This window comes from Rhodoferax sp. TS-BS-61-7, assembly GCF_002943465.1.
In the GTDB taxonomy this organism is placed as follows: Bacteria; Pseudomonadota; Gammaproteobacteria; order Burkholderiales; family Burkholderiaceae_C; genus Allorhodoferax.
Genome location: NZ_PTQY01000001.1, coordinates 1 through 55,890, shown reverse-complemented (window position 1 = coordinate 55,890; position 55,890 = coordinate 1). Strand labels below are relative to the sequence as shown.

General features: G+C 61.6%; 57 protein-coding genes, 2 tRNA genes and 1 pseudogene (1 of these 60 only partly in view). 42 read left to right on the top strand and 18 right to left on the bottom strand.

Features of this window, described 5'->3' with window-relative positions; genetic code table 11:
* The 5 genes from C5F53_RS00295 to C5F53_RS00275 form a co-directional block, all read right to left on the bottom strand.
* A protein-coding gene (locus C5F53_RS00295) for a GGDEF domain-containing protein (RefSeq protein WP_105259351.1) crosses the window boundary here: on the bottom strand, positions 1–866 show its 5' portion. 358 nt of this gene lie to the left of the window's left edge; the window shows 866 of its 1,224 coding nt (coding positions 1–866); its start codon is at positions 864–866; its stop codon lies beyond the left edge, outside the window.
* 130 nt (positions 867–996) lie between these two features.
* A complete protein-coding gene (locus C5F53_RS00290) occupies positions 997–1,260 on the bottom strand; it encodes a DUF2164 domain-containing protein (protein ID WP_105259350.1) in 264 nt (87 codons plus the stop codon).
* Positions 1,261–1,341: 81 nt separating this feature from the next.
* The gene (gene proC, locus C5F53_RS00285) at positions 1,342–2,157 is read right to left on the bottom strand and encodes a pyrroline-5-carboxylate reductase (RefSeq protein WP_105259349.1); all 816 of its coding nucleotides are present in this window, start codon (positions 2,155–2,157) and stop codon (positions 1,342–1,344) included.
* A gap of 79 nt (positions 2,158–2,236) precedes the next feature.
* The gene (glpK, locus tag C5F53_RS00280; RefSeq protein WP_105260331.1) at positions 2,237–3,736 is read right to left on the bottom strand and encodes a glycerol kinase GlpK; all 1,500 of its coding nucleotides are present in this window, start codon (positions 3,734–3,736) and stop codon (positions 2,237–2,239) included.
* 21 nt (positions 3,737–3,757) lie between these two features.
* Complete coding sequence (locus C5F53_RS00275) at positions 3,758–4,522, bottom strand: DeoR/GlpR family DNA-binding transcription regulator (RefSeq protein WP_105259348.1); 765 nt, start codon at positions 4,520–4,522, stop codon at positions 3,758–3,760.
* A gap of 113 nt (positions 4,523–4,635) precedes the next feature.
* On the opposite strand from C5F53_RS00275, the gene C5F53_RS00270 reads away from it, so the two are divergent.
* From C5F53_RS00270 to C5F53_RS00175, 20 genes are all read left to right on the top strand, one after another.
* Positions 4,636–6,237: a glycerol-3-phosphate dehydrogenase/oxidase gene (locus C5F53_RS00270; protein ID WP_105259347.1), complete on the top strand. Its 1,602-nt coding sequence runs from the start codon at positions 4,636–4,638 to the stop codon at positions 6,235–6,237.
* A 192-nt stretch (positions 6,238–6,429) separates the two neighbouring features.
* Positions 6,430–6,798, top strand: coding sequence for a 50S ribosomal protein L14 (gene rplN, locus C5F53_RS00265; protein ID WP_007861702.1), 369 nt, complete (start codon positions 6,430–6,432; stop codon positions 6,796–6,798).
* Positions 6,799–6,807: 9 nt separating this feature from the next.
* Complete coding sequence (gene rplX / locus C5F53_RS00260) at positions 6,808–7,128, top strand: 50S ribosomal protein L24 (protein ID WP_105259346.1); 321 nt, start codon at positions 6,808–6,810, stop codon at positions 7,126–7,128.
* 2 nt (positions 7,129–7,130) lie between these two features.
* On the top strand, positions 7,131–7,670 hold the full coding sequence (gene rplE / locus C5F53_RS00255; protein ID WP_105259345.1) for a 50S ribosomal protein L5: 540 nt from the start codon (positions 7,131–7,133) through the stop codon (positions 7,668–7,670).
* 8 nt (positions 7,671–7,678) lie between these two features.
* Entirely contained in the window at positions 7,679–7,984 is a 306-nt protein-coding gene (gene rpsN / locus C5F53_RS00250) for a 30S ribosomal protein S14 (RefSeq protein WP_105259344.1), read from the top strand.
* Between the two features lie 18 nt (positions 7,985–8,002).
* A complete protein-coding gene (gene rpsH / locus C5F53_RS00245) occupies positions 8,003–8,398 on the top strand; it encodes a 30S ribosomal protein S8 (protein WP_105259343.1) in 396 nt (131 codons plus the stop codon).
* Positions 8,399–8,422: 24 nt separating this feature from the next.
* Entirely contained in the window at positions 8,423–8,956 is a 534-nt protein-coding gene (rplF, locus tag C5F53_RS00240) for a 50S ribosomal protein L6 (protein ID WP_105259342.1), read from the top strand.
* An 11-nt stretch (positions 8,957–8,967) separates the two neighbouring features.
* Positions 8,968–9,333, top strand: coding sequence for a 50S ribosomal protein L18 (gene rplR / locus C5F53_RS00235; RefSeq protein WP_105259341.1), 366 nt, complete (start codon positions 8,968–8,970; stop codon positions 9,331–9,333).
* Between the two features lie 17 nt (positions 9,334–9,350).
* Complete coding sequence (rpsE, locus tag C5F53_RS00230) at positions 9,351–9,875, top strand: 30S ribosomal protein S5 (RefSeq protein ID WP_094481691.1); 525 nt, start codon at positions 9,351–9,353, stop codon at positions 9,873–9,875.
* 14 nt (positions 9,876–9,889) lie between these two features.
* A complete protein-coding gene (gene rpmD / locus C5F53_RS00225) occupies positions 9,890–10,072 on the top strand; it encodes a 50S ribosomal protein L30 (protein WP_105259340.1) in 183 nt (60 codons plus the stop codon).
* A gap of 9 nt (positions 10,073–10,081) precedes the next feature.
* Complete coding sequence (rplO, locus tag C5F53_RS00220) at positions 10,082–10,513, top strand: 50S ribosomal protein L15 (protein WP_105260330.1); 432 nt, start codon at positions 10,082–10,084, stop codon at positions 10,511–10,513.
* 24 nt (positions 10,514–10,537) lie between these two features.
* Entirely contained in the window at positions 10,538–11,848 is a 1,311-nt protein-coding gene (gene secY / locus C5F53_RS00215; RefSeq protein WP_105259339.1) for a preprotein translocase subunit SecY, read from the top strand.
* A 129-nt stretch (positions 11,849–11,977) separates the two neighbouring features.
* Positions 11,978–12,091 carry a 50S ribosomal protein L36 gene (gene rpmJ / locus C5F53_RS00210; protein ID WP_012348927.1) on the top strand — a complete coding sequence of 38 codons (114 nt, stop codon included), beginning with the start codon at positions 11,978–11,980 and terminating at the stop codon, positions 12,089–12,091.
* A 24-nt stretch (positions 12,092–12,115) separates the two neighbouring features.
* Positions 12,116–12,481, top strand: a complete 366-nt coding sequence (gene rpsM, locus C5F53_RS00205; protein WP_105259338.1) for a 30S ribosomal protein S13 — start codon at positions 12,116–12,118, stop codon at positions 12,479–12,481.
* A gap of 15 nt (positions 12,482–12,496) precedes the next feature.
* The gene (rpsK, locus tag C5F53_RS00200; RefSeq protein ID WP_094481697.1) at positions 12,497–12,901 is read left to right on the top strand and encodes a 30S ribosomal protein S11; all 405 of its coding nucleotides are present in this window, start codon (positions 12,497–12,499) and stop codon (positions 12,899–12,901) included.
* A gap of 82 nt (positions 12,902–12,983) precedes the next feature.
* Positions 12,984–13,607, top strand: a complete 624-nt coding sequence (gene rpsD, locus C5F53_RS00195) for a 30S ribosomal protein S4 (RefSeq protein ID WP_105259337.1) — start codon at positions 12,984–12,986, stop codon at positions 13,605–13,607.
* Between the two features lie 106 nt (positions 13,608–13,713).
* Positions 13,714–14,703, top strand: a complete 990-nt coding sequence (gene rpoA, locus C5F53_RS00190; protein ID WP_105259336.1) for a DNA-directed RNA polymerase subunit alpha — start codon at positions 13,714–13,716, stop codon at positions 14,701–14,703.
* An 81-nt stretch (positions 14,704–14,784) separates the two neighbouring features.
* The gene (gene rplQ / locus C5F53_RS00185) at positions 14,785–15,183 is read left to right on the top strand and encodes a 50S ribosomal protein L17 (RefSeq protein ID WP_105259335.1); all 399 of its coding nucleotides are present in this window, start codon (positions 14,785–14,787) and stop codon (positions 15,181–15,183) included.
* Positions 15,184–15,202: 19 nt separating this feature from the next.
* Positions 15,203–15,279 (top strand) — tRNA-Met (locus tag C5F53_RS00180).
* Positions 15,280–15,466: 187 nt separating this feature from the next.
* Complete coding sequence (locus C5F53_RS00175) at positions 15,467–16,444, top strand: chemotaxis protein (protein WP_105259334.1); 978 nt, start codon at positions 15,467–15,469, stop codon at positions 16,442–16,444.
* 131 nt (positions 16,445–16,575) lie between these two features.
* On the opposite strand, the gene C5F53_RS00170 is transcribed toward C5F53_RS00175, so the two are convergent.
* Positions 16,576–16,651, bottom strand: a tRNA-Gly gene (locus tag C5F53_RS00170).
* Between the two features lie 163 nt (positions 16,652–16,814).
* Between C5F53_RS00170 and C5F53_RS00165 the strand changes: the two genes are divergently transcribed.
* The 9 genes from C5F53_RS00165 (at position 16,815) to C5F53_RS00125 (ending at position 25,427) form a co-directional block, all read left to right on the top strand.
* On the top strand, positions 16,815–17,624 hold the full coding sequence (locus C5F53_RS00165; RefSeq protein WP_105259333.1) for a plasmid replication/partition related protein: 810 nt from the start codon (positions 16,815–16,817) through the stop codon (positions 17,622–17,624).
* 166 nt (positions 17,625–17,790) lie between these two features.
* Positions 17,791–18,963: an ABC transporter substrate-binding protein gene (locus C5F53_RS00160; RefSeq protein ID WP_105259332.1), complete on the top strand. Its 1,173-nt coding sequence runs from the start codon at positions 17,791–17,793 to the stop codon at positions 18,961–18,963.
* A gap of 125 nt (positions 18,964–19,088) precedes the next feature.
* Complete coding sequence (locus tag C5F53_RS00155; protein WP_105259331.1) at positions 19,089–19,964, top strand: branched-chain amino acid ABC transporter permease; 876 nt, start codon at positions 19,089–19,091, stop codon at positions 19,962–19,964.
* Positions 19,961–20,968, top strand: coding sequence for a branched-chain amino acid ABC transporter permease (locus C5F53_RS00150; protein WP_236635155.1), 1,008 nt, complete (start codon positions 19,961–19,963; stop codon positions 20,966–20,968). The genes C5F53_RS00155 and C5F53_RS00150 overlap by 4 nt, the downstream gene beginning before the upstream one ends.
* Positions 20,965–21,756, top strand: a complete 792-nt coding sequence (locus C5F53_RS00145; protein WP_105259330.1) for an ABC transporter ATP-binding protein — start codon at positions 20,965–20,967, stop codon at positions 21,754–21,756. Before C5F53_RS00150 ends, C5F53_RS00145 begins: the two co-directional genes overlap by 4 nt.
* Positions 21,749–22,474: an ABC transporter ATP-binding protein gene (locus C5F53_RS00140; RefSeq protein ID WP_105259329.1), complete on the top strand. Its 726-nt coding sequence runs from the start codon at positions 21,749–21,751 to the stop codon at positions 22,472–22,474. Before C5F53_RS00145 ends, C5F53_RS00140 begins: the two co-directional genes overlap by 8 nt.
* Positions 22,475–22,546: 72 nt before the next feature.
* Positions 22,547–23,527 (top strand): tripartite tricarboxylate transporter substrate binding protein, encoded by a 981-nt coding sequence (locus C5F53_RS00135; protein ID WP_105259328.1) that lies wholly within the window; start codon positions 22,547–22,549, stop codon positions 23,525–23,527.
* Positions 23,528–23,542: 15 nt separating this feature from the next.
* Complete coding sequence (locus C5F53_RS00130) at positions 23,543–24,436, top strand: DUF1932 domain-containing protein (protein ID WP_370446691.1); 894 nt, start codon at positions 23,543–23,545, stop codon at positions 24,434–24,436.
* 43 nt (positions 24,437–24,479) lie between these two features.
* Complete coding sequence (locus C5F53_RS00125; RefSeq protein WP_105259327.1) at positions 24,480–25,427, top strand: AEC family transporter; 948 nt, start codon at positions 24,480–24,482, stop codon at positions 25,425–25,427.
* A gap of 41 nt (positions 25,428–25,468) precedes the next feature.
* Here the strand turns inward: C5F53_RS00125 and C5F53_RS00120 are convergent, their stop codons facing one another.
* Both C5F53_RS00120 and C5F53_RS00115 read right to left on the bottom strand, forming a co-directional pair.
* The gene (locus C5F53_RS00120; protein WP_105259326.1) at positions 25,469–26,467 is read right to left on the bottom strand and encodes a tripartite tricarboxylate transporter substrate binding protein; all 999 of its coding nucleotides are present in this window, start codon (positions 26,465–26,467) and stop codon (positions 25,469–25,471) included.
* Positions 26,468–26,577: 110 nt separating this feature from the next.
* Complete coding sequence (locus tag C5F53_RS00115; protein WP_105259325.1) at positions 26,578–27,498, bottom strand: LysR family transcriptional regulator; 921 nt, start codon at positions 27,496–27,498, stop codon at positions 26,578–26,580.
* A 124-nt stretch (positions 27,499–27,622) separates the two neighbouring features.
* Here C5F53_RS00115 and C5F53_RS00110 point away from each other — a divergent pair, with 124 nt between their 5' ends.
* The 9 genes from C5F53_RS00110 to C5F53_RS00070 all read left to right on the top strand — a co-directional run bounded on the left by C5F53_RS00110 (position 27,623) and on the right by C5F53_RS00070 (position 35,286).
* The gene (locus C5F53_RS00110; protein ID WP_236635154.1) at positions 27,623–28,333 is read left to right on the top strand and encodes a substrate-binding domain-containing protein; all 711 of its coding nucleotides are present in this window, start codon (positions 27,623–27,625) and stop codon (positions 28,331–28,333) included.
* A 50-nt stretch (positions 28,334–28,383) separates the two neighbouring features.
* The gene (locus C5F53_RS00105) at positions 28,384–29,412 is read left to right on the top strand and encodes an amidohydrolase family protein (protein ID WP_105260326.1); all 1,029 of its coding nucleotides are present in this window, start codon (positions 28,384–28,386) and stop codon (positions 29,410–29,412) included.
* 163 nt (positions 29,413–29,575) lie between these two features.
* Positions 29,576–30,259, top strand: a complete 684-nt coding sequence (gene ligK / locus C5F53_RS00100; protein WP_105259324.1) for a 4-carboxy-4-hydroxy-2-oxoadipate aldolase/oxaloacetate decarboxylase — start codon at positions 29,576–29,578, stop codon at positions 30,257–30,259.
* A 19-nt stretch (positions 30,260–30,278) separates the two neighbouring features.
* Positions 30,279–31,544, top strand: coding sequence for an ABC transporter substrate-binding protein (locus C5F53_RS00095; protein ID WP_146097253.1), 1,266 nt, complete (start codon positions 30,279–30,281; stop codon positions 31,542–31,544).
* A 5-nt stretch (positions 31,545–31,549) separates the two neighbouring features.
* Positions 31,550–32,470, top strand: coding sequence for an amidohydrolase family protein (locus C5F53_RS00090; protein WP_105260325.1), 921 nt, complete (start codon positions 31,550–31,552; stop codon positions 32,468–32,470).
* Between the two features lies 1 nt (position 32,471).
* On the top strand, positions 32,472–32,909 hold the full coding sequence (gene ligA, locus C5F53_RS00085) for a protocatechuate 4,5-dioxygenase subunit alpha (RefSeq protein ID WP_105259322.1): 438 nt from the start codon (positions 32,472–32,474) through the stop codon (positions 32,907–32,909).
* Positions 32,910–32,913: 4 nt separating this feature from the next.
* Complete coding sequence (locus tag C5F53_RS00080; RefSeq protein ID WP_105260324.1) at positions 32,914–33,807, top strand: class III extradiol dioxygenase subunit beta; 894 nt, start codon at positions 32,914–32,916, stop codon at positions 33,805–33,807.
* On the top strand, positions 33,807–34,769 hold the full coding sequence (locus C5F53_RS00075) for a Gfo/Idh/MocA family oxidoreductase (protein ID WP_105259321.1): 963 nt from the start codon (positions 33,807–33,809) through the stop codon (positions 34,767–34,769). Before C5F53_RS00080 ends, C5F53_RS00075 begins: the two co-directional genes overlap by 1 nt.
* 67 nt (positions 34,770–34,836) lie before the next feature.
* Positions 34,837–35,286, top strand: coding sequence for a DUF2721 domain-containing protein (locus C5F53_RS00070; RefSeq protein ID WP_105259320.1), 450 nt, complete (start codon positions 34,837–34,839; stop codon positions 35,284–35,286).
* A gap of 419 nt (positions 35,287–35,705) precedes the next feature.
* Here C5F53_RS00070 and C5F53_RS00065 read toward each other — a convergent pair whose 3' ends face one another.
* The gene (locus tag C5F53_RS00065; RefSeq protein WP_105259319.1) at positions 35,706–37,796 is read right to left on the bottom strand and encodes a molybdopterin-dependent oxidoreductase; all 2,091 of its coding nucleotides are present in this window, start codon (positions 37,794–37,796) and stop codon (positions 35,706–35,708) included.
* Positions 37,797–37,872: 76 nt separating this feature from the next.
* On the opposite strand from C5F53_RS00065, the gene C5F53_RS00060 reads away from it, so the two are divergent.
* Together C5F53_RS00060 and C5F53_RS00055 are read left to right on the top strand one after the other, a co-directional pair.
* Complete coding sequence (locus C5F53_RS00060) at positions 37,873–39,078, top strand: M20 aminoacylase family protein (protein WP_105259318.1); 1,206 nt, start codon at positions 37,873–37,875, stop codon at positions 39,076–39,078.
* A 28-nt stretch (positions 39,079–39,106) separates the two neighbouring features.
* Positions 39,107–39,718, top strand: a complete 612-nt coding sequence (locus C5F53_RS00055) for a hypothetical protein (RefSeq protein WP_146097252.1) — start codon at positions 39,107–39,109, stop codon at positions 39,716–39,718.
* On the opposite strand, the gene C5F53_RS00050 is transcribed toward C5F53_RS00055, so the two are convergent.
* From C5F53_RS00050 to C5F53_RS00015, 9 genes and pseudogenes are all read right to left on the bottom strand, one after another.
* Entirely contained in the window at positions 39,715–40,509 is a 795-nt protein-coding gene (locus C5F53_RS00050; protein ID WP_105260323.1) for a type III pantothenate kinase, read from the bottom strand. The genes C5F53_RS00055 and C5F53_RS00050 overlap by 4 nt on opposite strands.
* Positions 40,510–40,555: 46 nt before the next feature.
* The gene (locus C5F53_RS20385) at positions 40,556–40,993 is read right to left on the bottom strand and encodes a rhodanese-like domain-containing protein (RefSeq protein ID WP_236635225.1); all 438 of its coding nucleotides are present in this window, start codon (positions 40,991–40,993) and stop codon (positions 40,556–40,558) included.
* 174 nt (positions 40,994–41,167) lie between these two features.
* Positions 41,168–41,668, bottom strand: a pseudogene (locus tag C5F53_RS20380) (MBL fold metallo-hydrolase); the annotation flags it as partial.
* Between the two features lie 87 nt (positions 41,669–41,755).
* The gene (locus C5F53_RS00040) at positions 41,756–42,952 is read right to left on the bottom strand and encodes a Gfo/Idh/MocA family protein (RefSeq protein WP_236635153.1); all 1,197 of its coding nucleotides are present in this window, start codon (positions 42,950–42,952) and stop codon (positions 41,756–41,758) included.
* Complete coding sequence (locus tag C5F53_RS00035; RefSeq protein ID WP_105259315.1) at positions 42,949–43,962, bottom strand: sugar phosphate isomerase/epimerase; 1,014 nt, start codon at positions 43,960–43,962, stop codon at positions 42,949–42,951. The genes C5F53_RS00040 and C5F53_RS00035 overlap by 4 nt, the downstream gene beginning before the upstream one ends.
* Before the next feature lie 118 nt (positions 43,963–44,080).
* Positions 44,081–45,043, bottom strand: coding sequence for a substrate-binding domain-containing protein (locus tag C5F53_RS00030; RefSeq protein WP_105259314.1), 963 nt, complete (start codon positions 45,041–45,043; stop codon positions 44,081–44,083).
* A gap of 150 nt (positions 45,044–45,193) precedes the next feature.
* Positions 45,194–46,201, bottom strand: a complete 1,008-nt coding sequence (locus tag C5F53_RS00025) for an ABC transporter permease (protein WP_105259313.1) — start codon at positions 46,199–46,201, stop codon at positions 45,194–45,196.
* Positions 46,182–47,672, bottom strand: coding sequence for a sugar ABC transporter ATP-binding protein (locus C5F53_RS00020; RefSeq protein WP_105260321.1), 1,491 nt, complete (start codon positions 47,670–47,672; stop codon positions 46,182–46,184). Before C5F53_RS00020 ends, C5F53_RS00025 begins: the two co-directional genes overlap by 20 nt.
* A 62-nt stretch (positions 47,673–47,734) precedes the next feature.
* Positions 47,735–48,937, bottom strand: a complete 1,203-nt coding sequence (locus C5F53_RS00015) for an ROK family protein (RefSeq protein ID WP_105259312.1) — start codon at positions 48,935–48,937, stop codon at positions 47,735–47,737.
* Between the two features lie 230 nt (positions 48,938–49,167).
* On the opposite strand from C5F53_RS00015, the gene icmF reads away from it, so the two are divergent.
* Positions 49,168–52,461: a fused isobutyryl-CoA mutase/GTPase IcmF gene (gene icmF, locus C5F53_RS00010; RefSeq protein WP_105259311.1), complete on the top strand. Its 3,294-nt coding sequence runs from the start codon at positions 49,168–49,170 to the stop codon at positions 52,459–52,461.
* Between the two features lie 67 nt (positions 52,462–52,528).
* Complete coding sequence (locus C5F53_RS00005; protein ID WP_105259310.1) at positions 52,529–55,705, top strand: EAL domain-containing protein; 3,177 nt, start codon at positions 52,529–52,531, stop codon at positions 55,703–55,705.
* Positions 55,706–55,890 lie beyond the last annotated feature (185 nt).

The following is a 55,890-nucleotide window of genomic DNA, read 5'->3' as shown; positions in this document are numbered from 1 at the left end:
TTGATGTCTTTGAAGTGGTCCAGGTCAAAAAACACGCAGGCCACAGGTTCGCCGCTGCGGTGGGTGCGCTCCAGTTCAATGCTCAGGCGCTCCTCTATCGAGGCACGGTTCAGGCAGCCGGTCAGGTGGTCCTGCTCGGCCAGGCTGCGAAAGCGCTTGACGAGGCGCCCGGCGGTCAGGCCCGCCATGGTGATGTTCATGGCCATGACGATCACGGTCAGCATCCACAGAAATGGCGTGAAGTGCGGGACCTGCACAAAGACCGCATTCGACGGTGGAGGCCCTTCCAGCAGCACCAGCAGTGTGCGCGCCAACATGGCCAATGTGGCCAGCAAAAAAGGGCCGCTGATGGCCCAGCGAACGGTGGCCGAAAACTGGTCGTTGCGCAGGCCGCGGTAGCAGTCCCAGAAACAGTTGAAGGTGAGAGCTGCCACCGTGAGCGAAAACACGATGGCCCGCACCATGTAGGAGCTGCCTTCGGGGGCCACCTGCAGGGTGATCACCATGGCGATCAGGATGGGGCCAATGCGCCGCGCCAGCGTGGGCAGCTCGTCCAGCCGCACCAGGTAGACGATGCCGCTGTGGAAAGCCGCCAGGCCCATGAAGACCAGCCATTCGACGCCTTGGTAATGCAGGTAGCTGGGAGTGGCCGTGCGTTGCACCAGCAGCGCCACGGTGCCGGCAAACAGCAGGTTGGCCACACAAAACCGGATGGTGGCCTTGGGTGCCATCTTCATGGCCCCGCCAATAACGCCCCAGGAAAATGCCCACATCGTGGTGAGCACCATGTCCATGTAGAACAACGTGATGTCGACCTGTCCCAAAAACGGTTCCCCAAGGTGGCAGTGTTGGCTGGCGGCAATCATTGCTGTGCCGGTGGCTAGGGTCAGTGTACCCCTGCGATTTGGGCGGTTGCCAGCTTTTTGCGTGTTGCGCCGCGGCTTTGGCCAAGTGGTCAAACCACGCGCGGGGGCGGCGTGTGGGCAGGTGCTCGCTTCAACGTTTGCGGTCGAACCTGCGCCAGTAGGTGAACTCGGGTTCGTGCACTTCCACGTCCACTTCCATCACGCGTGCCTGCAGTCGGTCCTGCACATCGGTCACCGCCTGGTTGTAGACCAGCGGGCCCACCTCTTCCAGGAAAAAGCCCAGCAGTGCACCGGCGGCCACGTTGCCGATGGGCTCGTCCATGTTCTCGCGGAAGTAGCGCTCGATGGAGGCGATGGCCTGCTTGCGCGCCTCTTTGGAAATATCAATGGCCATAGGAAGGGGCTCCGGGTGCTATCAAAAGAGAAGCTATTTGCGCAGTATCTACGGGCGCTAGAGGCCTAAAAGTCTTGAAAATCAAGCCCCGCCGAATTCCTCGCCCAGCTCGCCCGCGCGCTTCTGCGCGGCAAACAGGGCCTTGGCAAACAGGGCCTTCACGCCGCTTTCGTCCATGGAGGTGATGGCGGCATAGGTGGTGCCACCCTTGGAGGTGACCTTGGCGCGCAGGGTTTCGGGCGGCTCGGTGGAGGCGCGGGCCAGTTCGCCCGCACCAATGAAGGTGGCCACGGCCAACTGGTAGGCCTGTTCGCGCTCCAGGCCCATCTGGGCGCCGGCTTCGGTCATGGCCTCCATGAAATAGAACATATAGGCCGGACCGGAGCCGCTGATGGCGGTGACCGCGTCCAGCTGCGCTTCGGCCGTCAGCCACACGGTGGCGCCGGTGGTGGCAATCACCTCGTCGGCCCAGTCCTTGTCGGCCTGGGTGACCGCGGGGCGGGCATACAGCGCAGTGATGCCTTTCCCGATGAGGGCGGGCGTGTTGGGCATGGTGCGGATGATGCGTTCGCTGCCCAGCCAGGCAGCAATGCTGCTGCTGGGAATGCCGGCCGCCACGCTCAGGTGCAGTGCGCCGGTGTTGTGCGCGGCCACGGCGGCGGCCGCGTCCTTGAAGGTTTGCGGTTTCACGGCCCAGACGATCAGGTCGGCCTGCGCGAGGAAGGCGCCGGCCTCGGCCTGCGCGGCAATGCCAAAGTCAGCCTGCAGGCGCTCGCGTGCCTCGGCCCAGGGCTCCACCACGTCAATCTGGCTGGCCGCAAAGCCCTGGCGGAGCAGCCCGCCAATGATGGCGCTGGCCATATTGCCGCCGCCTATGAATGCAATGCGCTTGCCCATGGTGTGTCCTCTGAGAATGGTGCTGTGGTGTGGAGCGCCTGAGTCTATCCAAAGGCGCCCGCCCAAGCCCAACAGCGGCTTACAGCGTGGTTTGCCGCACCGCGTGTTCCCAGCGGTCCATCAGCTCCTTGGCTCGGGCCGGGGCCAGGGTAGGTAAGAAGCGGCGCTCGGCCTTCCACAGATCGGTCAGCTCGCTGGTGCCGGCATACACACCGGTGGTTAGCCCGGCCAGGTAGGCTGCACCCAGGGCGGTGGTCTCTGTCACGGCGGGGCGCACCACGGGAATGCCCAGCAAGTCGGCCTGGAACTGCATCAGCAAATCGTTCACACACGCACCACCGTCCACGCGCAGCTCTGACACCTGGGCACCGCCCGCGCGCACGGCGTCGCGGCTCATGGCTTGCAGCAGTGCGGCGCTTTGGAATGCTATGCTTTCGAGAGCGGCCCGCGCAATGTGGGCAAGGGTAGAACCCCGGGTGAGGCCTGTAATGGAGCCACGGGCATCGGGTTTCCAGTAGGGTGCGCCCAAGCCGGTGAAGGCCGGCACCACGATGACACCGCCCGAGTCGGGCACGCTTTGCGCCAAGCTTTGCACCTCGCCGCTGCCCTGAATGGCGTGCAGCCCGTCGCGCAGCCACTGCACCACGGCACCGCCCACGAACACACTGCCTTCCAGCGCGAATTCGGGTTTCACGGTGGTTTGCGCGGCGCTGGTGGTGATGAGGCCGTTCTCGGAGGTCTGGAAGGTATTGCCCGTGTGCATAAGCATGAAGCAGCCCGTGCCGTAGGTGTTCTTCACCATGCCGGCCTTGAAGCAGGCCTGGCCAAACAGGGCGCTTTGCTGGTCACCCGCCACACCACCAATGGGAATCGCATGGCCCAGCAGCGCGGGCGCCACCTCGCCAAACAGCGAGGCCGAGGGTTGCACCGTGGGCATCAGGCTGGCGGGAATGTCCAGCGCGGCCAACAGGTCCTCGTCCCACCGATTGGTGTGCACATTAAATAGCATGGTGCGCGAGGCATTGCTGACGTCCGTCACATGCACCCGACCCTCAGTGAGCTGCCAGATCAGCCAGCTGTCGATGGTGCCAAACGCCAGCTCGCCATTGGCGGCCTGCGCGCGCGCGCCGGGGACGTTGTCCAGAATCCACTTGAGTTTGGTGCCCGAGAAGTAGGCGTCCACCAGCAGGCCGGTTTTGTCGCGGATGGTGTCGGCCAGGCCCCGTGCGCGCAGCTCCACACAGGTGGGTTCGGCGCGGCGGTCTTGCCAGACGATGGCGTGGTGGATGGGCACACCGGTCTTGCGGTTCCACACCACCGTGGTCTCGCGCTGGTTGGTAATGCCCACGGCTTTCACCTGCGCCGCGGTAATGCCGGCCTTTGCCAGTGCCTCTTTTGCGGTGGCGAGCTGGATGCGCCAGATCTCCAGCGCGTCGTGCTCCACCCAGCCGGGCTGGGGGTAAATCTGGGTCAGTTCCTTTTGCGCCATGGCAACGGTGCGGCCACTGGGGTCGAACACGATGCTGCGGGAGCTGGAGGTGCCTTGGTCGAGGGCGAGCAGGTAAGTGGGCTGGGGCATGTGTGTCTCCATGGGGGGCGGTCAGTCCGCAATGTGCAGTTGTACGTTGGCGTCTGCCAGCAGCGGGCCAAACGCGGCAGGTGGTGCGGCGTCGGTGAACAAGCGGTCGATCTGTGAGAGGTGCCCCACCTCCACCATGGCCGGGCGGTTGAATTTGCTGGCGTCCGCTGCGACCCAGACTTCCCGTGCATGGTGAAGAATGGTTTGCGCCACCTTTACCTCCCGGTAGTCGTAGTCGCGCAGGGTGCCGTCGGCCTCGATGCCGGAAATGCCGATGACAGCCAGGTCCACCTTGAATTGGCGGATGAAATCCACCGCCGCTTCGCCCACGATGCCCTGGTCCCGACCGCGGACTACTCCGCCTGTCACGATGACTTCGGTCTTGGGACTGACGCTCAGGATGCGGGCGATGTTCAGGTTGTTGGTAATCACGCGCAGCCCGCTGTGCTCGCCCAGGGCGCGGGCTACAGCTTCAGTGGTGGTACCTATGTTCAGGATCAATGAGCAGTCATTGGGGATCGCCATGGCAATAGCCCGCGCAATGCGCCGTTTGCCGGCCGCATGCAGGGTTTCGCGTTGCAAGTGGTCGATGTTCTCCACGGTGGAGTTGGGTACGCGCACGCCTCCGTGAAAGCGTGCCAGCAAGCCCTCATCCGCCAGTTTTTGGACATCGCGCCGCACGGTTTGCAGCGTCACCTGTAATCGCTCCGCCAATTGCTCCACCGACAGGCTGCCTTGTGCCTGAACGAGGGACAGCAAGGTCAGTTGGCGAGGATTGGGGGTCATGGGCAGAGGATGTAAGCGGAGGCAGCGAACTATAAACGAATGAAATCGCGTTGAAAAGTGACAAAACGAACAAAAAAGAATAGCATCGACCACCTTTTTACTTCGCCTTTTCCATGCCTCCAGTCACCGCCCCCATGCCCACCCGCCGAGAGGCGCTGATCGCCCGTTTGGGCGAAGACCGCATCTACGACATCGCCATCGTGGGCGGTGGCGCTACCGGCTTGGGCGTTGCGCTGGATGCTGCGGCGCGCGGGTTCCGTGTGGTGTTGGTAGATTCGCATGACTTTGCCAAGGGCACCTCCTCGCGAGCCACCAAGCTTGTTCATGGTGGCGTGCGTTACCTGGCCCAAGGCAATATCTCCCTGGTGCGCGAAGCGCTGCATGAGCGCACCACGCTGCTGAACAACGCCCCGCACCTGGCGCAACCGCTGCCGTTCGTGATGCCTTCTTACCAGTGGTGGGAAACCCCGTTTTACGGGGCGGGGCTCGTGGCGTATGACGCTCTGGCGGGCAAGGCTGGTCTGGGCAAGACCCAGTTTCTGGGGCGCGATGCCACGCTCAAATTACTGCCTACCGCCCGAGCCCAGGGGCTCAAGGGTGGGGTGAAGTACTGGGACGGGCAGTTCAATGACGCCCGCCTGGCCTTGGCTCTGGCACGTACGGCAGCCACCAAGGGGGCGCTGCTGGTGAACTACTGTCGGGCGGCAGATCTTCTGTATATAGATGGCAAAGTGCAGGGTGTCTTGTGCGAAGACACCGTGACGGGCCGGCAATACCCGGTGCAAGCGCACTGCGTGGTCAATGCCACGGGGGTGTGGGTCGATGAGCTGCGGCAAAAAGATGGGGATGCCAACGCCGGAGACGGACGTAAGCCCACCAAGCCCATGGTGGCGCCTAGCCAGGGTGTTCATATCGTGGTGGACCGTGAATTTCTAGGGGGCGACACTGCGCTCATGGTGCCTAAAACCGCCGATGGGCGGGTGTTGTTCGCGGTGCCATGGTTGGGCAAGGTCATCCTGGGCACCACGGACACGCCGCGCCATGATTTGGCGCGAGAGCCGCTGGCCTTTGAGGAAGAGATTGAGTTCATCCTGACCGAGTCGGCGCGCTACCTGCGCCGGGCCCCCACGCGTGCAGACGTCAAAAGTATTTGGGTGGGGCTGCGACCCCTGGTTAAGCCGCAAGAGGACGACGGCAACAGCACGAAAGGGATCAGCCGCGAGCATACTGTGTTGGTGAGTCGCAGCGGGTTGGTCACGGTGACGGGTGGCAAGTGGACGACCTACCGGGCCATGGCAGAGGATGTGCTCGAAAAATGTGCAGATAAGCAGCTGCTGCCTCTGCGCCAGCCGGGCGCTACGGTGAATTTGAAGTTGGTGGGAGCGATGCATGGCGGTGCGGCCGTGCAGTCCATCTGTCTGCCTCCTGGTTTGCCCAGTTACGGAGATGAGCAGGATGTCGTGGCCCAGATGCCGGGTGCCGACGTTGCACTCGCACCGGGGTTGACCGAGGGGATGGTGCGTTTTGCCGCCCGCTATGAATATGCGGTGACGGTTGAGGATGTACTGGCCCGCAGGTCCCGCCTTTTGTTCCTCGATGCTGCTCTGGCCCTGACTTTGGCGCAGCGCGTGGGTGAAATTCTTGTGGAAGAGACCGGTTTACCCCCTAAAGTCGAAGAATTCACGGCACTTGGACAACAATATTTGCTTGCCTGAGTAAAAAGGTGTTGACGAAGCGGGAAAGCGGGTGCACAATCGTGGGCTTCGCTTGAAAAAGTATGAAGGTTCTGCCCAAATGGATGCAGCGCGAGTGGTTCGTGTTGCAGACAGCGGGCCCAAGACTGACTGGTTGATAGTGTGTGCCGCAGTGGCAAATGCGATCTTCTGGTGCAAGTTGGGAATATTGAAATGATCCAAACTGAATCTCGATTGGAAGTTGCCGACAACACCGGCGCTAAGTCCGTCCTGTGCATCAAGGTGCTGGGTGGTTCTAAGCGTCGCTATGCAAGTGTTGGCGACATCATCAAAGTTAGCATCAAAGAAGCCGCTCCCCGTGGCCGCGTCAAAAAAGGCGAGGTTTACAGTGCTGTGGTGGTTCGTACTGCCAAGGGCATCCGCCGTGGCGACGGTTCTTTGGTGAAATTCGACGGCAACGCAGCAGTGTTGCTCAACGCCAAGTTGGAGCCTATTGGCACCCGCATCTTTGGACCAGTGACGCGCGAACTGCGCACTGAAAAGTTCATGAAGATCGTGTCTTTGGCTCCTGAAGTTTTGTAAGGACCCGCCATGAACAAGATTCGCAAAGGCGACGAAGTCATCGTTATCGCAGGTCGCGATAAGGGTAAGCGCGGAGTGATCTCCCTGCGCAAAGACGACTCTCACGTGGTTGTCGATGGTATCAACTTGGTGAAAAAGCACACCAAGCCAAATCCCATGAAGGGCACAACCGGCGGCATCGTTGAAAAGACCATGCCTATTCACCAATCCAACGTGGCAATTTTCAATGCCGCGACTGGCAAGGCTGACCGTGTTGGTATCAAGGTGCTCGCTGACGGCAAACGCGTTCGCGTTTACAAGTCCAGCGGCGAAGAAATCAAGGTGGCATAAGCATGGCACGTCTCCAACAACACTACCGCGAAAAAGTGGCAGCTGAGCTGACAACCAAGTTTGGTTACACCTCGCCCATGCAAGTGCCCCGCTTGACCAAAATCACCCTGAACATGGGTGTGAGCGAAGCGGTTGCCGACAAGAAGGTTATGGATAACGCCGTGAGCGACCTGACCAAAATTGCAGGCCAGAAGCCTGTGGTGACCAAGTCCAAAAAAGCTATCGCTGGTTTCAAGATCCGCGAAAACCAAGCTATTGGCTGCATGGTTACCCTGCGTGGCGTTCAAATGTACGAATTTTTGGATCGTTTCGTGACCGTGGCTTTGCCTCGCGTTCGTGACTTCCGTGGTATTTCTGGTCGTGCGTTCGATGGTCGTGGCAACTACAACATCGGCGTGAAAGAGCAGATCATTTTCCCTGAAATTGAGTACGACAAGGTAGATGCCTTGCGCGGTCTCAATATCAGCATCACCACAACGGCTAAGACTGACGAAGAGTGCAAGGCTCTCCTCGCTGGTTTCCGTTTCCCGTTCAAGAATTGAGGTCACCTGTGGCTAAAATGGCTTTAATCCAGCGCGAGCTGAAGCGTGATCAGTTGGCTGCCAAGTACGCGAAAAAATACGCGGAATTCAAGGCAATCGCAGGTGACGCAAAGCGTTCTGACGAAGAGCGCGCAGCAGCCCGTTTGGGTCTGCAAAAGTTGCCCCGCAACGCAAACCCCACACGCCAGCGTAACCGCTGCTCCATTACGGGTCGTCCCCGTGGAACGTTCCAGCACTTCGGTCTGGCACGTGCAAAGATTCGTGAAATGGCCTTTGCTGGTGAAATCCCCGGCATCGTCAAGGCCAGCTGGTAAGCGATAGGAGAACCGAACATGAGTATGAGTGATCCCATCGCCGATCTGTTGACACGCATTCGCAATGCGCAAATGGTTGCCAAGACAACTGTCTCGGTGCCTTCTTCCAAAGTGAAGATTGCCATTGCCCAAGTGTTGAAAGACGAAGGCTACATTGACGGTTTCAAAGTTTCTACCGAAGGTGGAAAGGCTGAGCTCGAAATCGCCCTGAAGTATTACGCCGGTCGCCCTGTGATCGAGCGTATTGAGCGTGTGAGCCGCCCTGGCCTGCGCGTGTACCGTGGCAGCGAAGCAATTCCCCAAGTCCAAAATGGACTGGGCGTTGCCATCGTGACCACCCCCAAGGGTGTTATGACTGATCGCAAAGCGCGTGCCTCCGGTGTCGGTGGCGAAGTGCTGTGCTACGTCGCTTAACACTACATTGAGGAGTAAGAAACAATGTCCCGTGTAGGCAAACTTCCTGTCACCATCCCTGCGGGTGTCGAGGTGTCCATCAAGGCTGATCAAATCAGCGTGAAGGGTACTGGCGGCTCTCTGCAGTTGGCTCAAAACAGCCTGGTGAATATCGCTAATGATGCTGGCAAGCTGAGCTTCCAGCCCGCCAACGAATCCCGTGAAGCTGACGCAATGACTGGCACTTTCCGCCAGCTGGTCAACAATATGGTGGTTGGTGTGACCAAGGGATTCGAGCGCAAGCTGACCCTGATTGGTGTGGGTTACAAGGCGCAAGCGTCTGGCAACAAGTTGAATTTGGCTGTGGGTTACTCCCACCCTGTCAACCTGGACATGCCCGCTGGTATTACTGTGGCTACCCCCACACCGACCGAAATCTTGATCAAGGGTGCTGATCGCCAACGTGTTGGCCAGATTGCAGCCGAGATTCGTGCGATTCGTCCTCCCGAGCCTTACAAGGGCAAGGGCATCCGTTATGCGGATGAGAAGGTGACGATCAAAGAAACCAAGAAGAAATAAGGAGCTGCAACATGTTGACCAAAAAAGAGCAGCGTCTTCGCAGAGCCCGTCAAACCCGCATCCGCATTGCAACGCAAGGCGTAGCACGTTTGACAGTGACACGCACCAACTTGCACATCTACGCCAGCGTTATCTCTGGCGACGGTGGCAAGGTGCTGGCAAGTGCATCTACTGCAGAAGCGGAAGTGCGCAAGTCCCTGGGTGCAAGCGGCAAGGGCGGCAACGTCGCCGCAGCCCAGATCATTGGCAAGCGCGTGGCAGAAAAAGCCAAGGCAGCTGGTGTGGAGAAGGTTGCGTTTGATCGCTCCGGCTTCGCCTACCACGGCCGCGTCAAGGCGCTGGCAGATGCCGCGCGTGAAGCTGGCTTGCAGTTCTAAGCAGATCGGAAATAAAGATGGCTAAAGTTCAAGCAAAAATGCAAGGTAAGGCCGAGGGTCCTGAGGACGGTCTGCGCGAAAAGATGATCGCGATCAATCGCGTTACCAAAGTGGTGAAGGGCGGCCGTATTCTCGGTTTTGCTGCTTTGACCGTGGTTGGTGATGGTGATGGTCGTATTGGTATGGGCAAAGGCAAATCCAAAGAAGTCCCTGCAGCAGTGCAGAAGGCTATGGAAGAGGCCCGTCGCAACATGCTCAAGGTTTCGTTGAAAAACGGCACTATTCACCACAAGGTGATGGGTCACCACGGCGCAGCCAGCGTCATGATGGCTCCGGCTCCCAAGGGTACCGGCATCATTGCTGGTGGTCCAATGCGCGCAGTGTTTGAAGTGGTTGGTATCACTGATATCGTGGCCAAGAGCCATGGTTCTTCCAATCCCTACAACATGGTTCGTGCCACTTTGGATGCGCTTTCTGTGTCTACGACACCGTCGGAAGTTGCAGCCAAACGCGGCAAGACTGTTGAAGAACTCTTCGCCTAATCGAGGAATTCAAAATGACAACACAACAAACTGTGAAGATCCAATTGGTGCGTAGCCCGATTGGCACCAAAGAATCCCACCGTGCGACTGTGCGCGGTTTGGGTCTGCGCAAACTCAACAGCACCAGTGAGTTGCAAGACACACCTGCTGTGCGCGGAATGATCAACAAGATCAGCTACCTGGTCAAAGTGCTCTAAAGGTTGATGATGGAACTCAATAACATCAAGCCCGCTGACGGGGCAAAACACGCGAAGCGTCGCGTGGGCCGTGGTATCGGTTCTGGCTTGGGTAAAACCGCCGGTCGTGGTCACAAAGGTCAAAAATCCCGCTCTGGTGGTTACCACAAGGTAGGCTTTGAGGGCGGTCAGATGCCCATGCATCGCCGTTTGCCCAAGCGCGGTTTCAAGTCGCACTTGTTGCAATTTAATGCCGAAGTTACCCTGACCGCTTTGGAAGCGTTGGGCTTGGCTGAGGTTGACCTGTTGTCGCTGAAGCAAGCTGGCCTCGTTGGTCAGTTGGCCAAAGTTGTCAAGGTTATCAATACCGGTGCGATTGCCAAGGCTGTCAAACTCAATGGTATTGGTGCGACCGCTGGTGCCAAGGCTGCCATTGAAGCAGCCGGCGGAAGCGTTGCGTAAGTTTGCTTAGGCGAAAGTTAGCAAGTGGCAACAAACGCGGCTCAAACAGCAAAAACGGGTAAGTTCGGCGACCTGCGTCGTCGGCTTGTGTTTTTGCTGCTCGCTCTGGTGGTTTACCGCCTGGGGGCGCACATTCCTGTTCCTGGCATTGATCCTTTGCAGCTTCAACAGCTGTTTCAGGGTCAGCAGGGCGGCATATTGAATCTTTTCAATATGTTTTCTGGTGGTGCGCTGTCCCGTTTCACAATCTTCGCGTTGGGGATCATGCCGTATATCTCGGCATCCATCGTGATGCAGCTGTTGACATACGTCTTGCCGGCGTTTGAGCAGTTGAAAAAAGAAGGTGAAGCTGGGCGCCGCAAGATCACGCAGTACACACGGTATGGCACTCTAGGTTTGGCTTTGTTCCAGTCTCTGGGCATCGCTATGGCGTTAGAAGCATCTGCCGGACTGGTGATTGCACCCGGTTTTGGCTTCCGAATGACAACGGTCGTTACGCTGACAGCGGGCACCATGTTCCTGATGTGGTTGGGTGAGCAAATCACCGAGCGCGGTTTGGGCAATGGCATTTCGATACTGATTTTTGGTGGTATCGCTGCAGGTCTTCCTAGTGCTGTGGGTGGTTTGCTGGAGTTGGTTCGGACAGGGGCCATGAGCATCATTGTGGCGTTACTGATCGTTGCCCTGGTGATGTTGGTTACGTTCTTCGTGGTGTTTGTTGAGCGTGGGCAGCGCAAGATTCTGGTGAACTATGCGCGTCGCCAGGTGGGTAACAAAGTCTATGGTGGTCAATCGTCCCACCTGCCTTTGAAGCTCAATATGGCAGGCGTGATTCCGCCAATCTTTGCTTCCTCGATCATTCTGTTGCCGGCGACTATCGCAAACTGGTTCAGTTCCGGAGACTCGATGCGCTGGTTGAAAGACATCTCCAGCACGTTGAGCCCAGGTCAGCCCGTGTATGTAATGTTGTACGCCGCTGCGATTGTGTTTTTCTGCTTTTTCTATACGGCATTGGTTTTCAACAGCCGCGAAACAGCTGACAACCTGAAGAAGAGCGGTGCGTTTATTCCTGGTATTCGTCCTGGTGATCAAACTGCGCGATACATTGACAAAATTCTGCTGCGCTTGACACTGGCCGGGGCGATCTACATCACCTTCGTGTGTTTGCTGCCTGAATTTTTGATATTGAAGTACAACGTTCCATTCTATTTCGGTGGTACTTCATTGCTGATTATTGTTGTTGTCACCATGGATTTTATGGCGCAGGTCCAGAATTACATGATGTCGCAGCAGTATGAATCGCTGCTCAAGAAGGCGAATTTCAAGGCTTCTTGATAAAAGTAAGTCACCGTAAAAATGGGCGCGACTGGTTTAACAGATCGAGCTTCGTTTTGATAGCAAGTTAGAGCGCATGTTCCGCGCGAATCAAAGTCGGAACGGAGCGAAAAGTTTTAGGAGAAGAAAATGAAAGTTTCGGCTTCGGTCAAGAAAATTTGCCGTAACTGCAAAATTATCCGACGCAAGGGCGTTGTGCGTGTGATCTGTACAGATCCACGTCACAAGCAGCGTCAGGGTTAATTGCAAGAGTTTTAGAGGACGAAAATGGCACGTATCGCTGGCATCAACATTCCGCCGCATCAGCATTCTGAAATTGGCTTGACAGCTATTTTTGGTATCGGTCGCACTCGCGCTCGCAAAATTTGCGAAGCTTGCGGCATTGCTTACTCCAAAAAAGTCAAAGATTTGACTGATGGTGACTTGGAGAAAATTCGCGACCAAATCGCTCAGTTTACAATTGAGGGTGATTTGCGTCGTGAGACAACCATGAACATCAAGCGTTTGATGGACATCGGTTGCTACCGAGGCTTCCGCCACCGTCGTGGCTTGCCCATGCGTGGTCAGCGTACCCGCACGAACGCACGTACTCGCAAAGGCCCGCGTAAGGCTGCTGCGTCCTTGAAGAAATAATTGGGATAAACCAACATGGCAAAAGCTCCCTCCAACAGCGCTGCACAGCGCGTTCGCAAGAAGGTTCGCAAGAACGTTGCGGACGGTATCGCCCACGTGCACGCGTCGTTCAACAACACCATCATTACCATCACCGATCGCCAGGGCAATGCACTGTCTTGGGCCTCGTCGGGTGGTCAAGGTTTCAAGGGCTCTCGCAAGTCCACACCGTTTGCTGCCCAGGTAGCTTCCGAAGTGGCTGGTCGTGCTGCGCTTGAGCAAGGTATCAAGAACTTGGACGTCGAAATCAAGGGCCCAGGCCCTGGTCGTGAGTCTTCGGTTCGTGCCTTGGCTGCGTTGGGTATCCGCATCAACATGATTGCTGATGTGACACCTGTGCCGCACAACGGTTGCCGCCCTCAAAAGCGCCGCCGCATTTAATTTATCAACAAGCCCACCGCCGTCAACTTCCGTTGACGGCTCCCGCATTTCTGTGCGGCAGATGACATAAAAGGAAGTTCAAGTGGCACGCTATCTCGGCCCCAAGGCCAAACTCTCTCGCCGTGAAGGCACCGACCTGTTCCTGAAGAGCGCACGTCGTTCTATCGGCGACAAGGCAAAGTTCGACTCCAAGCCGGGTCAGCATGGCCGCACTTCTGGTGCACGTACCTCTGACTACGGTCTGCAACTGCGTGAAAAACAGAAGGTCAAGCGCATGTACGGCGTTTTGGAGCGCCAGTTCCGCCGTTACTTTGCTGAGGCTGATCGCCGCAAGGGCAACACAGGTGCAAACTTGATGTCTTTGCTGGAGTCCCGCTTGGACAACGTGGTGTATCGCATGGGATTTGGCTCGACTCGCGCTGAAGCGCGTCAGTTGGTGTCCCACAAGGCGATGACCGTGAATGGTCAGCCCGTCAACATTCCTTCTTACATGGTCAAGGCTGGTGATGTGATCGCTGTCCGTGACAAGTCCAAGAAGCAGAATCGTATTGTTGAAGCACTGCAGTTGGCTCAACAAGTGGGTATGCCTGCTTGGGTTGAAGTCAGCCTCGACAAAGCAGAAGGTACATTCAAGTCGGTTCCCGACCGTGACCAATTCGGCGCAGACATCAACGAATCGTTGATCGTCGAACTGTATTCACGCTAATAGCATCTGAGTCGTTGAAATCGTTCCTACGTCGCGGGCACCGCGATGTAGGTGCTTCACCAGCCTTACTGACGTAACGAGTCGGGGGTATTGAGAGGAAGTTTGAATGCAAAATAGTTTGCTGAAGCCCAAGTCCATTAGCGTTGAACAGACCGGTATCAATCGCGCCAAAGTTGCTCTGGAGCCGTTTGAACGTGGTTACGGTCATACTCTGGGCAACGCGCTGCGTCGCGTGCTGTTGTCCTCTATGCCTGGATTTGCAGCAACCGAGGTGACCATCGCAGGTGTACTGCATGAATACTCTTCGATTGATGGCGTGCAAGAAGATGTGGTTAACATTCTTCTGAACCTCAAGGGTGTGGTGTTCAAGCTCCACAACCGTGAAGAAGTGACTTTGAGCCTGCGCAAGGATTCTGAAGGCGTGGTGACCGCCGCGGATATCCAGACGCCGCATGATGTTGAAATCATCAATCCTGAGCATGTGATCGCTACGTTGTCGCACGGCGGCAAGCTGGACATGCAGATCAAGGTTGAAAAAGGCCGTGGTTATGTACCCGGTAGCATGCGCCGTTACGCCGATGAGCCGAACAAATCGATCGGTCGCATTGTTCTGGATGCATCGTTTTCTCCCGTGAAGCGCGTCAGCTACACCGTGGAAAGCGCTCGCGTTGAGCAACGTACCGATTTGGATAAGCTGGTCGTCGAGATCGAAACCAACGGTGCAGTGTCTGCAGAAGACGCCGTACGTGCATCGGCCAAGATTTTGGTTGAGCAGCTGGCAGTGTTTGCGCAGTTGGAAGGCAGCGAGCTGGCCGCATTCGACTCCCCCGCACCACGTGGCAATACGCAGTTCGATCCTATCCTGTTGCGTCCTGTGGACGAGCTGGAGTTGACCGTGCGTTCTGCCAACTGCCTGAAAGCAGAAAACATCTATTACATCGGTGACCTGATTCAGCGCACCGAGAATGAGCTGCTGAAGACACCTAACCTGGGTCGCAAGTCGCTCAATGAAATCAAGGAAGTGTTGGCCTCTCGCGGTCTGACATTGGGAATGAAGCTGGAAAGCTGGCCTCCGGCTTCCCTGGAAAAACGTTAATTGAATTGAACCCCACAGGGGTTCCGTGCCACGGGCAGTACCTGATCCGGCTGCCTGTCTAAAAACTGAAGGAAAATTATCATGCGTCACGGACACGGACTACGTAAACTTAACCGCACAAGCTCACACCGCTTGGCAATGCTGCGCAACATGATGAATTCGTTGATCGAACACGAAGTCATCAAGACCACGGTCCCCAAGGCCAAGGAATTGCGTCGCGTTGTGGAGCCCATGATCACTTTGGCTAAAGAAGCCACTGTAGCCAATCGCCGTCTGGCATTTGACCGTCTGCGTGACCGCGACAGCGTGACCAAGCTGTTCGACGTGTTGGGCCCACGTTTCAAAGCCCGTCCAGGCGGCTATACCCGTATCTTGAAGATGGGTTTTCGCGTTGGCGACAATGCGCCGATGGCGTTGGTCGAACTGGTGGATCGTGCAGAAGAAGTTTCTGAAACTTCTGAAGTAACGAAGGCAGAATAGGTTATAATTTAAGTCTTGACGCGGAGTGGAGCAGCCTGGTAGCTCGTTGGGCTCATAACCCAAAGGTCGTTAGTTCAAATCTAGCCTCCGCAACCAATAGACACGTGGGATTCCACGGCAGCAAAGGCTCACCTCGGTGAGCCTTTTTTGTTTTCTGCTTAGCAATTGCATTGCAAATCCTCGTCGCATTGTTGTGCGCTACGCGCAATAATGTTTGCATCGTGTCCCCCCAAGCGCGCAGCTGGCGGGTGGGTCTCTTCCGTTTATTGACGCAGGAACTGCCATGAAAACTCCTTCCACTATCGATAAGGGTTCGCAAGCAGCTGGCCAGAGTGCCAGTGGTCGTTTGGAGTTGTTGCTATTCCGTCTGGGAGAGGCTCGGGACTCCAAGCAACGCGAATTGTTCGGGATTAACGTATTCAAGGTGCGTGAAATCGTGGTGGCACCTCACATCACGTCCATTGTGAATGCGCCACCTCACGCTTTGGGGCTCGCCAACGTGCGTGGCCAGCTAATCCCAGTAATTGACCTCCCGGGCCTCGCTGGTTGTGTCCCGCAAACTGACTCCAAGATTGTGCTTGTGACCGAGTTTGCACGTACCACTCAGGCGTTTCTCGTGGATGAAGTCGTCGAAATTGTGCAACTGGAATGGAAGCACTTGTTGGCGGCGGACAGTAGCAGCTCGGTGTTGTTGTCTGGTGTAGCACGTATCGATGGTGACGCACCGGACTCCCGATTGGCTCAGGTGTTGGATGTCGAGCAGATCCTGCGCGATGTGTTTCCAGGCGCTCACAACAACGCAGAGAAAAACTCCAGCCTTGCCAAACTGCGTTTGCCCGAGGGCTCGGTGGTGCTCGTCGCGGAGGACTCTGCGGTGGCACGCATGCTGGTGGAGGAGAGTCTGAAGGCCATGGGCGTGCAGTTCGTTGCATTGAAAAACGGGCGCGAGGTTTGGGACCGATTGGCCAGCCTGCATGGTGAAGCTGTTGCCCAGGGTAAGCATGCCCGGGACAAGGTTGCCCTGGTGTTGACCGACCTGGAAATGCCCGAGATGGATGGATTCACGCTGACGCGTAACATCAAGCAGGATTCGCGCTTTGCGGGTATCCCCGTGATCGTGTATTCGTCATTGACTGGTACCGCGAGTGAGGGGCATGCTAGCAGCGTAGGCGCGGATGCCTACGTGGCTAAGTTTGAGCCGCATGAGCTCGCCGACTCGATTGGGAAAACGCTGGCAGAGCGCCATTTGCTTCCCCAATAGGGGCGAGCAGCGCAAAATTGTAGAAGGCCTGGGAGTTGTTTGCACATGAAGTGCTGAGTACGGAAAATCGGAAAGCTCCGAGCCGTGTAACACTTGGTATGGCCTATTGGTGCGCCATAAACCAGAAAATTTGGAGCGGGAAAAGAGTCTCGAACTCTCGACCTCAACCTTGGCAAGGTTGCGCTCTACCAACTGAGCTATTCCCGCGAATCTGAGCGGCAAATTTTAGCCCGAGTTGAGGGCGCTTTTGGCGTCATGGCAAATAAAAAGTTGATGCGTGCACTGACCTAGCCCGATCCCATGGATGTGATGCAGTGCCTGGCATGGGCGTCTCTACAATCCAGTCCCTTTGGCTACCACCACACTCTCCATGGACATTGTTGTCAACGAAGCACTCAAAGCCTATATCGACCCTCTGACCCCCGAGGAGTACGCTTCGCTGGAGCGCAGCATCCTGACCGAAGGCTGCCGCGATGCCCTTGTGCTGTGGGGCGAAGTACTGGTGGATGGACACAACCGCTACGGTATTTGCCAAAAACACGGCCTACCTTTTCAAACCTTGCAAAGCACACTGTTCCATTCACTGGAAGACGTGCATCTCTGGATGATTGATCAGCATCTGGGGCGGCGCAGCGTCTCGGATTTTCAGCGTGGGGTGCTGGCGCTGCGCAAGCGTGAAATTCTGGCGGAGCGCCAGGTGCAATCCACCGCTAGCGTGGCAGAGGCCAAGCCGGATACGAGCCCGGAAGATGCGGGTGCTGCAACTGCAGTTGCAGCGGCGCCCGGTGCGATGAAAAGCCGCGAGGACATTGCGAAGGCCGCTCGCCTGAGCAGCAGCCAGGTGGTGATGATCGAAAAAATCCAGAAGCAGGCAGCACCTGAGGTGGTGGCCGCGGTGAAGGCTGGCACCATCTCCATCAATGCGGCCGCTGCGGTGGCCACACTGCCAGCTGAAGAGCAGGTAGCGGCTGCCACTGCAGGCAAGGACCAGCTCAAACAAGCCGCCAAACGGGTGCGTGAAGCGCGGCGCACAGCACGCGAAGAGCAGGCATCGCAGGACAGCCCCGATGGTGTGGGTATGGCCGACTCCGTTGTCTTGGCTTTGCAGCAGCGCGTCACGGTATTGGAGGCCGAGAATGCCGATCTGCGTCGGCAACTGGCCGCTCTGCAGATTGCCTAGCGCCTCTGAGGCCTCACACTCTCGAAAAAATCAAAAACGTGGGGTTTTTTATACCGGATATTGCAAAATGCTATATCAAAGAGAGCGGAATCGCGATTGCACAAGTGCTGGTTAAGCGCGATATTGGCGCCAGTGTGAAATGACAAAACCATCCAGGAGACAACACATGAACAAACGTCACTTTTTGCGTGCCACCGCGTTGGCCACTTTGGCGCTGGCAGGCACTGCCGTGCTGGCACAAGACAACGTCTTCAAGATCGGCCTGGTCTTGCCCATGACCGGCCAGCAGGCCACGACTGGTCGCCAGATTGAAGCCGCCGCCAAGCTCTACATGGCGCAAAACGGCGACACCGTGGCCGGCAAGAAGATCCAGCTCATCATCAAGGATGACACCAGCATTCCTGACGTGACCAAACGCATGGCGCAAGAGCTGGTGGTGAACGACAAGGTCAATGTACTGGCTGGCATGGGTATCACGCCTTCGGCCCTGGCCACTGCCAGCATCGCCACCCAATCCAAGACGCCTCTGGTCGTGATGGCGGCGGCTACCTCCAGCATTACCGAGGCCTCACCCTACATCGTGCGCACCAGCTTCACGCTGCCACAAGCCGCCGTGGCCATTGCCGATTGGGCACCCAAAAACGGCATCAAAAAAGTTGTGACGCTGGTGTCCGACTACGGCCCCGGTATCGATGCCGAGCGTTTCTTCAAGGACCGCATGACCTTCAACGGTGGCACGATTGTGGAATCGCTGCGCGTGCCCATGCGCAACCCCGACTTCGCCCCTTTCCTGCAAAAGGTGCGCGACCTCAAGCCCGATGCGCTGTTTGTGTTTGTGCCCTCCGGCGCTGGCGCTGCGGTGATGAAGCAGTTTCTGGAACGCGGCATGGACAAGGCCGGCATCAAGCTCATTGGCCCTGGGGACATCACCGATGACGACCAGTTGAACGACATGGGCGACGGTGCCCTGGGTGTGGTCACTTCACACCATTACTCGGCGGCCCACCCCTCGGCACTGAACAAGAAGTTTGTGGAGGCTTTCAAGAAAGCCAACAACAACCTGCGCCCCAACTTCATGGCCGTGGGTGGTTATGACGGCATGCGCGTCATCTACGAAGCCTTGCGTGCCACCAAGGGCGCAGGTGGCGGTGATGCACTGTTGGCCGCCATGAAGGGCCAGATCTTCGAGAGCCCGCGCGGCCCCATCTTCATCGACGCACAAACCCGCGACATCGTGCAGAGCATCTACCTGCGCAAGGTCGAGAAGAAAGACGGCCAGCTCTACAACATCGAATTCGATGTGATCAAGGACGTGAAAGACCCCGGCAAGAACCGCTAACCCGGAACTTGACCGCAGACCCTGGCGGTAGCAACCAGGCAGGCAAAAAAGCGATGGCCCGTCCCTCGCTTTTTTGTTGCCCAAAATAGCGGCCCGGGCCTGAAATTACCTGTGATTGGCAAACTATGTTGACCATACTCTTTGACGGCATTGCCTACGGCATGCTGCTGTTCATCCTGGCCGTGGGCTTGGCGGTGACGATGGGGCTGATGAACTTCATCAACCTCGCGCACGGCGCCTTTGCCATGGTGGGCGGCTACATCACGGTGCTGCTGATGCAGCGCCTGGGTGTCCCATTTCTCTGGTGCCTGCCGGCAGCCTTTATAGGCGCAGGCCTTCTGGGTGGTGTGCTGGAGCGCACGCTCTACCGCCCGCTGTACCACAAGCCCCACCTGGACCAGGTGCTGTTCTCCATTGGCCTGACCTTCATGGCCGTGGCCAGCGTGGACTACTTTGTGGGCTCCACCCAGCAGATCGTGCAACTGCCCGAATGGCTCAAGGGCCGCACCGAACTCGGTGATGGTGCCTGGATGCTGGGCATGGGCCACTACCGCCTGTTCATCATCGCCGTCTGCGCCGCGCTCACCGTGGCCCTGCAATACATCCTCACCAAGACCCGCTTTGGCAGCCGCCTGCGCGCTTCGGTGGATGACCAGCGCGTGGCTGCCGGTCTGGGCATCAACGTCAACGCCGTGTTCCTGTCCACCTTTGCCGTGGGCTCCGGCCTGGCCGGCCTGGGCGGTGCACTGGGGGCCGACGTGCTGGGCATGGACCCCACCTTTCCCCTCAAGTTCATGATTTACTTTTTGATCGTGGTCGCCGTGGGCGGCACCTCCAGCATCACCGGCCCCTTGCTGGCTGCACTGCTGCTGGGCATTGCCGACGTGGCCGGCAAGTACTACATCCCCAAGCTGGGCGCCTTCATCGTCTACAGCCTGATGATCGTGATTCTGGTATGGCGCCCACAGGGCCTGTTTGTGCGCAAAGGGGGCAAGGCATGAGCGCGAACACCATGAATATCGATACCGCAAAACCCAACGTCCTGCTCGCCTCGCGCCGCTGGCGCTGGTGGGAGGTCGTGCTGTGGGCCGCGGCCCTGGCCTCGCCCTGGGCCCTGTCCAGCCACGCACTGATCATCAACGAGATTGCCATCGTTGCGCTGTTTGCGCTCTCGCTGGACATCATCCTGGGTTACACCGGCATCGTCTCGCTGGGCCACGCCGCCTTCTTTGGCATGGGGGCCTACTCGGCTGCGCTGTTTGCCAAACACGTGATGCCCGACCCCTTGGTGGGTATGGCGGTGGGCATTGGCACAGCCACCGTGCTGGGCGCCATCTGCAGCGTCACCATCCAGCGCGGCACCGACCTGACCCGCCTCATGGTGACCCTGGGGGTTGGACTCATTCTCATGGAGCTGGCGAACAAGCTCGACTGGCTGACCGGTGGTGCCGATGGCCTGCAGGGTGTGATGATGGGCCCCGTGCTCGGCAGGTTTGAGTTTGACTTGTATGGGCAAGTGGCCGCCTGGTACTCGCTGTGCATCTTGCTGGTGGTGTTTGTGCTGGCACGCCGTTTTGTCGGTTCGCCGTTTGGTGCCACGCTCAAGGCCATTCGCGACAACCGCTTGCGCGCCATGGCGATCGGCATTCCGGTGGCCAGCCGCTTGGCGGTGGCCTATACGGTGGCCGCGGGTGCGGCGGGCGCGGCAGGTGCCTTGCTGGCACAGACCTCGGGCTTTGCCTCGCTCGATGTGTTCGAGTTCCACCGCTCGGCCGACGTGATGCTGGTGCTGGTGATTGGCGGTGTGGGCTGGTTGTATGGCGGTGTGGCGGGGGCCTTGATCTTCAAGCTCATGCAGGACTTCATCTCCAACATCACCCCGCAGTACTGGACCTTCTGGATCGGCCTGTTCCTGGTGGTGCTGGTGCTGGTCGGGCGCGAACGGCTGGTACGCCCCTGGACCTGGATTGGCGCCAAGAAGAACAAGACCGGAGGTGCCGCATGAGCAGCCCCACAAGCAACAACACCGTCATCAGTGCCCAGGGCCTGGTGATGAAGTTTGGTGGCATCACCGCCACCAACAATGTCACGCTGGACCTGCACAAGGGCGCGCGCCACGCGCTCATCGGCCCCAACGGCGCGGGCAAGACCACACTGATCAACCTGCTGACCGGCGTGTTGCAACCCACCGAGGGCAAGATCATCCTGGAAGGCCAGGACATTACCGACCTGGCGCCGCACCAGCGCGTGCGCCGTGGCATGGTGCGTACCTTCCAGATCAACCAGCTGTTTGACACCCTGACCCCGCTGGAAACGCTGGCCATGGTGGTCAGCCAGCACACCGGGCTGGGTGGCAAGTGGTGGCAGGCGCTGGGCAGCAACCGCCGCGTGATCGAGCGCTGCGAACAACTGCTGGAGCAATTTCACCTGACCGAGGTGATGGCGCAGGAAACACGCGTGCTGGCCTACGGCAAGCGCCGCCTGCTGGAGATTGCCATTGCGCTGGCCTGCGAGCCGCGTGTGTTGCTGCTGGACGAGCCGGTGGCCGGCGTGCCCGCGGGTGAACGCGAAGAGCTGCTGCAAACCGTGGCGGCCCTGCCGGCCGATGTGTCCATCCTTTTGATTGAACATGACATGGATCTGGTATTCAGCTTTGCCAAACGCATGACGGTGCTGGTCAACGGCACGGTGCTGACCGAGGGCGATCCCGAGACGATTGCCAACGACCCGCAGGTCAAGGCGGTCTACCTGGGCCACGCCGAAGGTGAACTGGAAGGAGCTGCACATGGCTGAGCTGCTCAAAGTCGAGAACTTGTCGGCAGGCTACGGCGAAGCGGTGGTGCTGCACGGCGTGTCCGTCAGCATCAACGAAGGCGAAACCCTGGCGCTGCTGGGCCGCAACGGAACCGGCAAGACCACCTTCATGAACACCTTGGCCGGTGCCACCCGCCAGCACGGTGGCACCATGGCCTTGGGCGGTGCGGCCCTGCACAAGTTGCCGCAGCATGAACGCGCCGCCGCCGGCATTGGCTGGGTACCGCAGGAACGCAACATTTTCAAGTCGCTCACGGTGGACGAGAACCTGACCGCCGTGGCCCGCCCAGCGCGTGTCGGCCGCAAAGCGGCCATGTGGACACCTGAGCGCGTGTACGAACTGTTCCCCCGCTTGGCGGAGCGCAAGACCAACCTGGGTACGCAGCTCTCGGGCGGCGAGCAACAAATGCTGGCCGTGGGCCGCGCACTGGTGCTCAACCCCACCATCCTGCTGCTGGACGAGCCCTGCGAAGGCCTGGCGCCCATCATCGTGCAGGAGCTGTTGCGTGCGATTCGCCGCATCACGCGCGAAGAGGGCCTCAGCGCCATCATCGTGGAGCAGCACCCGCAGGCCATTCTGGCCATCAGCGACACCGCAGCCGTGCTGGACCGCGGCACCGTGGTGCACAGCGGCGCGGCGCAGAGTCTGCGTGAGCAACCCGAGCTGCTGGACAAGTTGTTGGGTGTGGCACGGTAGTGTCAGTACCTTTTTGCTATTGAATAAATAGCTGTTTGCGCATATTCCATAAGGGCTGGAGGCCTGTTTTGTATGAAAAGCCTGAACCGTCGCACGATTTCTCTGGGCCTGGCCTTGCTGGCCAGCACCGTGGGCGCACTGCCCGCCTGGGCGGACACCTTCCCGTCCAAACCCATCCGCATCGTTGTGCCCTTTGGGGCCGGTGGCGTGGCCGACCTGACCGCGCGCACGGTGGCGCAAAAGTTGTCTGAGTCCCTGGGCCAGCCTGTGGTGATTGACAACAAGCCCGGCGCTGGTGGCGTGGGCGCGGGTGAGGCCGTGGCCAAGGCCGATCCCGATGGCCACACGCTGCTGCTCATGTCCAACGGCACGGCGGTGAGCGCCAGCCTGTTCAAGAGCCTGCCCTTTGACGCGCAGCGCGACTTCGCGCCCGTCTCCACCATGGGTTACTTTGATTTGGCTGTGCTGGCGTCGCCCAACGCGCCCTACAAAACCATGGCCGACCTGCTGGCCTATGCCAAGGCCAACCCCGGCAAGCTCAATGTGGGCACGGTCAACATCGGCAGCACGCAAAACCTGGCGGCCGAGCTGCTCAAGACGCGTGCGGGTGTGGACTTCCTCATCGTGCCTTTCAACGGCACACCCGCCGTCACCACCGCCCTGCGCGGTGGCCAGATCGACGTGGCGGTCGAGATTCTGGGCCCCATGATGGGCCAGGTGAGCTCCAAAGCCGTGCGCCCGCTGGCTGTGTTGAGCGACACACGCGCCAGCCAGATCCCCGATGTGCCCACGCTCATGCAAAGCGGTGTGAAGGACTTTGATGTGTCGTCGTGGAATGCACTCGCTGCCCCGGCCAAGACACCCAAGGAGGTGATCGCCCGCCTGAACAAGGAGGTGTTGGCCGCGATGAACCACCCCGACGTGAAGAAAAAACTCTACGAATTGAATGTGGAAGCGCGCGGCTCCACCCCCGAGAAGCTGGCTGAGCTGCTGGCTACTGAGACCAAACGCTGGGCCGAGGTGATTGCCAAGGCCGGCGTGCCCAAACTCTAAGGAAGGAGCCACGCCATGGCCTTGCCGCTGGAACATCTGGGACTGGTGGGGTATGGCGAGGTCGGGCGCATCTTTAGCGCTGGCCTGCATGGGCACTTTGCGTCCTGCGCCGTGTGGGACCTGAAGTTTGCCGACCCGGCCACGGGCGCTGCAGCCCAGGCCACCGCAGCGGGCGTACAGGCCCAGCCCTCCATGGCCGCGCTGTGTGCACACAGCGACTTCATTCTTTCCGCCGTCACCGCTTCCAACACCCTGGCCGTGGCCCAGGCCGCAGCGCCCCACCTGCGCCCCGGCACGGTGTTTCTGGACCTCAACTCCGCATCCCCTGGCACCAAACAACAGGCTGCGCAGGTGATAGAGGCAGCGGGCGGTCGTTATGTGGAGGCGGGTGTCATGACCTCCGTGCCGCCCTATGGCATCCAGGTGCCCATGCTGCTGGGCGGCCCGCTGGCGGCCGAGCTGGCCGACCATCTGAACGGTCTGGGCATGGCCGCCAAGGCCGTAGCCGCCGAAATCGGTGTGGCCTCGGCCATCAAGATGTGCCGCAGCGTGATGATCAAGGGCCTGGAGGCGCTTGTGATCGAGAGTTACAGCACCGCCCGTGCCTATGGTGTGGAAGACCATGTGCTGCCCACGCTGGCCGAGACCTTTCCCAGCATTGACTGGGAGAAGCAGGGCGCCTACTTCTTCAGCCGCGTGGTGCAACACGGCCAGCGCCGTGCAGAAGAAATGCGCGAGTCTGCGCGCACGGTGACCGAAGCGGGGTTTGCCCCCACCATGGCCAGCGCCATTGCCGACAAGCAGCAGGCGGTGGCCGACCTGGCCCGCGCAGGTGCGTTTGCCCATGTGGGCCAAGGCGCCCCTTGGCAGGTGTACGCTGACGCCCTGCTGGCCGCGCGCAAAGACTGACGGTATTCGCAGCGCGCCACTCTTCTCTTTTTCCAGGTTCCCCATGCTCGACATTCTGGCCATTACCGGCCCTATCTACCTGTGCATTGCCATGGGCTACCTCTGCACCCGCACGGGAGTGTTCAGCAAACCCGATCAGCGTGTGCTGGGCAAGTTCGTGCTCAACCTCGCCTTGCCTGCGCTCCTGTTCAATGCCATTGCTCAGCGCCCGTTGCGCGATGTCATGCACTTTGACTACCTGCTGGCCTATGGCCTGGGCTCGCTGGTGATGATTCTGGGCGGTTACCTGTGGGCGCGGTATGTGAACCGCAGCGTGGGCAGCTACCGCGCCTTCTTTGCCATGGGCACCGCCTGTTCTAACAGCGGCTACATGGGCTATCCGGTGGTGCAACTGGTGCTGGGCAGCATTGCGCCAGTGGCGCTGGCGCTCAACATGCTGTTTGAAAACCTCATCAAGCTGCCACTGCTGCTCACGCTGGCCGACAACGCCGATGCGGGTGGTCACCGCCCCTGGGGCACCGTGTTGCGCGACATTGCCAGTGGCTGGGTGCGCACCCCCATGCTGGTGGTGATTCCCTTGGCGCTGTTGGTGTCGGTGATGGGCTGGAGCCTGCCCAGCCCGCTGGCCCGCACCATCACCCTGTTTTCACAAGTCACCACCGGGCTGGCCCTGTTTGTGATCGGCGGGGCATTGGTGGGTTTGCAACTCAAAGGCAAGCGGCGGCTGGTCGGCCACATCACAGTGGGCAAGCTGGTGCTGCATCCGCTGTGTGTGTTCCTCGCGTTTACCTTTGTGGTGCCGATTGCGGACCCGCAGCTGCGCACCGCCGCGCTGCTGTTTGCCGCCATGCCCATGCTGGGCGTCTACCCCATCCTGGCCCTGAAGTACGGGCATGAAGAAGTGAGTGCAGCCACTTTGTTGGTGGCCACCATTGCTTCCTTCTTCACGCTTAATGTGTTGTTGTGGGTGTTGAAGCACTACCCGCTGTAGCGCAACGGGTAAAACAACACGCCGTTCGCGTAGGCCGATGCTTAGTCCGCCTTCACCCGCCCGCCACTGATCACCGGTTTCCAGCGCGCAATCTCGGCGGCAATCAGTTTGCCAAAGTTGGCCGGGGTGTCTGGCGTGGCGATGGCGCCTTCGGCATTCAGGCGGTTCTTGAGTTCGGCTGAGTTCAGGGCCTGGTTGATCTGGGTGTTGAGTTTGGCAATCACATCGGCGGGTGTACCGGCCGGGGCCACCACGCCATACCACTGGTCCGCCTCAAAACCGGGGTAGCCACTTTCTGCCACGGTGGGCAGGTCGGGCAGGGCGTCCATGCGTTTGGGGCTGGAGACGGCCAGCGCGCGCAGCTGGCCATTTTTGATCTGGCTGATGACAGCCGGCGCGCCGGTGAACAACACCTGCGTCTGCCCGCCCACCAAGTCGGTGACCGCAGGGGCCGTGCCGCGGTAAGGAATGTGCAGCAGCGAGGTGCCGGTCTGCAGCTTGAAGTACTCGGTGGCCAGGTTGGCCGCGCTGCCGTTGCCGCCAGAGCCGTAGTTCATCTGCCCGGGTTTGGACTTGGCCAGGGCCACCAGTTCTTTCACGGATTTGGCGGGCACGCTGGGGTGCACCACCAGCACATTGGGCACGCGCGCCACCCAGGCCACGGGGGCAAAACTCTTGATCGGGTCATAGGGCAGGTTGGGGTAGAGCGAGGGGTTCACCGCCAGCGTGCCGATGTGGCCCATGAGCAAGGTGTAGCCGTCGGCCGGGGCCTTGGCCACCTTGTCCGCTCCAATGGCGCCGCCGGCACCGGGCACGTTGTCAATGATCACCGACTGGCCCCAGGCTTCGGTGAGCTTCTGGCCAATGGCGCGCGCCAGGATGTCGGTCGAACCACCAGGTGTGAAGGGCACGACCAGGCGGATGGTTTTTCCGGGGTAGCTGGTGGCGCTCTGTGCACTCGCCGTTTGGGCGTAAAAGAGGCCACTAGCCCCGATGGATACTGCGCAAACAGCTATCAATTTGTGAGTAATGGTGGGCATGTGCCGGGTCTCCTGCTGTGATGGTTTGGCAAGGAGTGTGTGCGGGCGCCGCCGGTATCGGCAAGTTTGTCCCGGCCATAGCAGCTATGCCAAAAAGCGCAGGGCCGGCGCTAATTGCGGTGGATGGCCTTGAGCACCACCTGGTTCACCACGTCCATGGCCTTGCGCTGGGTTTGCGTGGTGGGCCGGCGCGAAGACCATACCAGCATCAGCTGGCTCATGATGCGCGGGCTGTGGATGGCCTGCACGGTGAAGGTGTCGGGGTTGTCAAAGTTGCTCAGCGTGTAGCTGGGCAACACGGCGTGGCCCATGCCTTCTTTCACCAGGTTCAGGATGGCGTTCAGGCCGTCCACCTCCAGCATCACCTCGGGGCGGCGGCCAATGGCCATCATCTCGCCCTCGATCAGGATGCGAAATGCATTGGGCCGGCTCGGCAGGATCAGCGGCAGATTGGCCACGTCCTGGAGGCTGATGGCTGGCGCCGGCTTGGCGGGTTTGCTTTTGCCACCGGTTTGTGGGTTGTGCGAGATCAGGGACAGCTCGTCCTCGTCCAGCGTGCTCATCTCCAGCTCGGTGCTCTGGCCGGGGTTGTAGAGCACAGCCATGTCCAGGTTGCCCAGGCGCAGGCCTTCGTGCATCTGCACTGAAAAACCCTCGGTCAGCGTCAGCTGCGCTTGCGGCAGATGCTCCCGAAACGCCAGCACCAGTGGCACCGTGATGAGCTTGGACAGGCTGGGCGGTAGGCCGATGGACACCCGCCCAGCCAGCGCGCCGCGGGCCGCGCCCAGCTCCTCGCGCGTGAGCTGCACCTGGTGCAGAATGCCGCGCCCGTGCTCCAGCAGCAGCTTGCCCGCCTCGGTGGGCACCGCGCCGCGGCCATTGCGCGTGAGCAGGTTTTGTCGCAGCTCCACCTCCAGCAGGCGGATCTGCCGGCTCAGCGCCGGTTGTGCCACGTCCAGCGAGATCGAGGCACGGGTAAAGCTGCCCATTTCGGCCACGCGCACAAAGTATTCAAGCTGTTTGAGGTCCATCGCGGGCTCCAGGGTGGGGGTGTGGCATCAGCGAATAGCTGCCTTCCGATTATGCCAATTTGAGATAGCTGCTAGTGCTCCCCTTGGCTTATCAAAGGGCGGTGCGCCGACCAGAATACCCACCATGCCAACACCTGCCCCCACCCCGTCCGTGGCCCTGCGCTGCATCTCGTCCATGGCGACGCGTTTGCTGCTGACCGAGCTGGCCGTAGACTTCACGGCGCGCACGGGCCAGGCGGTGGTCATCGAGTCCGTGGGCGGGGTGGACGCTGCCAAGCGCGTGCAGGCGGGCGAGGTGTTTGACGCCGTGTTCCTGGCCTCCGACGCCATCGCCAAGCTGCTGGCTGCCGGCCACCTGCTGCCCGGCAGCCAGGTGGACTTGGTGCACTCCGGCGTGGCCGTGGCGGTGCAGGCCGGTGCCCCCGTGCCCGATATTTCTTCCGAAGACGCGGTGCGTGCAGCCGTGCTAGCCGCGCCCACGCTGAGCTACTCCACCGGCCCCAGCGGCGTGGCGCTGGCCCAGTTGTTTGCGCGCTGGGGCATTGCAGACGAGATTCGAAGCCGCATCGTGCAGGCGCCGCCCGGCGTGCCTGTGGGTGCGCTGGTGGCGCGTGGCGAGGTGGCCTTGGGCTTCCAGCAGCTCAGTGAACTCATCCATGTGGAAGGCATCACCATCGTGGGTCCGCTGCCCGCCGACATTCAGATCACCACCACCTTCTCGGCCGGCGTGGGCAGCTTGTCCACCCAGCCAGAGGCCGTTCGGGCGCTGCTGGCCTTTATGGCCGCGCCGCAGGCCGCTGCCGCCAAACAGCGCCAGGGCATGGTTGCCGCCTGAGCCCCGTTCAACCCCATACAAGACCCCAGGAGACACCCGTGAAAAAGCCCCTGATCATTGACTGCCACGGCCACTACACCACCGCGCCCAAGGCGCTGGAAAACTGGCGCAACGCCCAGATCGCCAACCTGGCCACCCCCGAGCTGGGCCCCAAGGTGGCGGACCTGAAGATCAGCGACGACGAGCTGATCGAGACCATCGAGCAAAACCAGCTGCGCCTGATGAAGGAGCGTGGCTCCGACCTCACCATCTTCAGCCCGCGCGCCAGCTTCATGGCCCACCACATTGGTGACTTCAACACCAGCGCCACCTGGGCAGCCATCTGCAACGAGCTGTGCTACCGCGTGGCCCAGCTTTTCCCCGACCACTTCATCCCCGCCGCCATGCTGCCGCAAAGCCCTGGCGTGGACCCGGCCACCTGCATTCCTGAACTGGTGAAGTGTGTGGAGCAGTACGGCAACGTGGGCATCAACCTCAACCCCGATCCCAGCGGCGGCCACTGGACCTCGCCCCCCTTGAGCGACAAGCAGTGGTTCCCCATCTACGAGAAGATGGTGGAGTACGACATCCCCGCGATGATCCACGTGAGCACCAGCTGCAACGCCTGCTTCCACACCACCGGCGCCCATTACCTGAACGCCGACACCACGGCCTTCATGCAGTGCTTGACCAGTGATTTGTTCAAGCAGTTCCCCACGCTCAAGTTCCTCATTCCCCATGGCGGCGGCGCCGTGCCTTACCACTGGGGCCGTTTCCGCGGTCTGGCGCAAGAGCTGAAGAAGCCGTTGTTGGAAGAGCATTTGCTTAACAACATCTACTTCGATACGTGCGTATACCACCAGCCCGGCATTGATCTGCTCAATACCGTGATCCCGGTCAAGAACGTGTTGTTTGCGTCCGAGATGATTGGTGCGGTGCGTGGCATCGACCCGCAGACCGGCAACTACTACGACGACACCAAGCGCTATATCGAGGCGTCCAAGATTTTGAGCAATGAGGACCGGTTCCAGATTTACGAAGGCAATGCGCGGCGCGTGTTTCCGCGCTTGGATGCGGTGTTGAAGGCCAAGGGCAAGTAATTCAGTTTTGCTTGGTAGGGGGATCAGGGTGGCCGGGCGTTTTGCTGCGTGTCCCCCGCCCGCGTTGCGGGCTCCTCCTTTACCTTCGCAAAACACCCAGCCACCCCGATCCTTGCGAGTGTGTTTGGAGGGGACCAGCAAGAAATACTGAGGAGAAATGAATATGTACGAACTAGGCGTTGTCTACAAAAACATCACCCGCGCAGACCGCGCAGCCGCAGACGGCCTGGCCGCCCTCGGCTCCGCCACTGTGCACGAGGCCATGGGCCGCGTGGGCCTGCTCAAGCCTTATATGCGCCCCATTCAAAGCGGTGTCCAAGTGTCCGGCACGGCAGTCACCGTGTTGCTGCAGCCAGGCGACAACTGGATGATGCATGTGGCGGCCGAGCAAATCCAGCCCGGTGACATCGTGGTAGCCACCGTCACCGCCGAGTGCACCGACGGCTTCTTTGGCGACCTGCTGGCCACCTCCTTCCAGGCCCGCGGTGCGCGTGCCCTCATCATCGACGGCGGTGTGCGTGACGTGAAAGAGCTGCAGCGCATGGGCTTCCCCGTGTGGAGCAAGGCCATCAGCAGCAAGGGCACCATCAAAGCCACGCTGGGCTCGGTCAACATCCCCATCGTCTGCGCCGGCATGCTGGTGACGCCCGGTGACGTGATCGTGGCGGATGACGACGGTGTGGTCTGCGTGCCCGCCGCTAAAGCCGTTGCCACCTTGGCCGCTGCCCAGAAGCGTGAAAGCTTTGAGGGTGAAAAGCGCGAGAGGCTGGCTGCTGGCGTGCTGGGGCTGGACATGTACAAGATGCGCGAGCCGCTGGCGGCCGCGGGCTTGAAATACATCGACTGACGTGCGCCCCAGCCACGCCATGACGCCTCGTGCCCTGCTTCGTGCCCTGTGCTGCTTGGCGGGCGCTGCTGCCCTGGCCTGCCAGGCGCAAATCCCGCTGGCCGGTGTGACCGAGGCCAAGGGCCCCGGTACCCTGGCCGGCACCAGTTTTAAGAACGGTTACCGCATGGCCATTGACGAGATCAATGGCAGTGGTGGCGTGCTGGGGCAAAAGCTGGCACTGACCCAGTTCGACATCGACACCAAACCCGATGCCGCCAAAGAGGCCATGGGCCAGGCCGTGGCGGGTAAGCCTTTTGCCGTTTTGGGGCCGGTGTTTTCCGGGCTCACGCTGGCGTCCATGCCCGTCACCACCACCACCGGCATCCCGCACTTCACGGGTGGCGAGGCCGCGTCGCTCACGCGCAAGTTCCACCCTACGCTGATGCGCAGCTCGCTCTCGCAAACGGCCTCGGCCCCGCGCCTGGCCTCGTTTGTGGCCTATGGGCTGGAGCCCAAAAGCCTGGCGCTCATGTCCATCGACAACGACTTTGGGCGCGACGGCAAGGCCGCGCTGGCGGAGGTGCTCAAGCGGCGCAACGTCAATGTGAGTTTTGACCGTGCCATCAAACCCGGGCAAACCGATTTCAGCAAGGACATCGCCGATTTGATCGCCGCCCAACCCGAAGCGCTGCTGTTCTACACCACCGAGACCGAGGCGATCGGCCTGCTCAAGGAACTGCGCAAGCAAGGTTTTAACAAGCCCATCTTTACCGACGGCCTGGTGGCTGCGCAAACGGTGGTGGATGGTGCGGCTGGTGGCGCAGAGGGCGTGTTCGCCCACATGATCGCGTCGGTGGATGCGCCCACGCCGCAGGTGCAGTCGTTCACCGCGCGTTACATCACGCGCTACGGCGCGCGCCCAGACCACAACGCGATCAAAGGCTTCTTTGTGGTGCAGCTGATCAAGGCCGGCTTGGAGCTGGCGGGCAAGGTCGACCAGGCCCTGTTCCTCAAGGCCGTGAAGGACACGCGTTTTGACATCCGCAAGTACCCGGAGTTGCTCAGCTCTACCGGCTACGACTTCTTTGGCGAGCTGAACCGAGAAAGTTATTTCGTGGTCATCCGCGAAGGGCGGCCGCGCGTGTTGGCCACCGTACGCTCCATTGAGGGCGGGCAGGTCGAGCTGCCCAACCGCAGCCAGATTGCCATGAATTCTGCGGAGTTTCGCCGCACCGTAGCTGCCGCCTTGCCCGGTGCTGCACCGGCGGTGGCATCCGTTCCCCCTGTCTCCAAAGCCAAGTGAACACCATGAACTTTGAAAAAACCCCCGGCTGGATGGATTGGTACACCGGCCCCGCCACACCCCGCTTCCAGGTGCCTGCGGGCGCAGTGGACGCGCATTGCCATGTGTTTGGCCCCGGTGCCGAGTTCCCCTTCGCACCCGAACGCAAGTACACGCCCTGCGACGCCTCCAAGCACCAGCTGTTCGCCCTGCGCGACCACCTGGGGTTTGAGAAAAACGTGATCGTGCAGGCCACCTGCCACGGCTCCGACAACCGTGCCATGGTGGACGCACTGCTGGCCAGCAAGGGCAAGGCGCGCGGCGTGGCCACGGTCAAGCGCAGCGTGACGGATGAAGAGATCCAGGCCATGCACGATGCGGGTGTGCGCGGTGTGCGCTTCAACTTCGTCAAGCGCCTGGTGGACTTCACGCCCAAGGACGAGCTGATGGAGATTGCCGGGCGCATTGCCAAGTGGGGTTGGCATGTGGTGATCTATTTTGAAGCAGTGGATCTGCCCGAGCTGTGGGACTTCTTCACCGCGCTGCCCACCACCGTGGTGGTGGACCACATGGGCCGCCCGGATGTGTCGCTGCCGGTGGACGGGCCGCAGTTCGCCTTGTTTGAAAAGTTTATGCGCGAGCACCAGAATGTGTGGAGCAAGGTGAGCTGCCCCGAGCGCCTGTCGGTCAGTGGCCCCAAGGCCTTGAACGGTGAACAGAATGCCTATCGCGATGTGATCCCGTTTGCCAAGCGCATCGTCGAGCAGTTCCCTGACCGCGTGTTGTGGGGCACCGACTGGCCGCACCCCAACCTCAAGGACCACATGCCCGACGATGGTCTGTTGGTGGACTTTATCCCGCACATTGCACCCACCGCCGAACTGCAGCACAAGCTGCTGGTGGACAACCCGAATCGCCTCTATTGGCCTGAAACTTTGAAAGACTGATATGGCACTCGACAAACCCTACCAGGACATTCCTGGCACCATCATTTTTGATGCCGAGCAAAGCCGCAAGGGCTACTGGCTCAACCAGTTCTGCATGAGCCTCATGAAAGCCGAGAACCGTGTGCGCTTCAAGGCCGACCAACGCGCCTACTTGAATGAATGGCCCATGAGCGAAGACCAGCGCCAGGCCGTGATCGACATGGACCTGAACCGCGCCATGCAGCTGGGCGGCAACATCTACTTCCTGGCCAAGATTGGTGCCACACATGGCCGCAGCTTCCAGCAGATGGCGGGCAGCATGACCGGCATGACCGAAGAGGAATACCGCGCCATGATGATTGGCGGCGGTCGCTCAGCCGAAGGTAATCGCAAAATCGGTGAAGACGGCGATGCCCAAGCCCACCGCCAACCCCAAGGCCAAGCTGGCAAGAAAGACTGAAACCATGGCCAAAATTACCGCCTCTGTATTCACCTCCCACGTGCCCGCCATCGGTGCGGCCATGGACCTTGGCAAGACCCAGGAAGACTATTGGAAGCCGCTGTTCGCGGGTTATGACTTCTCCAAACAATGGATGAAGGACAACAAGCCCGACGTGATCATTCTGGTCTTCAACGACCACGCCACGGCCTTCAGCCTGGACATGATTCCCACCTTTGCCATCGGCACTGCTGCGGAGTACATCCCCGCGGACGAGGGCTTTGGTCCTCGCCCTGTGCCCAAAGTGCAAGGCCACCCCGACCTGGCCGCACACATTGCGCACTCGGTCATCCAGCAGGACTTTGACCTCACCATCGTCAACAAGATGGATGTGGACCATGGCCTGACCGTGCCCTTGAGCCTGATGTGCGGCGAGAAAGACCCGGTCAAGGACAGCTGGCCCTGCCCGGTGATTCCTTTCGCGGTGAACGTGGTGCAGTACCCCGTGCCCAGCGGCCAGCGCTGCTTCAACCTGGGCAAGGCCATCCGCAAAGCCGTGGAAAGTTACGACGAAGACCTCAACGTGCACATCTGGGGCACGGGCGGCATGAGCCACCAGTTGCAGGGTGCGCGTGCCGGCCTCATCAACCGCGAGTGGGACAACGCCTGGCTGGACAAAATGATTGCCGACCCCGCGGCGTGTGCTGCCACGCCGCACATCGACTACGTGCGTGAGGCCGGCAGTGAGGGCATTGAGCTGGTGATGTGGTTGATCGCCCGTGGCGCGATGTCCGATGTTCCGTACGATGCTACAGATTTGATAGCTGCTCGCGCACATTCTGTAAGCGTCAAGCACCGTTTTTACCATGTGCCCGCCAGCAACACGGCCGTGGGCCATCTGATTTTGGAGAACAACTAATGTCTAAAACCATCAAAGTCGCGCTGGCCGGTGCCGGTGCCTTTGGCATCAAACACCTGGACGGCATCAAGAACATCGATGGCGTGGAAGTCATCTCGCTAATCAGCCGTGACCTGGAAAAAACCAAAGAAGTAGCCGCCAAATACGGCATTGGTCACGTCACCACCGAACTGGCCGACAGCTTGGCGCTGTCCGAGTTGGACGCGGTGATTCTGTGCACACCCACCCAGATGCATGCCGAGCAAACGCTGGCCTGCCTGAAGGCCGGCAAACACGTGCAGGTGGAAATTCCCTTGGCTGACAGCTGGGTGGGTGCAGACGCTGTGGTGGCGGAGCAAAAGCGTACTGGCCTGGTTGCCATGTGTGGCCACACGCGCCGCTTCAACCCCAGCCACCAGTATGTGAATGAGCAGATCACCGCTGGCAAGTTCAACATCCAGCAGATGGATGTGCAGACCTACTTCTTCCGCCGCACCAACACCAATGCGCTGGGCCAGGCCCGTAGCTGGACCGACCACTTGCTGTGGCACCACGCCGCCCACACGGTGGACCTGTTTGCCTACCAGGCCAACAGCCCCATCGTGCAGGCCAACGCCATCCAGGGGCCCATCCACCCGGTGCTGGGCATTGCCATGGACATGAGCATCCAGCTGCGCGCGGCCAACGGTGCCATCTGCACCTTGTCCTTGAGCTTTAACAACGACGGCCCCCTGGGCACCTACTTCCGCTATATCGGCGACACGGCCACCTACCTGGCGCGCTACGACGACCTGTTCACCGGCAAGGAAGAGAAGATCGACGTGAGCCAGGTGGCGGTGAGCATGAACGGCATCGAGCTGCAAGACCGCGAATTCTTTGCCGCCATCAAAGAAGGCCGCGAACCCAACTCCAGCGTGGGCCGCGTGCTGGACTGCTACCGCGTGTTGCATCAGCTGGAGCAGCAACTGGCGCAACAGAGCTAAGCGCAGTCCTACAATGCAACGCCATGCGGCTGTCTGCCCGCATGGCGTTTTTTATTGAGGTACGCGCATGGCTTTTCCCCTGGACCCCGACACGGTTTCGCATGGCATTCAGCTCTCGGTAGCCCCGGTGTTTTTGCTCACGGCGGTGTCCGGCATGATTGCCGCAGTGGCCGGCCGGCTGGCCCGCATCATTGACCGCGCGCGCACGGTGGAGCAGCACATCAAGCACCAGACCCACCCCGAGGAAACGGATGCCAACTACGCTGAACTGGCCGAGCTGCGCACGCGGGGGCTGCTGGCCAACAGCTGTATCGCGCTGCTCACGCTGTGCGGCATCCTGATTGGGGTGACCATCATGGTGCTGTTCCTGGGCGAGACCATCGACTTCCCCGGCTTGCGCATATCCATCATCACGTTTCTGGGCGGTGTTGGGTGTTTTCTGCTGGCCTTGCTGTGTTTCATGGCCGAAACGCTGATTGCCACGCGGCTGCTGAACTTTGCGCGGAAGAACACTTAGGTGGTTTTTTTTGCTGGGTTAGACCGCTTTTTTAACACCCACTCCCCCAGCCCCTCGCCCCGTCGGCGAGGGGAGCGTTTTAACAGCCATATTTGGTTTTTGTGCGCCGGAGACTAGGCTACTGGCGTTAGGTCGCCGCTGTTAGCTCGTGCCACGGCCTGCGCCAACGGTTGTAGATACCTCGTAGGGATGTGTTTGCCAACGCTGGCGGCTGCGCCCGCCAGTCGCTCCGCACCTGCACTTTTGCGGTCACTACAACCGCTAGCAACCGTTCCCTGTAAGGCCTTGACCGGAGTAAGACCCTCAAATCGGCTGTTCAAAAAGCTCCCCTCGCCGACGGGGCGAGGGGCTGGGGGAGTGGGTGTCCAAAAAAAGCGGTGCAGGCGAACAAAAAAACTTAGGACCGAAGCCCCGTTAATTCACAACCCAGCCGGCGCAGCAGAGAGTCGCACCACCTCCACCGCACAGTCATAAAACGTAGGCGCCCGCCCCATATCTGTCAGACGCTGGCTGGTCAACTCGTTCACATTGGTCCCGTCGCGCCCCAGCTTGCGCCACCAGATACCCAGCCCGTTGACCACACCAGGCCGCGCACGTTCCGACACGCGCGCCACACACTCGTGGGTGCCGCGGCCGTTGAAGACGCGGACTACATCGCCATCGGCAATCTGGCGCGCAGCCGCGTCGCTGGCGTGGATTTCCAGCAGCGGTTCGCCTTCGATGTCGCGCAGGCTTTTCACATTCACAAAGGTGGAGTTGAGGAAGTTGCGCGCGGGTGGCGAGATCATGGCCAGCGGGTAGCGTGCGTCGGCTCCGGCGGGTTCGTAGTTGGGCACATGGTTGGGCAGGCCGTCCTCGCCGCGGGCGGCTAGGCGTGCGCTGAAGAACTCGCACTTGCCGCTGAGGGTGGGGAAGCCGCCCTCGGCAAACGGCGTCTCGGGCACGGGCAGGGGCGCAAAGCCCTGCGCCAGCATCGCCGCAAAGTCCACCTTGTCGCCAAAGGCGGTACGGCACAGGCTCTCGTCGCTCTCTTCAAACACGGTTTCGGTGTAACCCATGTGGCGTGCCAGGTCGCGGAAAAACTGGGTGTTGGTGCGTGCCTGGCCCAGTGGGGCGATGGAGGGTCGGTTCAGCAACACGTCGGTGTGGCCGTAGCTGCTGTGCACGTCCCAGTGCTCCAGCTGCGTGGTGGCGGGCAGCACGTAGTCGGCGTAGTCGGCGGTATCGGTCTGGAAGTGTTCCAGCACCACGGTAAACAGGTCTTCGCGCGCAAAGCCCTGCACCACCTTGGTCGATTCCGGCGCTACGGCCACGGGGTTGCTGTTGTAGACGATGACGGCTTCCACGGCCGGGCCAAAGGCCGCACTGCTGGGGCGCAGCAGGTCGTCGCCAATGGTGCTCATGTTGATGGTGCGCGGGCTGCGTCCGGCCAGAAGTTCGGGCCGTTCCAGTGCGGCCTGTTGCACCGGGGCATGGCCCGAGCTGGACAGCAGCACGCCGCCCGCACGGTGGCGCCAGGCGCCGATCAGGGCTGGCAAACAGGCAATGGCACGCACGGCGTTGCCACCACCGCGCACGCGCTGCAAGCCGTAGTTCATGCGAATGGCTACGGGCTGGCCCGCGCGTGCAGTCTGGCCGTAGTCGCGCGCCAGGCCTTGCACTTCGTCCACCGGGATGCCGCATACGGCTGCGGTGCGCTCGGGCGGCCACTCCAGTGCGCGGGCACGCAGGGCGTCCCAGCCCAGTGTGTGGCGGGCGATGTAGTCGTGGTCCAGCCAATCGTGGGTGATGAGCTGGTGCATCAGGCCCAGCGCCAGCGCGGCATCGGTGCCGGGCAGCAGGGCGATGTGCTGGTGGCATTTTTCGGCCGTCTCGGAGCGGCGCGGGTCGATGCAGATGATCTTGGCGCCGTTACGCTTGGCGGTTTGTACGTAGCGCCAGAAATGCACATTGCTGGCAATCGAGTTGCTGCCCCAGATCAGGATCAGCTGTGCCTCGGCAAAAAACTCGACGCGCATGCCCACCTTGTGGCCCAGGGTCTGGGTCAGGGCTTCGGCCCCGGCAGAGGCGCAGATGGTGCGGTCCAGGCGCGAGGCGCCCAGCTTGTTGAAAAAGCGCGCCGCCATGCCTTCGCCCTGCACGCGGCCCATGGTGCCAGCGTAGCTGTAGGGCAGGATGGCCTCGGGGTCGCGCGCAGCAATGGTTTGCAGGCGCTGGGCAATGTCGGCCAGGGCCTCGTCCCAGCCCACGGGTTCGAACTGGCCGCTGCCCTTGGGGCCTACGCGGCGCAGTGGTTGCAACAGGCGTTCTGGGTGGTAGCTGCGCTCGGTGTAGCGCGACACCTTGGTGCACAGTGCGCCGTTGGTGGCGGGGTGGGCTGGGTTGCCCTGGACCTTGATGGCAATGCCCTCGCGCACGGTGACCACCATGGAGCAGGTGTCGGGGCAGTCGTGGGGGCAGGCGCCGAGGACTTTGTGCTCGGGCGCAGGGGATGAATTCTCTGGGTGCATGGTGCTACTTTAGCGACTCCGCCGATAGCCTGCGTGCAGGCGGTGCACAATCCTTGTCCCTGCTGGAGTTCCGACCATGAAACTGCTCGATCCGATTGTCGCCAATACCCCCCACATTGCCGCCTTGCGCCGCGACTTGCATGCCCACCCCGAGCTGTGTTTTGAAGAGGTACGCACGGCCGATCTGGTAGCCGCCAAGCTGACCGAATGGGGTATTCCCATCCACCGCGGTATGGGCACCACTGGCGTGGTGGGTATTGTGAAAGCTGGCACCTCCAGCCGCGCACTGGCCTTGCGTGCTGACATGGACGCGCTGCCTATGCAGGAGTTCAACACCTTTGCCCACACCAGCCAGCACCCCGGCAAGATGCACGCCTGTGGCCACGATGGCCACACCGCCATGCTGCTGGGCGCCGCCCAGTACCTGGCCCAACACCGCCACTTTGACGGCACGGTGTACCTGGTGTTCCAGCCGGCCGAAGAGGGCGGCGGCGGTGCACGCGAGATGATCAAGGACGGCCTGTTTGAGCAGTTCCCAGTGGAAGCCGTGTTTGGCATGCACAACTGGCCCGGCATGCGCGCCGGCACCTTTGCCGCCAGCACGGGGCCGGTGATGGCGTCCAGCAATGAATTCAAGATTGTCATCCGCGGCAAAGGTGGCCATGCCGCCATGCCGCACAACGCGATTGACCCGGTGGTGGTGGCCTGCCAGATGGTGCAGGGGTTCCAGACCATCATTAGCCGTAACAAAAAACCGATCGACGCGGGCGTGATCTCTGTGACCATGATCCACACGGGCGAGGCCACGAATGTGATCCCCGACCACTGCGAGATCCAGGGCACGGTGCGCACCTTCACGATTGAGGTGTTGGACATGATCGAGCAGCGCATGCGCGACCTGGCCCTGCACACCAGTGCGGCCTTTGGCACCCAATGTGACTTTGAGTTTGTGCGCAACTATCCGCCCACCATCAACAGCGCCAAAGAGGCCGACTTTGCCCGCAAGGTGATGGCCAGCATCGTGGGTGAAGAAAACGTGCTGGCGCAAGAGCCCACCATGGGGGCGGAAGACTTTGCCTACATGCTGCAGGCCAAACCCGGCTGCTACAGCTTTATTGCCAATGGCGACGGTGCCCACCGCGAGATGGGCCATGGCGGCGGGCCTTGTATGTTGCACAACCCGAGCTACGATTTCAACGATGCGCTGCTGCCCTTGGGCGCCACCTACTGGGTGCGCTTGGCCGAGCAGTGGCTGCACAACCCGGCGCTGAACTCAGTATGATGCCCAGAGAATGTAACGGGAGGTAACTATGACCAATTGGAGTGAACTCAGTCCCCGAGAGCATCCCCCCGGTCTGCCCCGTGCGACCCCGAGGCAGCTACAAGCCGGTGTAACCCGCTACACCTTTGTCCACGACGACCTGGAGATTGACGATCCCTCGCTGGACGTCAGCGGTCGGCACTTTGTGTCTCCGCGGGAATACGGTTTCAGCATCCGTGGCTTTCTGGGAGGCAAAACTGCCTGGGCGCGGGACTTTGCCAATGGCACCATGTTGGTGGTCAATGCGGATGGCCAGTCCCACGTGTTGTCGCCGCGCGGGGCTTCGCGGGTGCTGTTTGTGGCCCGTGATGGGTCGGTGTTGCAAGACAGTGGTTCGGCATCACGCGCGCCGCAGCGCACCCCTGATGTAGCGACCGTTCGTTTAACGCTGGTCGCGACTGTGGATTTGCAGGGTGAGTCTCCAGAGGCCGCGCGTGCCTTGCTCATGCGTATGGTGGACCGTGCCGTGTTGGCAGGTGCTTTGCCCGGTGAACCCGATGTGCGCGTGATGGAGCATGCGTTTGAAGGCAGCGCGGTGCTGTCTGCCGACAACAGCCCCAGCTCCACCCACACCGATTTCTCGCAACTGCTGGACCTCTAGGTCCGTACAGCCTCAGGGGGCGTGGCAGGGGCATAGCGCCCTTGGGCCATCTGCAGCAAGCCGTCAAAAATCAGGTTGTCGACCAGCTCAAACGGACGTGTCATGCTGGGCGCCATCTTCCAGCCGGCACCGCCCGTCATGATGCATTTGGGCTCGGCGCCGCAGTGGGTGCTCACATGTTGCACCATGCGTTCTACCGCACCGGCAATGGCATAGGTGCCGCCGCTGGTCAGTGCATCGCTGGTGTTGGTGGGAAATTCGCGCACCTCACCTGTGGGCACATGCAGGCCGGCGGTGCCCGATTCGAGCGCGCGCAGCATGATGCCGTGGCCCGGCAAGATCAACCCACCCAAAAACTTGCCTTCGGCATCAATGGCCTCTACCGTCACCGCGGTCCCCACCATTACCACCACCATGGGGCGCGGCGCGCCCTGCACGCGCATGCGGTGGTAGGCGCCAATCATGGCCACCCAGCGGTCGGCGCCCAGGCGGGTGGGGTGGTCGTAGCCATTGCGCAGGCCTGCCTCGCCCTCGCTGGACACCACCCACTGTGGCAACACATCCCAGGCGTCCATCTGCTCCTGCACGCGGCGTTTCACCGCGTCGCCAGCCACCACGCAGCCGAGCACGTGGCGGGGGGGCTGTAGGCCGCGCCAGGCGCCGTCGCCGAGTTTGTCGATGTTTTCCAAAAACTCGGCGCCCTGGGCCAGCAGGGCGGAGCCGGGCTGTGGGCTGGCGTATTGGGCCCACTTGAGGCGGGTGTTGCCGATGTCCAGCGCTAGAAATGTCATGGTCTTTTTTGTTGTCGAGTTGTCTCTGGGCGGTATTGTGCGGGCTTTAGCCTTGTCGCCAAGGCAGGCCGCGCAGGCGCCAGCCGCCGCGGTGGCCGCGCTGGGCATTCGCATCGGGGTCGCCCTCAAAGCCTTCGAGGATGTTGTAGGCCTCCAGGCCCAACTCGGTGGCACGTTTGGCGGCGGCAATCGAGCGCACGCCGCTGCGGCACAGCAATACCACTTTTTTTCCTGCAGGCACCGCCGCTTGCAGGCCGGCATCGAACTGCGGGTTCATCGCCATGCCGGGCCATTGCTTCCAGGCCAGAGGCACAGCACCGGGCACAAAACCCACCCACTCGCGTTCGGCATCGCTGCGCACATCCACCAGCACGGCCTCGCCCGCCTGCCACCAGGCGCAGGCCAGCTCGGCGCTCACATCGCCCGCATAGCCAGCAGCGGCTTGGGCGGCCGTGGCGCCCGCGCTGCCCGCGTCATGGCGCACGCCCGAGCTCAGGTTGGCAGGCACGGCTTCGTCAATGCGGCGCGGCCGCGGCAGGTTCAGGCTGTCCATGGTGGCCACAAACTCGGCCAGCGTCTTGCCGGCAACGCGGGTGTTGCTGGTTTTTTCGGTGCCAATGGTGCTGCGCGTGCGGCCCTGGTAGTCGTGGCCTGGCCAGACCGTGGTGGCGTCGGGCAGGGCGAACAGTACCTGGGTGAGACTGCGGTACAGGTCTTCGGCGCTGCCGGATTGGAAGTCGGTGCGGCCGCAGCCGCCGATGAGCAAGGTGTCGCCGGTGAACACATGGTCGCGCCAGGTGAAGCTCATGCTGCCGCTGGTGTGGCCGGGCGTGTGCAGCGCGCGGATGGATTCGGTGCCAAAGGCCAGCGTGTCGCCATTGTTCAACTGCACGGCGGCGGTGCCAATGCCGCAGCCGGCGGGGGCGGCGGTCTTGGCGCCGGTGTGTTCGGCCAGCAGGGCCGCGCTGGTGATGTGGTCGGCATGGGCGTGGGTCTCCACGGCCCATTGCAATTTCAGACCATATTGGCGCAGGGTGGCCAGGTCACGCTCCAGCTGTTCGTCCACCGGGTCCACGATCAGTGCGTCGCGGCTGGCCTCGTCAAACAGGATGTAGGTGTAGGTGCTGGACGCCGGGTCGAAGAGCTGGATGGGTTGCATGGCGGGGCTGGTCCGTGGACAGGTAACAAAGCGTAAGCACGCCTTGCCACTGTACTGGATTTGCCCAGCCCCGGGCCTTGCCGCAGGTCAAGCCTTGGGAGCGTTGCCCAGATGGGTCCACTTCTGCGTGCTGCGCGACGATTCCAGCACTTTCTCGATGAAGTGCACGCCGCGTGCACCGTCTTCTACGCGCGGGTAGTCCGCGGCCAGCGGGTCGGCGGCCACGCCTTGCAGGCGCGCGCGGATATCGGCTGCCACGCCCAGGTAGACGTTGGCAAAGGCCTCGATAAAACCTTCCGGGTGGCCCGAGGGCAGGCGCGAGGCGCGCACTGCCGATTCACACAACCCAGTAGAGGCGCGGGTCAGCGTGCGTAGTGGGCCGTCCAGTGGTGCGTGTTGCAGCTGGTTGGGGTTCTCCTGGCACCAGACCAGGCTGCCGGTGGTGCCGCTCACGCGCAGGCGCAGGTCGTTCTCGCTGCCGGTGCAGATCTGTGAGGCGATGAGTACACCGCGCGCACCGCCCTGCAGGCGCAGCAGCATATTGCCGTCGTCGTCCAGCGTGCGGCCCGCGCCCATGGCGCTGAGGTCGGCGCAGAGGGATTCAATCTCCAGCCCGGTCACGGTACTCAGCAGGTTTTCGGCATGCGAGCCAATGTCGCCCATGGCACCGGCCGCGCCACTCAGCGCCGGGTCCACGCGCCAGGCGGCCTGTTTGCTGCCACTGTCTTCCACGGCCGTGGCCAGCCAACCCTGGTGGTACTCCACCACCACCTTGCGCACGGTGCCGATGGCGCCGCTCTGCACCATGTGGCGCATCTGGCGCACCAGTGGGTAGCCGGTGTAGTTGTAGGTCACGCCAAACACGGTGCCCTGCTTCTTGACGGCGGCCACCAGGTCGCGCGCCTGCGCGCCGGTGTGTACCAGCGGTTTGTCGCAGACCACATGGAAGCCGGCCTCTACAAAGGCCTGGGCCACGAGGTAGTGCACATGGTTGGGTGTGACGATGGAAACAAAGTCGATGCGCTCTTCGGGTGGGCGGCGCAGCTCGTCGGCCAGCAGCTCTTGCCAGCTGCCGTGGTTGCGGTCGTCGGCCAGAAACAGGTCGCGGCCCGAGGCGCGTGCCTTGTCGGGGCTGCTGGAGAGGGCGCCGGCCACCAGTTCGATCTGGCCGTCCAGCGCGGCAGCCTTGCGGTGCACGCCGCCGATAAAGGCGTCGCGACCACCGCCCACCATGGCATAGCGCAGGCGGCGTGGTGGATAAGAAGCGTTGAGGGAAAGGCTCATGAGGCTTGCTGGTCTTTGGCGAACACGGCGTCAAATGCGCCGGCGGCCGGTTTGAAATCCAGGCGCTTGCAGAAGGCCGCGCTTTCGGTGGCGCCGTGCTCGCGGTCCATGCGGCTGTCCTCCCACTCCACGCTCAGCGGGCCCTGGTAGCCCACGTCGTTGAGGGCGACGATGATGGATTCGAAATCGATCATGCCGCGGCCCACGCTGCGAAAGTCCCAGGTGCGGCGGGCATCGCCAAAGCTGGTGTGGCCGCCAAAGGTGCCCACGGTGCCGTCGCCCTTGCCCCACCAGGCGTCTTTCATGTGCGCGTTGAAGATGCGCGGGCCAAAGGTGCGGATGAAGCGGATGTAGTCCACCCCCTGGTAGGCCAGGTGGCTGGGGTCGAAGTTGAAGCCGAAGCGGGGGTGCTGGTTCACCGCAGCCAGCGCACGTTCGCTGGTGGCAATGTCAAACGCGATTTCGGTGGGGTGCACCTCCAGCGCAAAGTTCACGTCCACCGACTCAAACACATCGAGGATGGGCGTGAAGCGCGTGCCGAAGTCAGCAAAGCCCTTGTCCCAGTAGGCCTGGGTGGTAGGCGGGAAGGCGTAGATGGAATGCCAGATGGACGAGCCGGTGAAGCCGGTCACGGTCTTGACACCAAACTTCTTGGCGGCGCGGGCCGTGTCCTGCAGCTCGGCGGCGGCGCGACGGCGCACACCTTCTGGGTCGCCATCACCCCACACATGGGCGGGCAGGAGGGACTGGTGGCGTTCGTCAATGCGGTCGCACACGGCCTGGCCCACCAGGTGGTTGCCAATCGCCAAGCACCGCAGGCCGTGGCTGGCCAGCAGGGCGTGTTTGTCTTTCACATAGGTGGAGGAGGACAGTGCCTCCTGCACATTGAAATGGTCGCCCCAGCAGGCGAGCTCCAGGCCGTCGTAGCCCATACGTTTGGCCATGGGGGCCAGCTCGGCCAGGGGCAGGTCGGCCCATTGGCCGGTGAACAAGGTGACAGGTCTTGCCATGGAGACGCTCCAGAGAAAAAGGGAGAGGGGGCCTGTGGCTGAATGCTATTGTTTTAATAGCTGCTTGCGCATATTCAATGGGCGCCACAGGCCTTTTTCTTATAAATCTACAACCGGCTTAGAACGGAGAGTCCGGGAAGTAGAAGTTCTTGGCCGTGTCCTTGGTGATCAGCACCGACGGAATGATGGTGGTGGCTGGCAGCTTGGCGCCTTTCAGGCGGGCTTCTGCAGTCATCTTCACCGCGTCGTAGATGAACTTGGGCGAGTAGGACACGTTGGCCTGGATGCGCGCATCGCTGCCGTCCATCAGTGTCTTGATGGAACCCTTGGCGCCGGCACCACCGAACACCAGCTTGATGTCGGTGCGCTTGGCCTGGTCGATAGCCTTGAGCACGCCGACCGACATGTCGTCGTCCGCCGCCCAGACGGCGTCGATCTGCGGGAAGCGGGTCAGGTAATCCTGCATGACCTTGAACGCATCGTCGCGGTTCCAGTTGCCGTACTTGGCGTCCAGCACCTTGATGCCAGGGAAGGCTTTCAGGCCGCCGTTGAAGGCGTCGTTGCGTTCGTTGTCCACGTTGGACGCGATGCCGCGCAACACCACCACATTGCCCTTGCCGCCCAGCGCCTTACCGATGTAGGCAGCCGGCACTTCACCAAAGGTGGTGTTGTTGGGGGCCACGTAGGCATCTTGTGCGCTGGTGTCGGTCAGGCCGCGGTCCACCACGGTCACGTACACGCCCTTGCCCTTTAGTTGGGCTACGGGTTTGGTCAACGCGGCGGATTCAAAAGGCAACACTACCAGGGCGTTGATCTTGTTCACGGTCAGCAAGTCCTGCAGCTGGTTGGCCTGTTCGGGCGAGCCGCTGGCGGTCTTGACGATCACTTGCAGGCCGGGGTTGGCTTTTTCGAGCTCGGCCTTGGCCTGGTTGGCCCAGAACACCACGCCAGCCATGAAGCTGTGCGTTGCGGCCGGGATGGACACGCCCAGCACGACCTTCTCGGCGGCGAAGCTGGCGTTGCTGCCCAGAGCGGCCAGGGCCACGGCGGTCAGTGCGAGTCTGCGTGTGATTTTTTTCATTTCAGGTGTCTCCTAAGGTGCAGGTTAAAAAAAACAGCGGTTGCTGTGGTTGGGGGAAAAACTTAGGCACGCCCGCCGCCGGGCCGCCCCAAGGTGGGCAGCGCCCCCTCGGGGGGCAGCGACCCGCGTAGCGGTGGAGCGTGGGGGCTGTCATCTTTTCGACCGCTGCATGAAAGCGACGGCGATGATCACGATGCCTTGGACGGCGGCGTTCAAATAGACGCTGATGATGCTGGTCAGGTTCAAGATGTTGCTGATGACGGAGAGCAGCACGGCACCTACCACCGTGCCGGTGATGGTGCCCGCGCCACCCTTGAGTGCAGTGCCACCCACGATGACGGCGGCAATGGCTTCCAGCTCCCATAGCAGGCCGGTAGTGGGAGAAGCCGAGCCCAGGCGCGGCACATAGAGCAGGGTGGCAATGCCTACGCATACGCCCAGCAGCACATAGGTCAGCACCTTCACCCGGTCCACGTCCACGGCGGCGTAGCGCGCCACCTGTTCGTTGGAGCCAATGGCCTGCACATAACGGCCAAAGGTGGTGCGGTTCAGGATCACGCTGCCCAGCAGCGCCACGGCCAGAAACACCCACACGGGGATGGGAATGCCCGCCAGGCTGCCGTAGTACACCGGGCTGTAGATGTCGGTCAGGTCGTTGTCCAGTGTGATGGCACCACCGTTGGAGAAGTAGGTCAGGTAGGCGCGGAAGATGCCCAGCGTGCCCAGCGTCACGATGAAGGGCTCAATGCGCCCCTTGGTAATCAAGAGGCCGTGCGCCAGGCCAAACGCTGCACCCAGCACCAGGGCCAGGGCCATGCCCAGCACCACCGTGGCCACGGGCGAGCCCAGCTTGGGTGACAGGTAGTTCATCGCCAGGATCACGCTGCCCGCAATCAGCGCGGCCATGGAGCCCACTGACAGGTCAATGCCGCCGGACACGATGACGAAGCACATGCCCACGGCGATGATGCCGATAAAGGCCGTGCGCGTGAGCACATTGGTGATGTTGTCCAGCGTGGCGAAGTTGCTGTTGAGCAGCGTGCCCACCACGCACAGCAGCACCAGGCCGATCACCGGGCCCATGCCCTGCAGTTTGGCAAGCCACTGGCCTGCCTGCGATGCAGCGGGGGCGGTGGTTTTAGTGAGTTCCTGTGGCATGGGCGATGAGCTCCTCTTCGGTGAGTTGTTGGGATTCCAGAACGGTTTGCAGCCGGCCCGCACGCATCACCGCCACGCGGTGGCACAGGCCAATGAGCTCCATGAGTTCGCTGGAAATAATGACGACGGCCAGGCCCTGGCTTGCCAGTTTCTGAATGAGTAAATAGATGTCACGTTTGGCGCCCACGTCCACGCCGCGCGTGGGTTCGTCCAGCACCACCACCTTGGGGCCGGGGTGCAGCACCTTGGCCAGCGCCACCTTTTGCTGGTTGCCGCCCGACAGGCTGGAGGCCTTGATGTGCAGACTGCCGGTACGGATGCCAAACTCGTCCACCGCGCCGGCCAGCGCCTGGTCTTCCAGCGCGGGTTGCAGCCAGGGCGTGGCGTAGCGCTCCAGCGCCATCAGCGTCAGGTTTTCGCGCAGGCCAAAGTTCACATGCAGGCCCTTGCCCTTGCGGTCTTCGCTCAGGTAGGTGAGGCCCAGGCGCACGGCGTCGCGCGGGTTGCGGATGGTCTGCACGCGGCCTTGCAGCTCTACCGTGCCTGCAGTGCAGGCACGCAGACCCATGATGCCTTCGAACAGCTCGGTGCGGCCCGCACCCACCAGGCCGGCAAAGCCCAGAATCTCGCCGGGGCGCACTTCAAAGCCCACGTCCTGCGCCCAGCTCGGCACGCACATGCCCTGCACGCGCAGTGCGGGTGTGGCGGCGGCGGGGGGCGTGGCCTTGGGCGGGTACAGGTCGGCCAGTTCGCGGCCCACCATCAGGTTGGCCATTTGCTGGCGCGAGAGGCTGGCCGTGGGCTGCTGGGCCACACAGCGGCCGTCGCGCATCACCACCACCTGGTCGGTCATGCGCTCCACCTCGTCCAGCTTGTGCGAGATGTAGACCAGGGTCACGCCCTCGCTTTTCAGCTGGCGCATCAGGCCAAACAGGCGTTCGGTCTCGGTGGGCGTCAGCGTGGCCGTGGGCTCGTCCATGATCAGCAGGCGGGCCTTGCGCAACAGCGCACGCGCAATTTCCACCAGCTGTTTTTCGGCCACGATCAGGTCTTTCACCCGCGTGTTCACATCGGCGGTCAACCCTACCTGGGCAATAGCGACCTGCGCCTCGGCGCGCATGGTCTCTTCATCCAGCAGTAGGCCGCCCCAGCCGCGTTTCTTCTCGTGACCCAGGAACAGGTTTTGCGCAATCGTCAGGTCTTCGGCCAGGCTGAATTCCTGGTGGATCAGCACAATGCCCTGGGCCTCGGCGTCGCGGGAGTTGGTGAAGGTGTGCTCCGTGCCGTTGATGAGCAAGCTGCCGCCCGTGGCAGGCTCAAAGCCGGCCAGGATTTTCATCAGCGTGGACTTGCCCGCGCCGTTTTCGCCCAGCAGGCCCAGCACCTGGCCGGTGGGCAGGGAGAAGTCCACGCCGTGCAGCACTTGCACCGGGCCAAAGGACTTGGTGGTCCCGCGAAATTCAATGTTCATAGGATGGGATCCTTCGCCCTGGCGGGCTGCGGTGCGAGCGCCTTCGGGCGGCCGGGCGGCGCTCATGCGCTGGCCTTTCGGTGTTTCAAGGTTTCTTGCATGGCCAGCACCCCTGCGCCTACTACGCCAGCCCGTTCGGCCAAGGGCGTGTACTGGATCTCCAGGTGCCGTGTGGACAGGGCCAGCGAGCGCTGGTACACGCTTTGCCGCACCGAGGCCAGCAACTGCGGCCCCGTGCGCGTGAGCCCGCCGCCAATGAACACATGCGAAGGGTTAAAAAAGTTCACCACCGAGGCCAGCATCTGCCCGATGCGACTGCCCGATTCCTGGATGATGCGGTTGGCCGCTGCATCGCCATTGCGGCTGGCCTGGCCTACTAGTTCGGGCGTGATCACGCCGTTGGCTTCCAGCGAGGCTGCCAGCAAAGGGCTTTCTCCCGAGGTGGCGGCCTCCGTGGCCGAGCGCACGATGGCGGGGGCCGCTGCCATCACTTCCACACAGCCCAGCTTGCCGCAGTGGCAGCGCGGGCCGTCCACGTCCACACAGATATGGCCCACATCACCGGCCGAGCCATTGGCGCCGCGGTAGACCTCGCCATGGCAGACGATGCCGCAGCCAATGCCGGTGCCCACCTTGATGACCAAAAAGTTTTGCAGCCCACCTTGCAGGCGCCACAGCTCGCCCAGCGCCATCAGGTTCACATCGTTGTCCACAAACACCGGGGCGCTGTACTCCTCGCGCAGGTAGTCGCGGATCGAGAAGCTGTCCCACTCGGGCATCAGCGGTGGATTCACCAGTTGGGCGTGTTCAAAGTCCACCGGGCCGGGTACACCCATGCCGATGCCTATCACCTGTTTGGGCGTCACGCCGCATTGGCCCAGCAACTGGCGCATCAACACGCGCAGCCGGGCCAGCACCACGCCGGGGCCGCTGCGTACGTCGGTGGTTTCGGTGTGGCGGGCCAGCACGGTCAGGTCGGGGCGCAGCACGGCCACGTCCAGGCTGGTGGCGCCCAGGTCCACGCCCACCAGCACGCCCAAGTCGGTGCTGAGCTTGATGGTCTCGGGCCGGCGCCCGCCCGTGGAGCCGCGCAGGCCGGACTCTTCCAGCAGGCCCACGTCCAGCAGGCCCGCAATCAGGGTATTGGTTTTGCTCTTGGAAAACTCCAAGCGGTCGGCCAGCGCGAAGCGCGAGCTGCCCTCAGACCAAAAAATGGCCTGCAGCAATGCGGTCTCGTCCAAAGACAAATCGTCCCAGGGTGCCAAAGTCTGTCTCCTGTATTTTTCGTTCCACCCATCGTCTGGCTCGGGGTGGTGGCGAATCGTATGGGGGGTGCTTCAGCCAGACAAGATCGAACTTAGACCAAATTCAGGCCAAAGTCACGCCGTTTCGGGCCGGGTAAATGCGTAAGCCTGCGTTGGGGGAACTGGTTTACAGTTGACGTTTACGTAAACGTCAATTCGCCAGTTTTGGCCCCTTTTCTGCGAGCGCCCCCATGACCGATCTGTCCGCTGACTTCAAGGCCCTGGCCAACTACCGCCCCACGCACAAGGTGCGTTTTGTCACCGCGGCCAGCCTGTTTGACGGGCACGACGCGGCCATCAACATCATGCGCCGCATCCTGCAAGGCATGGGTGCCGAGGTCATCCACTTGGGGCACAACCGCAGCGTGGACGAGGTGGTCACGGCCGCCTTGCAGGAAGACGTGCAGGGCATCGCCATCAGCTCCTACCAGGGCGGCCATGTGGAGTACTTCAAGTACATGGTGGACTTGTTGAAGGCCCGGGGCGGCGCGCACATCCAGGTGTTTGGCGGCGGCGGTGGCGTCATCGTGTCGGCCGAAATCCGCGAGCTGCATGCCTACGGCGTGGCCCGCATCTACAGCCCCGAAGATGGCCAGCGCATGGGTCTCGCCGGCATGATTGGCGAGATGGTGATGATGTGTGATAAGGACATCACCGCGCTGGCACCCACTGACCTCACTGCCATCCAGGGCCATACCGAGGCCTCTTGGCGCGCTTTATCCCAGTTGCTCACCGCCATCGAGGCTTCCAAGGTAAATCCGGCTCTAGCACAAGAGATACGTGCGCAAGCAGCTACTAAAAAAATAGCGGCGGTGGGCATCACCGGCACCGGTGGCGCCGGCAAGTCCAGCCTCACCGACGAGCTGATCCGCCGCTTGCGGCTGGACCAGAACGACAGCTTGCGTGTGGCGGTGATCTCCATCGACCCGTCGCGCCGCAAGAGCGGTGGTGCGCTGCTGGGCGACCGAATCCGCATGAATGCCATCAGTCCTTGGCAGCAGGGCAACCGCGTCTTCATGCGCAGCCTGGCCACGCGCGACTTCGGCTCCGAAATCAGCGCCGCCTTGCCCGATGTGATTGCCGCCTGCAAGGTGGCGGGCTTCGATCTGGTGGTGGTGGAAACCTCGGGCATAGGCCAGGGCGATGCGGCCATTGCGCCGCTGGTGGATGTGCCCATGTATGTGATGACGCCCGAGTTCGGCGCGGCCAGCCAGCTCGAAAAAATCGACATGCTGGACTTTGCGGAGTTTGTGGCCATCAACAAGTTCGACCGCAAGGGCGCCAGCGATGCGCTGCGCGACGTGTCCAAGCAGGTGCAGCGCAACAAGGAAGCCTGGACCACACCCACCGACCAGATGCCGGTGTTCGGCACCATGGCCGCGCGTTTCAACGACGACGGCGTGACCGCGCTGTACCAGGCGCTGCTGCCGCGTCTGCAGGCCCTGGGCGTGCCATTGAAAGACGGCATGTTGCCCAAGGTGGCGGTGCGTCACAGCAGCAACCAGACGCCCGTGGTGAATGCGGCGCGCACGCGGTATCTGGCGGAGATCAGCGACACCGTGCGCGGCTACAAAAAGCGTGCGCGCGAGCAGGCCAAATTGGCGCGTGAAATCCAGCAACTGCGCGAAAGTGGCCGCATGCTGCAGGAGGCCAACCCGGACAAAGAGCGTGCCGTATTGGCCGTGAACGATCTGGCCGCCCAGCGCGAAGAGCGCATGGGTGCGGCCGAGCGCAAGCTGCTGGCCCAGTGGCCCGAGATGCAGAAGGCCTACGCGGGCGACGAGTACGTGGTGAAAATTCGCGACAAGGAAATCCGCACCGCGCTGACCACCAAGAGTTTGAGTGGCACCACCATCCGCAAGGTGGCGCTGCCGCAGTACGAAGACCAGGGCGAGGTATTGCAGTGGCTGATGCTGGACAACGTGCCCGGCAGCTACCCCTACACCGCAGGCACCTTTGCCTTCAAGCGCGAGGGCGAAGACCCCACACGTATGTTCGCGGGCGAGGGCGATGCGTTTCGCACCAACACACGTTTCAAGCTGCTCTCCTGCGGCATGGCCGCCAAGCGCCTGAGCACCGCGTTCGACTCGGTCACGCTCTACGGCAACGACCCCGACCCGCGCCCTGACATCTACGGCAAGGTGGGCAACAGCGGTGTGAGCATTGCCACGTTGGACGACATGAAGGTGCTGTATGGCGGGTTCGATTTGTGCAGCCCGTCCACCAGCGTGTCCATGACCATCAACGGGCCCGCGCCCAGCATCCTGGCCATGTTCATGAACACGGCCATCGACCAGAACATTGAAAAATTTCAGGCTGACAACGGCCGGCAGCCGACTGACACTGAGGTCGCCAAGATCAAGGAGTGGGTGCTGGCCAATGTGCGCGGCACGGTGCAGGCCGACATCCTGAAGGAAGACCAGGGCCAAAACACCTGCATCTTCAGCACAGAGTTTTCATTGAAGGTGATGGGCGACATTGCCGAGTACTTTGTGCACCACGACGTGCGCAATTTCTACAGTGTGTCCATCAGCGGGTACCACATTGCCGAAGCGGGCGCGAACCCGATTTCACAACTGGCGTTCACGCTGTCCAACGGCTTCACCTTTGTGGAGGCGTACCTGGCGCGCGGCATGCACATCGACGACTTCGCGCCCAACCTGAGCTTCTTCTTCAGCAACGGCATGGACCCGGAGTACACCGTGATGGGCCGCGTGGCGCGCCGCATCTGGGCCGTGGCGATGAAAGAGAAGTACGGCGCCAACGAACGCAGCCAGAAACTCAAGTACCACATCCAGACCAGTGGCCGCAGTCTGCACGCGCAGGAGATCCAGTTCAACGACATCCGCACCACGCTGCAGGCGCTGATTGCGATCTACGACAACTGCAACAGCCTGCACACCAATGCATTCGACGAGGCCATCACCACGCCCACCGAAGACAGCGTGCGCCGTGCCATGGCCATCCAGCTCATCATCAACCGCGAGTGGGGCCTGGCCAAGAACGAGAACCCTTCACAAGGCGCCTTCATCATCGAAGAGCTGACCGAGTTGGTGGAAGAGGCCGTGCTCAAAGAGTTTGAAAGCATTGCCGAGCGCGGCGGTGTGTTGGGTGCCATGGAAACCGGCTACCAGCGCGGCAAGATCCAGGACGAGTCGATGCACTACGAGATGCTCAAGCACACCGGCGAGCTGCCCATCATCGGCGTCAACACCTTCCGCAACCCGCATGGCGACCAGGTGATGGAGAAGCTGGAGCTGGCGCGCAGCACCGATGAAGAAAAGCAAAACCAGCTCAAACGCCTGGCCGATTTCCACACTCGCCATGCAGACGCGGCGCCCGCCATGCTCAAAAAGCTGCAGCAGGCCGTCATCGACAACCAAAACGTGTTTGACGTGCTGATGGACGCCGTGCGCGTTTGCTCGCTGGGCCAGATCACCAGCGCGCTGTTTGAGGTGGGTGGGCAGTACCGGCGCAATATGTAAAAAAGCAGCCTGCGCCAAGTTGGTGCGCTTATTGCTTGGTGTGTTCCTTCGTTGGGAAGGACACGTGATGCTGTCAAAAATTCCGCTGTGGCTGGGCCGTTTGAGTGTGGGGCGCAAGCTCACCCTCATTTACCTGCTCGACCTGACCGCTGTTATCTACGTCTCGGGCATCCTGATCCACGAGAAGTACCTGGCGATTGACTTTGCGCGCAAGGAAATTGTGGGCGCCCACTACGCCGAGGTCGTGCGGCGCAATTTGATGGGGGTGTTTCGGGTGCCGGCGCCTGCCGTGCCGCCGCAAGCGGTGGCGCCCCGGTTTGCCGATGACTTGAAGGCGCTGGACGCCATCCGCGAGGCGCATGACGCCGCGTTGCACACCACCGAAGCCTCGCAGCGCCTGCACACCCTGCTGCAGACGCCGTCCAGCAAGGGCAACAAAACCGCGCTCTTGTCGCAGGGGCGCGACCTGCTCACCATCGTAGGCAACCAGTCCAACCTGATTCTGGACCCCGACCTGGACAGTTATTACGTGATGTCGCTCACGGTGCTGCGCTTTCCGGAACTCTTGCAGGTGCTGTACGACACGCGCGATTTCATGCAGCACTGGGGCCAGACCTCGCAAGGGCAAAACCCCAGCGCCCAGTTGCTCACGCTGGTGGGCCGACTCGATGCCGTGCTGCAGGGCATGGAGTCCGATTACGAACAGGCCTGGCTGGCCGGCACACCGCAGCTGCAGGCCGGGTTGGGTGCCACCCGCACGGCGCTGCTGCTGCAGGCGCGCCAGTTTTCGCGCACCGTGCAAGCTGCCTCGGCCGACGGCCTGAGCGCCCAGGAGGCGGCGGCCCTGGAGCAGGCCTACCAGGCCGCTCTGGCCGGGCTGGACGATGCCTGGCGCGTGGGGCTAGAGCAAATGCAGCTGCTGCTGGATGCGCGGGTGGACGGTCTGTTCCAGCGCATGTGGCTGCACCTGGGCACCGCGCTCTTGCTGCTGGGTTGTATTTTGAGTTTGGTGTACTTGGTAGCCAGCCAGATTGCGCGGCCGCTGCAGGCGCTGGCGCGTGTGGCCGATGATGTGCGCCATACCGCTGACTACACACGCCGTGCCAGCTGGCACAGCCGCGACGAAATCGGCCAGCTGTTCACCGCCTTCAACGGCATGCTGGCCCAGCTGGACCACGACCGCCTGGCCCAGCAAGAGCTGGCGGCCAGTGCCCGCGCGGCCGAAGCGCAGTTGGAGCTGGTGGAGGCCTTTCCCATGCCCATGGTGGTGACCTCGGTGCCCGATCACGAGGTGCTGCACGCCAATGCCCCGGCCCAGCCCTGGCTAGGCGGGCTGACCGTAGACCCCTGGCGCACCGGGCTAGAGGCCAGCGTTCGTGGTCGGTTCTTTCAGCGCCTATCGGACTTTGACGCGGTGGACGAATTTGAGGTGCGTTGGCTGGGTGGTAGCGCACCGTCCTGGGCCGTGCTGTCAGCCCGGCGGCTCAAATTCCAGGGGCGCGACGCCATCCTCACGGCGTTTGCGCCCATCAACAAACTCAAGGTCATGGAGCAGCGCCTGGAGCTGTGGGCCAAGGTGTTTGAGGCCTCCAGCGAGAGCATCATCATCATGGACGAGTCGCGCAAGATCATCAGCGTGAACCGCGCCTTCTGCCGCAGCACGGCCTACGATTTTTACGAGGTGATTGGCCACGACCTGGGCCATGTGATGGACAGCCCGCAGGACATGGTGTGGTCCGACCTGGAGGACAAGGACGCCTGGCAGGGTGAGGTGCGCATCCGCAAGCAGTCGGGTGAGAGTTACCCAGCCTGGCTCATGGTGTCGGCGGTGCACAAAAGCGCCACCAGCGGCGAGGTGGTCAACTACATCGGCATCTCCATCGACATCACCGACCGCAAGGCCAAGGAAGAGCGCATCCGCTTTCTGGCCCAGCACGATGTGCTGACCGAGCTGCCGAATCGCTCGCTGTGCCAGCAGCGCCTGGCCGAGGCCTTGGCACAGGCCCAACACTCGGGCGAAAAAGTGGCTGTGTTGTTCATCGACCTGGACCGCTTCAAGTTCATCAATGACACCCTGGGCCACCACATTGGCGATGGCCTCCTGCGCACCGTGGCGCGGCGCCTGAGCATGTCGGTGCGCGCGGACGACACCGTGAGTCGGCTGGGCGGGGACGAGTTCGTCATCATCCTGCGCCATGTGGTGGATCGCGAGGAGCTGTCCAGCATGGTGAACCAGCGCCTGATGCCTTCTCTGCGCCAAAGCGCCATGGTGGAAGGCAACAACCTCACCGTGTCGTGCAGCGTGGGCGTGGCCCTGTACCCCGAAGATGCCACCGCGCAGGACGAACTGATGCGCCGCGCCGACGCCGCCATGTACGAGGCCAAGGCGGCGGGGCGCGACATGGCGCGTTTTTTCTCCCCCGAGACCGACCAGCGTGTGCAGGCCCGCCAGACCATGGAGGGCCAGCTGCGCCAGGCGCTGGCCAACGACGAGTTCAGCCTGCACTTTCAGCCGCGCCTGAACGCGCGCACACGCCGCGTGCAGGGCGCCGAAGCCCTGCTGCGCTGGCACAACCCGCTGCTGGGGCAGGTGGCGCCCAGCCACTTTATTCATCTGGCCGAAGAGACGGGCCTGATCAAGCCGATCGGCTTGTGGGTGCTGCGCGAGGCCTGCGCCCAGTGGGTGGCGCTGCAGGCGCAGGGCCTGTGCAAGGGGCTGGAGCTGTCGGTCAACCTGTCGGTGGCGCAGCTGGCCGACCCGGAGCTGGTGGACCAGCTGCGCGGCGTGCTGGAGGCCTCAGGCATGGAGCCCGGCCTGCTGGAGCTGGAGCTTACCGAGTCACAGCTGATGGACAACCCGGTAGCCGCGCAGGCGCAGGTGAGTGCGCTCAAGGCGTTGGGCGTGCACATTGCCATCGACGACTTTGGCACCGGTTACTCCAGCCTGGCGTACCTCAAGCGCTTCGAGATCGACAAGCTCAAGGTCGACCAGTCCTTCGTTTACGGCATGCTGGATGACAGCGCCGACGCGGCCATCGTGCACGCGGTGATTGCCTTAGGCCACACGCTGGGCCTGAAGGTGGTGGCCGAGGGCGTGGAAAACCTGCCCACCGCCCAGACGCTGACCGCGCTGGGCTGCGACGAGCTGCAGGGCTACTGCTTCAGCCGCCCGCTGGCCGTAGACGACTGGGTGGCCTGGCTGCAGGCCCAAGAGGAGCGGCCCGACCGGCGCCGCGGGCGCTGAGGTTTGCTATAGATTCAGGAGCTGCTTGCGCAGTATCTACGTGGGCTAGAGCCCTATTTCTTGATTTCCAAATCGAATTGCGACACCTCATGAGCGCATGACGAAGGGCTGAGGATGGAGTGAATTGGTTAGCCTTTTGGTTCCTACACCGACAGGTTTGCCAATGACCCACAACCACCTCAGCC

Bases quoted from the DNA above. Each gene is read 5' to 3' on its own strand.
- C5F53_RS00035 (WP_105259315.1), bottom strand. From the start codon at position 43,962: ATGGCAAGACCTGTCACCTTGTTCACCGGCCAATGGGCCGACCTGCCC.
- C5F53_RS00275 (WP_105259348.1), bottom strand. From the start codon at position 4,522: ATGACCCCCAATCCTCGCCAACTGACCTTGCTGTCCCTCGTTCAGGCA.
- rpoA (WP_105259336.1), top strand. From the start codon at position 13,714: ATGCAAAATAGTTTGCTGAAGCCCAAGTCCATTAGCGTTGAACAGACC.
- C5F53_RS00270 (WP_105259347.1), top strand. From the start codon at position 4,636: ATGCCTCCAGTCACCGCCCCCATGCCCACCCGCCGAGAGGCGCTGATC.
- C5F53_RS00290 (WP_105259350.1), bottom strand. From the start codon at position 1,260: ATGGCCATTGATATTTCCAAAGAGGCGCGCAAGCAGGCCATCGCCTCC.
- rpmJ (WP_012348927.1), top strand. From the start codon at position 11,978: ATGAAAGTTTCGGCTTCGGTCAAGAAAATTTGCCGTAACTGCAAAATT.
- C5F53_RS00115 (WP_105259325.1), bottom strand. From the start codon at position 27,498: ATGGACCTCAAACAGCTTGAATACTTTGTGCGCGTGGCCGAAATGGGC.
- rplF (WP_105259342.1), top strand. From the start codon at position 8,423: ATGTCCCGTGTAGGCAAACTTCCTGTCACCATCCCTGCGGGTGTCGAG.
- C5F53_RS00030 (WP_105259314.1), bottom strand. From the start codon at position 45,043: ATGAAAAAAATCACACGCAGACTCGCACTGACCGCCGTGGCCCTGGCC.
- C5F53_RS00120 (WP_105259326.1), bottom strand. From the start codon at position 26,467: ATGCCCACCATTACTCACAAATTGATAGCTGTTTGCGCAGTATCCATC.
- C5F53_RS00095 (WP_146097253.1), top strand. From the start codon at position 30,279: ATGACGCCTCGTGCCCTGCTTCGTGCCCTGTGCTGCTTGGCGGGCGCT.
- C5F53_RS00150 (WP_236635155.1), top strand. From the start codon at position 19,961: ATGAGCGCGAACACCATGAATATCGATACCGCAAAACCCAACGTCCTG.
- rplO (WP_105260330.1), top strand. From the start codon at position 10,082: ATGGAACTCAATAACATCAAGCCCGCTGACGGGGCAAAACACGCGAAG.
- rpsH (WP_105259343.1), top strand. From the start codon at position 8,003: ATGAGTATGAGTGATCCCATCGCCGATCTGTTGACACGCATTCGCAAT.
- C5F53_RS00165 (WP_105259333.1), top strand. From the start codon at position 16,815: ATGGACATTGTTGTCAACGAAGCACTCAAAGCCTATATCGACCCTCTG.
- C5F53_RS00145 (WP_105259330.1), top strand. From the start codon at position 20,965: ATGAGCAGCCCCACAAGCAACAACACCGTCATCAGTGCCCAGGGCCTG.
- C5F53_RS00055 (WP_146097252.1), top strand. From the start codon at position 39,107: ATGACCAATTGGAGTGAACTCAGTCCCCGAGAGCATCCCCCCGGTCTG.
- proC (WP_105259349.1), bottom strand. From the start codon at position 2,157: ATGGGCAAGCGCATTGCATTCATAGGCGGCGGCAATATGGCCAGCGCC.
- C5F53_RS00160 (WP_105259332.1), top strand. From the start codon at position 17,791: ATGAACAAACGTCACTTTTTGCGTGCCACCGCGTTGGCCACTTTGGCG.
- C5F53_RS00060 (WP_105259318.1), top strand. From the start codon at position 37,873: ATGAAACTGCTCGATCCGATTGTCGCCAATACCCCCCACATTGCCGCC.
- glpK (WP_105260331.1), bottom strand. From the start codon at position 3,736: ATGCCCCAGCCCACTTACCTGCTCGCCCTCGACCAAGGCACCTCCAGC.
- rpsK (WP_094481697.1), top strand. From the start codon at position 12,497: ATGGCAAAAGCTCCCTCCAACAGCGCTGCACAGCGCGTTCGCAAGAAG.
- C5F53_RS00040 (WP_236635153.1), bottom strand. From the start codon at position 42,952: ATGAGCCTTTCCCTCAACGCTTCTTATCCACCACGCCGCCTGCGCTAT.
- icmF (WP_105259311.1), top strand. From the start codon at position 49,168: ATGACCGATCTGTCCGCTGACTTCAAGGCCCTGGCCAACTACCGCCCC.
- C5F53_RS00110 (WP_236635154.1), top strand. From the start codon at position 27,623: ATGCCAACACCTGCCCCCACCCCGTCCGTGGCCCTGCGCTGCATCTCG.
- rpmD (WP_105259340.1), top strand. From the start codon at position 9,890: ATGACAACACAACAAACTGTGAAGATCCAATTGGTGCGTAGCCCGATT.
- rplE (WP_105259345.1), top strand. From the start codon at position 7,131: ATGGCACGTCTCCAACAACACTACCGCGAAAAAGTGGCAGCTGAGCTG.
- C5F53_RS00155 (WP_105259331.1), top strand. From the start codon at position 19,089: ATGTTGACCATACTCTTTGACGGCATTGCCTACGGCATGCTGCTGTTC.
- C5F53_RS00025 (WP_105259313.1), bottom strand. From the start codon at position 46,201: ATGCCACAGGAACTCACTAAAACCACCGCCCCCGCTGCATCGCAGGCA.
- C5F53_RS00065 (WP_105259319.1), bottom strand. From the start codon at position 37,796: ATGCACCCAGAGAATTCATCCCCTGCGCCCGAGCACAAAGTCCTCGGC.
- rplR (WP_105259341.1), top strand. From the start codon at position 8,968: ATGTTGACCAAAAAAGAGCAGCGTCTTCGCAGAGCCCGTCAAACCCGC.
- rpsM (WP_105259338.1), top strand. From the start codon at position 12,116: ATGGCACGTATCGCTGGCATCAACATTCCGCCGCATCAGCATTCTGAA.
- C5F53_RS00050 (WP_105260323.1), bottom strand. From the start codon at position 40,509: ATGACATTTCTAGCGCTGGACATCGGCAACACCCGCCTCAAGTGGGCC.
- ligK (WP_105259324.1), top strand. From the start codon at position 29,576: ATGTACGAACTAGGCGTTGTCTACAAAAACATCACCCGCGCAGACCGC.
- C5F53_RS00135 (WP_105259328.1), top strand. From the start codon at position 22,547: ATGAAAAGCCTGAACCGTCGCACGATTTCTCTGGGCCTGGCCTTGCTG.
- C5F53_RS00005 (WP_105259310.1), top strand. From the start codon at position 52,529: ATGCTGTCAAAAATTCCGCTGTGGCTGGGCCGTTTGAGTGTGGGGCGC.
- rpsE (WP_094481691.1), top strand. From the start codon at position 9,351: ATGGCTAAAGTTCAAGCAAAAATGCAAGGTAAGGCCGAGGGTCCTGAG.
- rplQ (WP_105259335.1), top strand. From the start codon at position 14,785: ATGCGTCACGGACACGGACTACGTAAACTTAACCGCACAAGCTCACAC.
- C5F53_RS00075 (WP_105259321.1), top strand. From the start codon at position 33,807: ATGTCTAAAACCATCAAAGTCGCGCTGGCCGGTGCCGGTGCCTTTGGC.
- rplN (WP_007861702.1), top strand. From the start codon at position 6,430: ATGATCCAAACTGAATCTCGATTGGAAGTTGCCGACAACACCGGCGCT.
- ligA (WP_105259322.1), top strand. From the start codon at position 32,472: ATGGCACTCGACAAACCCTACCAGGACATTCCTGGCACCATCATTTTT.
- C5F53_RS00090 (WP_105260325.1), top strand. From the start codon at position 31,550: ATGAACTTTGAAAAAACCCCCGGCTGGATGGATTGGTACACCGGCCCC.
- C5F53_RS00070 (WP_105259320.1), top strand. From the start codon at position 34,837: ATGGCTTTTCCCCTGGACCCCGACACGGTTTCGCATGGCATTCAGCTC.
- C5F53_RS00080 (WP_105260324.1), top strand. From the start codon at position 32,914: ATGGCCAAAATTACCGCCTCTGTATTCACCTCCCACGTGCCCGCCATC.
- C5F53_RS00175 (WP_105259334.1), top strand. From the start codon at position 15,467: ATGAAAACTCCTTCCACTATCGATAAGGGTTCGCAAGCAGCTGGCCAG.
- rplX (WP_105259346.1), top strand. From the start codon at position 6,808: ATGAACAAGATTCGCAAAGGCGACGAAGTCATCGTTATCGCAGGTCGC.
- C5F53_RS00020 (WP_105260321.1), bottom strand. From the start codon at position 47,672: ATGAACATTGAATTTCGCGGGACCACCAAGTCCTTTGGCCCGGTGCAA.
- C5F53_RS00130 (WP_370446691.1), top strand. From the start codon at position 23,543: ATGGCCTTGCCGCTGGAACATCTGGGACTGGTGGGGTATGGCGAGGTC.
- C5F53_RS00125 (WP_105259327.1), top strand. From the start codon at position 24,480: ATGCTCGACATTCTGGCCATTACCGGCCCTATCTACCTGTGCATTGCC.
- C5F53_RS00140 (WP_105259329.1), top strand. From the start codon at position 21,749: ATGGCTGAGCTGCTCAAAGTCGAGAACTTGTCGGCAGGCTACGGCGAA.